This window comes from Caulobacter sp. SLTY (genome assembly GCF_009905535.1).
Taxonomy (GTDB): domain Bacteria; phylum Pseudomonadota; class Alphaproteobacteria; order Caulobacterales; family Caulobacteraceae; genus Caulobacter.
This window is the reverse complement of sequence record NZ_JAAALA010000003.1, coordinates 1-55710: the sequence shown is the minus strand read 5'-3', so window position 1 is coordinate 55710 and position 55710 is coordinate 1. Positions and strand designations below refer to the sequence as shown.

Annotated in this window: 51 protein-coding genes and 2 pseudogenes; 33 read left to right on the top strand and 20 right to left on the bottom strand. The window is 68.5% G+C overall.

All coding sequences use genetic code 11. The features are described from left to right. Positions 1–58 precede the first annotated feature (58 nt). From pgi to yihA, 10 genes are all read left to right on the top strand, one after another. A complete protein-coding gene (pgi, locus tag GVN21_RS02385) occupies positions 59–1621 on the top strand; it encodes a glucose-6-phosphate isomerase (RefSeq protein WP_166573101.1) in 1563 nt (520 codons plus the stop codon). 192 nt (positions 1622–1813) lie between these two features. After that, entirely contained in the window at positions 1814–3301 is a 1488-nt protein-coding gene (hisS, locus tag GVN21_RS02380; RefSeq protein ID WP_166573100.1) for a histidine--tRNA ligase, read from the top strand. Beyond that, positions 3298–4413 carry an ATP phosphoribosyltransferase regulatory subunit gene (locus GVN21_RS02375; RefSeq protein ID WP_166573099.1) on the top strand — a complete coding sequence of 372 codons (1116 nt, stop codon included), beginning with the start codon at positions 3298–3300 and terminating at the stop codon, positions 4411–4413. Before hisS ends, GVN21_RS02375 begins: the two co-directional genes overlap by 4 nt. Continuing rightward, entirely contained in the window at positions 4404–5354 is a 951-nt protein-coding gene (gene hisG / locus GVN21_RS02370; protein ID WP_240902725.1) for an ATP phosphoribosyltransferase, read from the top strand. Before GVN21_RS02375 ends, hisG begins: the two co-directional genes overlap by 10 nt. A gap of 523 nt (positions 5355–5877) precedes the next feature. Then, on the top strand, positions 5878–6861 hold the full coding sequence (locus GVN21_RS02365) for an NADPH:quinone oxidoreductase family protein (protein ID WP_166573097.1): 984 nt from the start codon (positions 5878–5880) through the stop codon (positions 6859–6861). Between the two features lie 174 nt (positions 6862–7035). Beyond that, the gene (locus GVN21_RS02360; protein ID WP_166573096.1) at positions 7036–7482 is read left to right on the top strand and encodes a hypothetical protein; all 447 of its coding nucleotides are present in this window, start codon (positions 7036–7038) and stop codon (positions 7480–7482) included. Between the two features lie 87 nt (positions 7483–7569). After that, positions 7570–7704, top strand: coding sequence for a 50S ribosomal protein L34 (gene rpmH / locus GVN21_RS02355; protein WP_166573095.1), 135 nt, complete (start codon positions 7570–7572; stop codon positions 7702–7704). Positions 7705–7762: 58 nt separating this feature from the next. Beyond that, positions 7763–8137: a ribonuclease P protein component gene (gene rnpA, locus GVN21_RS02350; RefSeq protein ID WP_166573094.1), complete on the top strand. Its 375-nt coding sequence runs from the start codon at positions 7763–7765 to the stop codon at positions 8135–8137. A gap of 9 nt (positions 8138–8146) precedes the next feature. Beyond that, on the top strand, positions 8147–10018 hold the full coding sequence (gene yidC, locus GVN21_RS02345; protein WP_166573093.1) for a membrane protein insertase YidC: 1872 nt from the start codon (positions 8147–8149) through the stop codon (positions 10016–10018). Then, positions 10018–10659: a ribosome biogenesis GTP-binding protein YihA/YsxC gene (gene yihA, locus GVN21_RS02340; protein ID WP_166573092.1), complete on the top strand. Its 642-nt coding sequence runs from the start codon at positions 10018–10020 to the stop codon at positions 10657–10659. The genes yidC and yihA overlap by 1 nt, the downstream gene beginning before the upstream one ends. A gap of 238 nt (positions 10660–10897) precedes the next feature. Here yihA and GVN21_RS02335 read toward each other — a convergent pair whose 3' ends face one another. Continuing rightward, positions 10898–12100, bottom strand: coding sequence for an amidohydrolase family protein (locus GVN21_RS02335; protein WP_346764208.1), 1203 nt, complete (start codon positions 12098–12100; stop codon positions 10898–10900). Between the two features lie 171 nt (positions 12101–12271). On the opposite strand from GVN21_RS02335, the gene GVN21_RS02330 reads away from it, so the two are divergent. After that, a complete protein-coding gene (locus tag GVN21_RS02330) occupies positions 12272–13018 on the top strand; it encodes an alpha/beta fold hydrolase (protein WP_166573091.1) in 747 nt (248 codons plus the stop codon). Positions 13019–13022: 4 nt separating this feature from the next. On the opposite strand, the gene GVN21_RS02325 is transcribed toward GVN21_RS02330, so the two are convergent. Continuing rightward, positions 13023–14468: an AMP nucleosidase gene (locus GVN21_RS02325; RefSeq protein WP_166573090.1), complete on the bottom strand. Its 1446-nt coding sequence runs from the start codon at positions 14466–14468 to the stop codon at positions 13023–13025. A 103-nt stretch (positions 14469–14571) separates the two neighbouring features. Here GVN21_RS02325 and GVN21_RS02320 point away from each other — a divergent pair, with 103 nt between their 5' ends. The 3 genes from GVN21_RS02320 (at position 14572) to GVN21_RS02310 (ending at position 17034) form a co-directional block, all read left to right on the top strand. Then, entirely contained in the window at positions 14572–14925 is a 354-nt protein-coding gene (locus GVN21_RS02320) for a hypothetical protein (protein WP_166573089.1), read from the top strand. A 140-nt stretch (positions 14926–15065) separates the two neighbouring features. Then, positions 15066–16439, top strand: coding sequence for an NAD(P)-binding domain-containing protein (locus GVN21_RS02315; protein ID WP_166573088.1), 1374 nt, complete (start codon positions 15066–15068; stop codon positions 16437–16439). Positions 16440–16599: 160 nt separating this feature from the next. Then, on the top strand, positions 16600–17034 hold the full coding sequence (locus GVN21_RS02310) for a DUF559 domain-containing protein (protein WP_166573087.1): 435 nt from the start codon (positions 16600–16602) through the stop codon (positions 17032–17034). 82 nt (positions 17035–17116) lie between these two features. Here GVN21_RS02310 and lpxK read toward each other — a convergent pair whose 3' ends face one another. The 5 genes from lpxK to GVN21_RS02285 form a co-directional block, all read right to left on the bottom strand. Continuing rightward, positions 17117–18127, bottom strand: a complete 1011-nt coding sequence (lpxK, locus tag GVN21_RS02305) for a tetraacyldisaccharide 4'-kinase (RefSeq protein WP_166573086.1) — start codon at positions 18125–18127, stop codon at positions 17117–17119. Then, positions 18124–19407, bottom strand: coding sequence for a 3-deoxy-D-manno-octulosonic acid transferase (locus GVN21_RS02300; protein WP_166573085.1), 1284 nt, complete (start codon positions 19405–19407; stop codon positions 18124–18126). The genes lpxK and GVN21_RS02300 overlap by 4 nt, the downstream gene beginning before the upstream one ends. Further along, entirely contained in the window at positions 19400–20359 is a 960-nt protein-coding gene (locus tag GVN21_RS02295; RefSeq protein ID WP_166573084.1) for a cation diffusion facilitator family transporter, read from the bottom strand. Before GVN21_RS02295 ends, GVN21_RS02300 begins: the two co-directional genes overlap by 8 nt. Positions 20360–20526: 167 nt before the next feature. Further along, on the bottom strand, positions 20527–21912 hold the full coding sequence (locus GVN21_RS02290; protein ID WP_166573083.1) for an L-serine ammonia-lyase: 1386 nt from the start codon (positions 21910–21912) through the stop codon (positions 20527–20529). A gap of 15 nt (positions 21913–21927) precedes the next feature. After that, positions 21928–23580 carry a M28 family metallopeptidase gene (locus GVN21_RS02285; protein WP_166573082.1) on the bottom strand — a complete coding sequence of 551 codons (1653 nt, stop codon included), beginning with the start codon at positions 23578–23580 and terminating at the stop codon, positions 21928–21930. Between the two features lie 135 nt (positions 23581–23715). Here GVN21_RS02285 and GVN21_RS02280 point away from each other — a divergent pair, with 135 nt between their 5' ends. From GVN21_RS02280 to groL, 5 genes are all read left to right on the top strand, one after another. Beyond that, positions 23716–24750, top strand: a complete 1035-nt coding sequence (locus tag GVN21_RS02280) for a serine hydrolase (RefSeq protein ID WP_166573081.1) — start codon at positions 23716–23718, stop codon at positions 24748–24750. A 242-nt stretch (positions 24751–24992) separates the two neighbouring features. After that, positions 24993–26852: a ribonucleoside-diphosphate reductase subunit alpha gene (locus tag GVN21_RS02275; RefSeq protein WP_166573080.1), complete on the top strand. Its 1860-nt coding sequence runs from the start codon at positions 24993–24995 to the stop codon at positions 26850–26852. 13 nt (positions 26853–26865) lie between these two features. Next, positions 26866–27543 (top strand): GDSL-type esterase/lipase family protein, encoded by a 678-nt coding sequence (locus GVN21_RS02270; RefSeq protein ID WP_166573079.1) that lies wholly within the window; start codon positions 26866–26868, stop codon positions 27541–27543. A gap of 322 nt (positions 27544–27865) precedes the next feature. Continuing rightward, positions 27866–28156, top strand: coding sequence for a co-chaperone GroES (gene groES / locus GVN21_RS02265; protein WP_166573078.1), 291 nt, complete (start codon positions 27866–27868; stop codon positions 28154–28156). 59 nt (positions 28157–28215) lie between these two features. Beyond that, positions 28216–29865: a chaperonin GroEL gene (gene groL, locus GVN21_RS02260; RefSeq protein ID WP_166573077.1), complete on the top strand. Its 1650-nt coding sequence runs from the start codon at positions 28216–28218 to the stop codon at positions 29863–29865. A gap of 1681 nt (positions 29866–31546) precedes the next feature. Here groL and GVN21_RS02255 read toward each other — a convergent pair. Together GVN21_RS02255 and GVN21_RS02250 are read right to left on the bottom strand one after the other, a co-directional pair. Then, complete coding sequence (locus GVN21_RS02255; protein ID WP_166573076.1) at positions 31547–32704, bottom strand: acyl-CoA desaturase; 1158 nt, start codon at positions 32702–32704, stop codon at positions 31547–31549. Beyond that, positions 32701–33141, bottom strand: coding sequence for a hypothetical protein (locus GVN21_RS02250; protein WP_166573075.1), 441 nt, complete (start codon positions 33139–33141; stop codon positions 32701–32703). The genes GVN21_RS02255 and GVN21_RS02250 overlap by 4 nt, the downstream gene beginning before the upstream one ends. 84 nt (positions 33142–33225) lie before the next feature. On the opposite strand from GVN21_RS02250, the gene GVN21_RS02245 reads away from it, so the two are divergent. Beyond that, positions 33226–33540, top strand: coding sequence for a metalloregulator ArsR/SmtB family transcription factor (locus GVN21_RS02245; RefSeq protein ID WP_240902716.1), 315 nt, complete (start codon positions 33226–33228; stop codon positions 33538–33540). A 59-nt stretch (positions 33541–33599) separates the two neighbouring features. Next, positions 33600–34295, top strand: a complete 696-nt coding sequence (locus GVN21_RS02240) for a DUF6624 domain-containing protein (RefSeq protein ID WP_240902715.1) — start codon at positions 33600–33602, stop codon at positions 34293–34295. 172 nt (positions 34296–34467) lie between these two features. Here GVN21_RS02240 and GVN21_RS02235 read toward each other — a convergent pair whose 3' ends face one another. Then, on the bottom strand, positions 34468–35796 hold the full coding sequence (locus tag GVN21_RS02235) for an acyl-CoA dehydrogenase family protein (protein ID WP_166573214.1): 1329 nt from the start codon (positions 35794–35796) through the stop codon (positions 34468–34470). A 291-nt stretch (positions 35797–36087) separates the two neighbouring features. On the opposite strand from GVN21_RS02235, the gene GVN21_RS02230 reads away from it, so the two are divergent. The 10 genes from GVN21_RS02230 (at position 36088) to sugE (ending at position 43278) form a co-directional block, all read left to right on the top strand. Then, a complete protein-coding gene (locus GVN21_RS02230; protein ID WP_166573074.1) occupies positions 36088–36411 on the top strand; it encodes a hypothetical protein in 324 nt (107 codons plus the stop codon). 131 nt (positions 36412–36542) lie between these two features. After that, positions 36543–36791, top strand: a complete 249-nt coding sequence (locus GVN21_RS02225) for a hypothetical protein (protein ID WP_166573073.1) — start codon at positions 36543–36545, stop codon at positions 36789–36791. A 188-nt stretch (positions 36792–36979) separates the two neighbouring features. After that, on the top strand, positions 36980–37534 hold the full coding sequence (locus GVN21_RS02220; protein ID WP_166573072.1) for a F0F1 ATP synthase subunit delta: 555 nt from the start codon (positions 36980–36982) through the stop codon (positions 37532–37534). Between the two features lie 4 nt (positions 37535–37538). Continuing rightward, positions 37539–39071 (top strand): F0F1 ATP synthase subunit alpha, encoded by a 1533-nt coding sequence (gene atpA, locus GVN21_RS02215; RefSeq protein WP_166573071.1) that lies wholly within the window; start codon positions 37539–37541, stop codon positions 39069–39071. A 29-nt stretch (positions 39072–39100) separates the two neighbouring features. Next, positions 39101–39979, top strand: coding sequence for a F0F1 ATP synthase subunit gamma (locus GVN21_RS02210; protein WP_166573070.1), 879 nt, complete (start codon positions 39101–39103; stop codon positions 39977–39979). Between the two features lie 29 nt (positions 39980–40008). Then, positions 40009–41628: a F0F1 ATP synthase subunit beta gene (gene atpD, locus GVN21_RS02205; protein WP_166573069.1), complete on the top strand. Its 1620-nt coding sequence runs from the start codon at positions 40009–40011 to the stop codon at positions 41626–41628. A gap of 5 nt (positions 41629–41633) precedes the next feature. Continuing rightward, complete coding sequence (locus GVN21_RS02200; RefSeq protein WP_346764207.1) at positions 41634–41870, top strand: hypothetical protein; 237 nt, start codon at positions 41634–41636, stop codon at positions 41868–41870. Then, entirely contained in the window at positions 41870–42133 is a 264-nt protein-coding gene (locus tag GVN21_RS02195) for an ATP synthase F1 subunit epsilon (RefSeq protein WP_166573068.1), read from the top strand. The genes GVN21_RS02200 and GVN21_RS02195 overlap by 1 nt, the downstream gene beginning before the upstream one ends. 109 nt (positions 42134–42242) lie before the next feature. Further along, the gene (locus GVN21_RS02190; protein WP_166573059.1) at positions 42243–42875 is read left to right on the top strand and encodes a hypothetical protein; all 633 of its coding nucleotides are present in this window, start codon (positions 42243–42245) and stop codon (positions 42873–42875) included. Between the two features lie 76 nt (positions 42876–42951). Next, a complete protein-coding gene (gene sugE / locus GVN21_RS02185; protein ID WP_166573067.1) occupies positions 42952–43278 on the top strand; it encodes a quaternary ammonium compound efflux SMR transporter SugE in 327 nt (108 codons plus the stop codon). A 123-nt stretch (positions 43279–43401) separates the two neighbouring features. On the opposite strand, the gene GVN21_RS02180 is transcribed toward sugE, so the two are convergent. The 9 genes and pseudogenes from GVN21_RS02180 to rsfS form a co-directional block, all read right to left on the bottom strand. Then, a complete protein-coding gene (locus tag GVN21_RS02180) occupies positions 43402–43587 on the bottom strand; it encodes a hypothetical protein (protein ID WP_166573066.1) in 186 nt (61 codons plus the stop codon). Between the two features lie 64 nt (positions 43588–43651). Then, positions 43652–44386 (bottom strand): alpha/beta hydrolase, encoded by a 735-nt coding sequence (locus GVN21_RS02175; RefSeq protein ID WP_166573212.1) that lies wholly within the window; start codon positions 44384–44386, stop codon positions 43652–43654. 23 nt (positions 44387–44409) lie between these two features. Then, positions 44410–45549: pseudogene (locus tag GVN21_RS20660) on the bottom strand (alpha/beta fold hydrolase); the annotation flags it as partial. A gap of 36 nt (positions 45550–45585) precedes the next feature. After that, positions 45586–46041: pseudogene (locus GVN21_RS02165) on the bottom strand (RNA pyrophosphohydrolase); the annotation flags it as partial. 17 nt (positions 46042–46058) lie between these two features. Then, positions 46059–47255, bottom strand: coding sequence for a divergent polysaccharide deacetylase family protein (locus GVN21_RS02160; protein ID WP_166573065.1), 1197 nt, complete (start codon positions 47253–47255; stop codon positions 46059–46061). A 274-nt stretch (positions 47256–47529) separates the two neighbouring features. After that, positions 47530–48900, bottom strand: coding sequence for a S41 family peptidase (locus GVN21_RS02155; protein ID WP_166573211.1), 1371 nt, complete (start codon positions 48898–48900; stop codon positions 47530–47532). 74 nt (positions 48901–48974) lie between these two features. Then, positions 48975–50021, bottom strand: coding sequence for a peptidoglycan DD-metalloendopeptidase family protein (locus GVN21_RS02150; RefSeq protein ID WP_166573064.1), 1047 nt, complete (start codon positions 50019–50021; stop codon positions 48975–48977). Between the two features lie 60 nt (positions 50022–50081). After that, the gene (gene rlmH / locus GVN21_RS02145) at positions 50082–50546 is read right to left on the bottom strand and encodes a 23S rRNA (pseudouridine(1915)-N(3))-methyltransferase RlmH (RefSeq protein ID WP_166573210.1); all 465 of its coding nucleotides are present in this window, start codon (positions 50544–50546) and stop codon (positions 50082–50084) included. Then, on the bottom strand, positions 50543–50938 hold the full coding sequence (rsfS, locus tag GVN21_RS02140; RefSeq protein ID WP_346764206.1) for a ribosome silencing factor: 396 nt from the start codon (positions 50936–50938) through the stop codon (positions 50543–50545). Before rsfS ends, rlmH begins: the two co-directional genes overlap by 4 nt. Before the next feature lie 155 nt (positions 50939–51093). Here rsfS and GVN21_RS02135 point away from each other — a divergent pair, with 155 nt between their 5' ends. After that, positions 51094–53637: an ATP-binding protein gene (locus tag GVN21_RS02135; RefSeq protein ID WP_166573062.1), complete on the top strand. Its 2544-nt coding sequence runs from the start codon at positions 51094–51096 to the stop codon at positions 53635–53637. Positions 53638–53652: 15 nt separating this feature from the next. Here GVN21_RS02135 and GVN21_RS02130 read toward each other — a convergent pair whose 3' ends face one another. Next, the gene (locus tag GVN21_RS02130) at positions 53653–54198 is read right to left on the bottom strand and encodes a YbjN domain-containing protein (protein ID WP_166573061.1); all 546 of its coding nucleotides are present in this window, start codon (positions 54196–54198) and stop codon (positions 53653–53655) included. A 219-nt stretch (positions 54199–54417) separates the two neighbouring features. On the opposite strand from GVN21_RS02130, the gene fliB reads away from it, so the two are divergent. Beyond that, complete coding sequence (gene fliB, locus GVN21_RS02125) at positions 54418–55593, top strand: flagellin lysine-N-methylase (protein WP_166573060.1); 1176 nt, start codon at positions 54418–54420, stop codon at positions 55591–55593. Positions 55594–55710 lie beyond the last annotated feature (117 nt).

Here is a 55710-nt window from a genome sequence, read left to right as displayed (position 1 = left end):
AGGGCTCGGACCTTGCCCACCACATGGTAAACGCCGGCTTAGCTTTTCGAGGATGCGCATGACCGACAGCCCCGCCTGGACCGCCCTGAAGGAAGCCGCCAAGGCCGATGCGGTGGGGCGCATCCGCGACCTGTTCGACGCCGAGCCAGACCGGCTGGAGGGGCTGACCTTCGAGGCGGCGGGACTGATGCTGGACCTGTCGAAACAACCCTGGAGCCGGACGGGGGCGACGGTGGCCGTGGCCCTGGCCCAGGCGGCGGGGGTGGAAGGCGCGCGGGACCGATTGTTCGCCGGCGAGATCGTCAATGTCACCGAGGGCCGGCCCGCCCTGCACATGGCGCTGAGGGCGCCGGCGGGGGCGGACTTCAAGGCGGCCGGCAAGGGGGTCTCCGAGCAGGTGGAAGACGTCCGCGACGCCATGCAGGACTTCGTGGCGGCGGTTCGATCGGGCATGGCGGGCGGGGCGACCGGCAAGCCGTTCAAGGCGGTGCTGCATATCGGCATCGGTGGCTCGGACCTGGGACCGCGCTTGATCTGGGAGGCGCTGCGGCCGCTGGTTCCGGACATTCAGCTGCGGTTCGCCGCCAACATTGACGGGGCGGAGTTCGCCGCCGCCACGGCTGGGCTCGACCCGGAGGAGACGCTGGTGGTGGTGGTCTCCAAGACCTTCACCACCCAGGAGACCCTCGCCAATGCGCGGGCCGCCAAGGCTTGGCTGGAGGCCAAGCTGGGGGCCGGCAAGGCCGACAGCCACCTGGCGGCGGTCAGCGCCAATCCGGCTGAGGCCGGGCGGTTCGGCATCGCCGAGGACCGGGTCTTCGCCTTCCGCGACTGGGTGGGCGGGCGCTATTCGGTGTGGTCGGCGGTGGGGCTCTCCTGCGCGATCGGGCTCGGCTGGCCGGCGTTCGAGGGGCTGCTGGCCGGCGCCGCGGCGATGGACGAGCATTTCGAGACCGCGCCGCTGGACGCCAACATGCCGGTGATGCTGGCCCTGGCCCATGTGTTCAACCGCAACGGCCTGGACCGGCCGCTGCGGGCGGTTGTGCCCTACGCGCGGCGGCTGGCGCTGTTCCCGGCCTATCTCCAGCAGTTGGAGATGGAGTCGAACGGCAAGCGGGTCACGCAAGGCGGCCGGCCGGTCGCGCAGGCCACGGCGGCATCCGTGTTCGGCGACGCCGGCACCAACGGTCAGCACGCCTTCTTCCAACTGTTGCACCAGGGGACCGACATCATCCCGGTCGATTTCATCGCCCTGGCCGAGGACCATGAGGGACCGGCCGCCCACCGCAACATGCTGCTGGCCAACGCCATCGCCCAGGCCGAGGCTCTGATGATCGGCCAGGTCAACGAAGACGAACCTCACCGGCATTTCCCCGGCGACCGGCCGTCCAGCTTCATCCTGCTGGAGCGGCTCAGCCCCGAGACCTTGGGGGCGCTGATCGCGCTGTACGAGCACAAGACCTTCGTCGAGGGGGTGCTGTGGGACATCGACAGTTTCGACCAGTGGGGGGTGGAACTGGGCAAGGTGCTGGCGGGGCGGGTGCTGCGGGAACTCGATGGGGGCGACGGTCCGCCCCACGACCCTTCGACGGCGGCGCTGATCACGCGACTGGGGCGCTGAAACCGGGAGGTTGGCGCCGCGCATCTCGTCCGCTATAGGCCCTTCCCGATGACCGCCCTGCCGCACCATCACGCGCACCACCACGCCGCCTTCGGGTCGGATCGGGTTCGCGCGGCCTAAAGGCAAGACGCCCCCTCCGCCCCGCCACAAGTGGATGGGGCCTCGCCGCTCCATCCGTCACCAGACTGACCGATGGACCGCCCGATGACCGAAGACACCCCCTTCCGACCCGACGCCCGCGCCCCCCGCGGTTTCGCCGACAAGCGGGCAGCGCAGCTGCGCGCCGAGCGCGGCATCGTCGAGGCGGTATCGGCCGTCTATGAGCGGTGGGGGTTCGAGCCGCTGGATACGGGGGCGTTCGAGTACGCCGACGCGCTGGGCAAGTTCCTGCCCGACAGCGACCGGCCGAACGAGGGCGTCTTCGCGCTGCAGGACGACGATGAGCAGTGGATGGCGCTGCGCTACGACCTGACCGCGCCGCTCGCCAGGTTCGCGGCGCAGAACTGGGAGACCCTGCCCAAGCCCTATCGCCGCTATGCCTTCGGGCCGGTCTGGCGCAACGAGAAGCCGGGGCCGGGGCGTTTCCGGGAGTTCATCCAGTGCGACGCCGACACGGTGGGCTCGGCCCGGCCGGAGGCGGACGCCGAGATCATCGCCATGGCGGCCGAGGGGCTGGAGGCGGCGGGGCTGCCGCGCGGGACCTCGGTGCTGAAGATCAATAATCGCAAGCTCCTCAACGGCCTGCTGACCACGGCGGGGGTCGAGAGCGCCGGCCAGAAGCTGGCCGTGCTGCGGGCGGTGGACAAGCTGGACCGGCTGGGCGCCGATGGGGTGAAGCTGCTGCTGGGCGAGGGGCGGCTGGACGAGAGCGGCGCCTTCACCAAGGGCGCCGGGCTGCAGGCCAAGGCGGCCGAGCAGGTGCTGGCTTTCTTGAGCGCCGGGCGGGCGGACAATGCCGCGACGCTGGCCGCGCTGTCGGACATCGTCGGCGGCTCGGAGGAGGGCGCGCAGGGGGTCGAGGAGGTGGCGAAGATCGCCGCGGCGCTGAAGGCGCTGGGCGTCGGCGAGGACCGGGCCGGAATCGATCCGTCGATCGTCCGAGGTCTGGAGTATTACACCGGCGCGGTATTCGAGGCCGAGCTGCTGCTACAGACCACGGACGAAAAGGGCCAGCCGGTGCGGTTCGGCTCGATCGGCGGGGGCGGGCGGTACGACGACCTAGTGGCGCGGTTCACCGGCCAGGCGACGCCGGCGACCGGCTTCTCCTTCGGGGTCTCGCGGCTGGCGGCGGCGCTGAAGGCGGCGGGCCGGGAAGAGGCCGGCGCGGCGCGGGGGCCGGTGGTGGTCATCGCCTTCGACCAGGACTCGATGGGTGAGTATTTCGCCGTGGCCGCCGAGCTGCGCGGCGCGGGGATCGCGGCGGAGGTCTATCTGGGCTCGTCGGGGATGAAGGCGCAGATGAAGTATGCCGACCGGCGCAATGCCCCGGCGGCGATCATGCTGGGCGGCGACGAGATCGCCGCCGGGACGGCCACCATCAAGGACCTGGACCTGGGCCGGGCGCTGGCGGCCAAGATCGAGGGCCACGACGCCTACAAATCCGAGCGGCCGGGGCAGCAGACCGTGCCACGCGCCGAGCTGGTGGCGCGGGTGAAGGCCATCGTGGACGCCGTGTCGTGAGGCTGGAGCCACCGATCCCGGCCGAGGCCCTGGCCGCCATCCGCGCGCCGTTCGCGGCGGCGGGGGCGATGCCGCTCGACGTGCCGGTGTTGCAGCCTCTGGCGCTGCTGCTCGATCTGGCCGGGGAGGCGATGCGGCCTCGACTGTTCGTGGTCCAGGCCGAGGGTGGGGAGGAGGCGGCACTGCGGCCCGACTTCACCATCGGGGTGGCGCGGGCCCACCTGGCCTCGGGCGCGGCCGAGGGGCGGTACTTCTATGAGGGCAAGGCCTTCCGGGCCGCCGGCGGCAGCGGGCGGGCCGAGGAATTCCTGCAGCTGGGGATCGAGGTCTATGGCGGGGCCGATGCGGTGGCCGCGGATGCGGAGATCCTGGAACTGGCCTGGCGGTCGGCGGCGGCCGGGGGCCGGGAGGACCTGTTCCTGATGCTCGGCGATGTCAGCCTGTTCTCGGCCCTGGTCGACGACCTGGGGCTGGAGCCGGCGCTGGGGGCGCGGCTGAAGCGGGCGTTCGGCCGGCCCCGGTTGCTGGCGGCCGAGCTGAATGGCGAGGCGCCGGCGCCGGCCGGGCGCGAGAGCCGGCTGGCGGGCCTGCTGGCCGGATTGCCGGAGGCGGAGGCCGCGGCGCTGCTGGAGGAGGTCTGGTCGCTGGCTGGCGTTTCGCCGGTGGGCGGGCGGCCGACGGCGGAGATCGCCCGGCGGCTGGCGGCGCGCGGCGCGGAGGGCGCGCGGGCGCGGCTGACGCCGGAACAGGCGGCGACGGTGCGGGCCTTCCTGGCGCTGGAAGCGGAGCCGGTGGCCGCGCTGGAGGCGCTGGAGCGGCTGGGGACCGAGCGGCTGGCGGGCCGGGTCGGCCAGTGGCGGCGGCGGCTTGAGCTGCTGGACGAGGCCGGCCTGCCGCTTGGCCAGGCGCGGTTCGGGGCCGGGTTCGGCCGGGCCTTCGGCTACTACGACGGCGCCCTGTTCGAGGTGCGCAGCGCCGAGTTGGGGGCCGAGCGGCCGCTGGCGGCCGGCGGGCGCTATGACGGGCTTGCGGGGCGGCTGGGCGGCGTGGCGCGGGGAGCGGCCGGCTGCATGGTGCGACCGGCGCGGGCGTTCGCGGAGGGCTGGGAATGAGCGTCATCTTGGCGATTCCGTCCAAGGGGCGGTTGAAGGAACAGGTCGAGGGCTGGCTGGCCGATGCGGGCCTGAAGCTCGAGGCGGACGGCGGCGAGCGGGGCTATCGCGCCCGGATCGCAGGGTTGGACGGGCTGGAGGTGCGGCTGATCTCGGCGGGAGAGATCGCGCGGGCTCTGAGCGCCGGCGAGGTCCACCTGGGGGTCACCGGCGAGGACCTGTTGCGCGAGCAGGGCGAGGAGCTGGAGGCGCGGGCCCTGCTGCTGCGACCACTGGGCTTTGGGCGGGCCGACCTGGTGGTGGCCGTGCCGCAGAGCTGGCTGGACGTCGAGACCATGGCCGACCTGGAGGAGGTGGCGCACCAGCATCTGGCGCGGACCGGCCGGCGGCTGCGGGTGGCGACCAAGTATGTGGCCCAGACGCGGGCCTTCTTCGCTCGCCACGGGGTGGGCGACTACCGGATCGTCGAATCGGCCGGCGCCACCGAGGGCGCCCCGGCGGCGGGGACGGCGGAGGTGGTGGTCGACATCACCACCACCGGCGCGACCCTGGCGGCCAATCACCTGGCGGTGCTGGCCGACGGGGTGATTCTGAAGAGCCAGGCGCAGCTGGCGGCCGGGCTGATGGCCGACTGGAGCGGCGATGGGCTGGCCGTGGCGCGGCGGCTGTTGTCGCAGCTGGAGGCGCGGGCGCGGGCGCGCCGGACCCTGACCCTGGTGTGGCCCGCCGAGCAGGACGCGGCGGCCAAGGCGGCGGTGGAGGGCCTGGGCGGACAGGCGCGGGCCAGCGGTCTGCTGATTCCCCGCGGCGAGCTTGGGGCCGTGTCGGCGGCGTTGGAATCGGCGGGCGTGGGGCCGGTTACGGCGGCGGCGCCGGAGTATGTGTTCGATCCGGAATGTCCGCCGTGGAGCGATCTGGCGGCGCGTGTGAGGGGAAATTGACTCTAGCGTCGAAAATGCGGCGTTCGGGACGTTATTTTGACGGCGCCGTCCAGTGATCAACCCTTTTTGAGGGCGGAATTCACAATTTGTCGCACGCGCAACCTCTTTGCGGCGTTGACACCGGCAGGGATTTGCCGTCTTTTCGACATGCGAGACAGAGAGGCCGCCAAGAGCATCTCGTCTCCGGCGTTTCGGGGAGGAAACGCCCGCTTGGATCGAGTGATCGAGGAATGTCGAGCCCGTTGCGAATATCCCCCGCAACGGGCTCGACGCCCTTTGGGCGATTCGTTCCAAATTTCTGACCCTTTCGTCAAAATATATCTCCGTCATCCCGGAAGGCCGCGCAGCGGGCTATCCGGGACCCAGGGGGTGACAGGGCGCCGGCCGCTAAGCTGCGTTCGATAGCGAGATCACGCGCCCCCTGGGTCCCGGCTCTCCGCGCTGCGCGCTCCGGCCGGGATGACGGGGCATATGTGTGAGAGCGGGCTGGACTTCCCCCGCGTCGGCATCCGATTCTTTCCCCATGCGCGCACTGATCGTCGACAGCCTTGCCCCCGACTATTCCGGTGTGTCCCTGAAGGACATTCCGATCCCCACGCCCGGTCCGGGCGAGATCCTGGTCAAGGTGAAGGCGGCGGGGGTCAATTTCCCCGACCTGCTGATGACCCGTGGCGAGTACCAGATGAAACCGCCGCTGCCGTTCGGCCTGGGCATGGAGCTCAGCGGCGAGGTCGAGGCGTTGGGAGCCGGTGTCGAGGGGTTCCATCCTGGCGATCCGGTGGTCGGCGGCGCCAAGCTGGGCGGGTTCGCCGAATACGCCCTGCTGCCGGCGGCGGCGGTACGGGCCAAGCCGGACCGGCTGAGCTTTGCTCAGGCGGCGGGGTATGGGGCCGCCTACATCACCGCCTATGTTGCCTTCGTGCGGCGGGCCAACCTGCAGCCCGGCGAATGGGTGCTGATCCATGGGGCGGCCGGCGGGGTGGGGCTGGCGGCCGTGGACTTGGCCAAGGCGATGGGGGCGCGGGTGATCGCCACCTCGGCGTCGGACCAGAAGCTGGCGGTGCTGCAGGCGGAGTATCAGCCGGACGCGGTGATCAATGTCACGGGCGGCTTTAGAGAGAAGGTCAAGGAAATCACCGGCGGGCGCGGGGCCGACGTCATCTATGACCCGGTCGGCGGGGATGTGTTCGACGAGAGCGTGCGCTGTATCGCCTTCGACGGGCGGTTGCTGGTGATCGGCTTCACGTCGGGCCGGATCCCTGAGGTGTCGGTCAACATGCCGCTGATCAAGGGCTTCTCGGTGGTCGGGGTGCGGGCCGGCGAGTACGGCCGCCAGTTCCCCGAACGCGGGCGAGAGAACCAGGCGGCCATCTGGGCCCTGGCCGAGGCGGGCACGGTGCGGCCGCGGGTGCATGCCGAAGTTCCGCTGGCCGACTGGCGCGAGGCGTTCGAGATGCTGTCCGGCCGCAAGGTGATCGGCAAGGCGGTGATCCGGCCGGATCTCTAAATCCTCCCCCATCGGGGGAGGTGGCCGCGAAGCGGTCGGAGGGGGTCCTCCACGATCGGAGCGGACCCCCTCAGTCGGCTTCGCCGACAGCTCCCCCGAAAGGGGGAGCAACTGAAGCGTGAAGCCTCGCGGAATTTGCATCCGCCCTGCACCGGCGTCCGCCAAGCTCGGGGCATGGACGATCGAAACCGCATCGAGCGCTGGGCGCCGTTTCCGCTGGCGGCGTTGCTCCTGGTCGCTCTTCCGGTGCGTTGGCGCGTGCATTGGGTGGATGGGCCGCCCCAAGACATGTGGGGCTGGCCCCTTCCCTGGTCCGCCGACGCCTACGTCGGGTCCGGGGGGCGGGAGGTCTATCTGGCGCCGTTGGCGTTCGACCTGGCGGTTGCGGGGCTCCTGGCCTGGGCCGTGGTGCGGCTGGTCGGTCAGGCGCCGGCGAAGGCGCGGCTGGTCCTGCTGGTTCCGGCGTGGTTGCTCGGCGCGCCGTTGCTGGCGTGGATCTGTCTTGTCACCGCCCTGCTCGCGGTGTTCGCGCCCAGCCTGACGCAGTATGAGCTCTGGTACTGGATCTGGCCGGTCGAGCGGATCGAGGGGCCGTTGTGGGATTGGTACGGCGGCGGTTGACTCCGCAGGTCCCTTCCCGTATCTCCCCCCGCTCACCGCGACGGGCGTTCCCGACGCGACAGCGACTATTGTATTCGGAGCAGACCCGTGAAGCGGACCTTTCAGCCCTCGCGTCTCGTGCGCAAGCGCCGTCACGGCTACCGCGCTCGCATGGCCACCAAGAACGGCCAGAAGGTCGTTGCGCGTCGTCGCGCCAAGGGCCGCAAGCGCCTGACCGCCTAAGAGCGGTCTCCCGCTGAAGGGGGACGAACCCCTGACGCAAGCCATTGTCATCGAGCGCATGAGAACGCGGCCCCAGTTTCTGGCGGCCGCTAAAGGCGCTTATCGGGCCCATGGCGCGGTGGTCGTGCAGGTTCGCGACCGGGCCGACGGCGAGGCCGTGGTCCGCGTCGGTTTTACCGCCACCAAGAAGATCGGCGGCGCCGTGGTGCGCAATCGCGCCAAACGACGGCTGCGCGAGGCCGCCCGCCTGCTGCTGCCCTCTTTCGGAAAGCCCGGGCATGACTATGTGTTCGTGGCCCGCGACGGTACGCCCGGGCGTGACTGGGGGCGTTTGCTTGACGATGTGAAAAGCGCGCTGATAAGGCTCGCCGCCGACCTTCCCGCCGCGTCCCGCCGACAGGACGCGCCCCCTTCCCCTTCAGCGCCGGTCTGACCCCGCTCCATGCAAAAAGAATCCCGCAACACAGTCCTGTTCTTCGCGATCGCGATGCTGCTGCTGATCGGCTACCAGTTCTTCATCCTGGGGCCGCAGGCCAAGGAGCGGGCGGCGGAAGCCAAGGCCAAGGCCGCGATCGCCGAGAAGTCCAAGAAGGCGGCGGTGGGCGCCAACCCGGCCCGGCCGGTGGTTCCGGCCGGGACGCTGTCGCGCAATGCGGCGATCGCCGCCTCGCAGCGGGTGCCGATCGCCACCCGCGACGACCAGGGCAGCCGGGTGGTCCCGGTGCTGACCGGCTCGATCAACCTGACCGGCGCCCGGCTCGACGACCTGTTCCTGCAGCAGTACGGCCAGACGGTGGACAAGGACTCGCCGCGCGTCGACCTGCTGCGTCCCGAACAGTCGCCCAACGCCTTCTTCGCAGAATTTTTGTGGAAGGCCGACAACGTCGCCGGCCTGCCCGACGAGCGCACCGTCTGGGCGGTAAAGCAGGGCAGCCGGCTGACCGAAACGACGCCGGTGGTGCTGACTTACACCTCGCCCCAGGGGCTGGTGTTCGACCGCACCATCGCGGTGGACCGCCACTACATGTTCACCATCACTGACACGGTGACCAACACAGGCGCCGCGCCGGTCAGCCTGCGCCCGGCCGCCCTGGTGCGCCGCGCCGGCCTGCCGCCGGAAGCCGGCAAGGGTCAGAACGTGCATGAGGGCGGCGTCGGCGTTATGGACGGCGAGCTGCGGCTTCAGAAGTACCCCGACTGGAAGAAGAAGGGGCAGAAGGGCCAGTACGGCAGCTGGGAAGGCCAGGGCGGCTGGCTCGGCATCACCGACAAATACTGGCTGGCGGCGGTGGTCCCGGCCCAGTCGGCGACCTTCACAGGCAACTACCGGTACGACAACCTGGCCGGCCGCGACTACTATACGGCGGGCTCCCTGGGCGCGGTGCGGACCATCGCGCCCGGCGCCACCATCACCGAGAGCACCCGGCTGTTCGCCGGCGCCAAGAAGGCGCAGCTGCTGAAGGGTTATGAGAAGGGCGAGGGCGGAGCCCAGCCGATCCCGGCCTTCGACAAGGCGGTGGACTGGGGGGTGCTGAACTTCCTGACCCGGCCGTTCTTCATGGCGCTGGAGTTCTTCTACGGCTTCGTCGGCAACTTCGGCGTGGCCATCCTGCTGGTCACCCTGTGCGTGCGGATCATCCTCTTCCCGCTGGCCAACAAATCCTACGAGTCGATGAGCAAGATGAAGAAGCTCACCGAGCCGATGAAGGAGCTGAAGGAGAAGTACAAGGACGACCCGGCCAAGATGCAGCAGGAGACCATGGCCCTGTACCAGCGGGAGAAGGTCAATCCGCTGGTCGGCTGTCTGCCGTTGCTGCTGCAGATCCCGGTGTTCCTGGCCTTCTACAAGGTGCTGTCGGTGACCATCGAGATGCGTCACGCGCCCTTCTTCGGCTTCATCAAGGACCTGTCGGCGCGCGATCCGACCAACATCTGGAACCTTTTCGGCCTGCTGCCCTACGATCCGGGCGCGCTGCCGCTGGTCGGCGGGATCCTCAGCACCCATCCGGCCTCGACCGGGGTGTTCATGGCCGGGGCCCTGGGCCTGGGCGTCTGCGTGCTGTTCTACGGCTTCACCATGTGGCTGACCACGGCCATGAACCCGCCGGCGCCGGACCCGATGCAGCAGCGGATCTTCCAGCTGATGCCGATCCTGTTCACCTTCATCATGGCGCCGTTCGCGGTCGGCCTGATCGTCTACTGGACCTTCTCGAACGTGCTTTCGATCATCCAGCAGTACATCATCATGCACCGGCTGAAGGTGGATAACCCGATCGACGACTTCCTCAACCGGTTCCGGGCCAAGGCCGTCTGATGGCGGACCCGCTCTTCACGGACGAGCAGCTGGAGGAGGCGCGCGTCCTCTTCGCCCAGCAGGCCACGTTCATGATGGGGGCGGTGAAGATGGACGGCCTGCCGGCGGCCGACTGGCCGGAGGTGTGCTTCGCCGGCCGGTCGAATGTGGGCAAATCCAGCCTGATCAACGGGCTGGTCGGCCACAAGAAGCTGGCCCGAGCCTCTAACGAGCCGGGGCGGACGCGGGAGATCAACTTCTTCCTGCTGGGCGAGAAGCTGCGGCTGGTCGATCTGCCGGGCTATGGGTTCGCGCGGGTTTCGCGGTCGACGGCCAACAAGTTCCAGGACCTGGGGCGCCAGTACCTGCGCGGCCGGCCGAATCTGAAGCGGGTCTATCTGCTGATCGACGCGCGGCACGGGCTGAAGGACGTCGACAAGGAGGCTCTGGACGCGCTCGACCTGTCGGCGGTCAGCTACCAGATCGTCCTGACCAAGGCCGACAAGATCAAGCCGGCTGAGGCCGCGGCGCTGGTCGACAAGACCCAGGGCCAGATCGCCAAACGCCCGGCGGCATTTCCCCGGGTGCTGGCGACGTCGGCGGAGAAGGGTACGGGGCTTCCCGAACTGCGGGCCGAGATCAAGACGGTGTGTGAGGTCTAGGCTCGACGGCGTTGACTACCCGTAGTCGCTCCCCCTGTGGGGGAGCTGGCCGGCGCGAATACGCGCCGGACTGAGGGGGCAGAGCAGGCCGGTCAGGATAGAGCACGTTCTGGCGCTGCTTTGACGGCCGCGTTCATGGTCAACCCCATCCGCCGGCGCTGCCCCCACCACCACGCGCGTATTCGCGCGCGGTCCCCCGCCCCCAAGGGGGGCGGAACTGAGGAACCGTGGGCGCCCGTCAGGGCCGCACCACCACCTGCCCGCCCTTCATCACGAACTTCACCTTCTCCAGCACCGTCACGTCTGCCAGCGGGTCGCCCTGGACGGCGATCAGGTCGCCCCAGGCGCCGGGTTTCACCTCACCGACCTCGCCCGATTGGCCGAGCGCGTCGGCGGCGTTGATGGTGGCCGACTGGATGGCCTGCAGCGGGGTGGCGCAGTAGCGGACCATGACTTTGAACTGCTTGGCGTTGTCCCCGTGGGGATAGATGCCGGCGTCGGTGGAGTAGATCTGCTTCACCCCGCCCTTGACCGCCTTGCAGAAGTTCTGCCGCTGGGCCTCGGCGATGTCGCGGTCCTTTTTCAGCTCGCTCTCGCGGACCCCGTTCTTGGGGCCTTCGGACTGGGTGTATTCGGTGTTGTAGATGTCCATGCCGAAGTAGGTGCCGGCTTTGGCGGCCATGCGGATGCCCTCGTCATCGACCAGGGACGCATGCTCGACGGTGTCGACGCCGCCCTCGATGGAGGCGCGGATGCCCTCTGGACCGTGGGCGTGGGAAGCGACCTTCATCTCGGCCATGTGGGCTTCGGATGTGACGGCGCGGATTTCCTCGACCGTCATCTGCTGGACGCCGACCGCGTCGTTGGAGAACACCCCGCCGGTGGCGCAGATCTTGATGGCCTTGGCGCCGTACTTCTTGAGCCAGCGAACCTTCTTGCGGGCCTCATCGGGACCGTCGGCCACGCCGGCGGCGGTGACGTTGGCGCTGGGCGGCAGGTAGGTGGAGTCGCAATGGCCGCCGGTGGCGCTCATCGCATAGGCGGCCGGCACGATGCGCGGGCCGACGGCGAAGCCGGCGTCGATCGCCTGAGCCACGGCCACATCGTTCCAGCGGTCGGAGCCGACGTTGCGTACGGTGGTGAAGCCGGCCTTGACGGTCAGCTCGGCGTTGCGCACGGCGACCACCGTCCAGAAGCCGTCGGTGTAGCTGAGGCCGCTGAAGCCGCCGTAGATCGGCGAGGAGTCGAGGTGCACATGCATATCGATCAGGCCGGGCATCAGGGTCAGGCCCGGCAGGTCGATGGTCGGCGTGCCGGCCGGGATGGTCATGCTGGCCAGGCTGCCGACGGCGGTGATCTTGCCGTCGGTGATCAGCACCAGGGGCCGCTCGATGTATTTGCCGGTGCGCACGTCGAGCAATCGCTCGGCGCTGACCGCCACCGTCTGGGCGTTCGCCGCCCCGCCATCAGGGCGAGAGCCGTACCCGCCGTCAGAGCCAACCGCCGCATGTCCTTGATCTCCCCGAGCCTGAATCGTCGGCGAGGCTAGGGGCAATCGGGGCGGAAGGGAACGGGCTGGACGGAACCGCGTGCGGCGCCCCACCATACAGGCATGAGGACGGATCATTTCACCAGCTTCGATGGCGAGACGATCGCCGTGCATCGGCTGGGCAGCGGTCGGCCGGTGCTGATGCTGCACGGCTTCATCGCCAGCGCCAAGCTCAACTGGATCGAGCCGGGGATCGCCCAGGCGGTGGCCGACGCCGGGTTCGAGGTCATCGCGCCGGACCTGCGGGGGCATGGAGAGTCGGCGGCCCCGGAGGATGTGGGGGCGTGGCCGGGGGATGTGCTGGCCAAGGATCAGGAGGCGCTGGTCGCCGAATTGGGTCTCACCGACTTCGATCTGGTCGGCTACAGCCTGGGCGCCCGAACGGCGGTGCGTTGCCTGGTGCGCGGCATGCGACCCCGGCGCTGCGTGCTGGGCGGCATGGGCGACAGCGGGGTGATGCAGGCCGGGGCGCGGGCCGCCATGTTCGAGGACAGCATCCGCAACGGCGAGAACGCCAAGGACCCTCGGGCGGGCAGATACATCCAGGCCCGCATCAAGGCCGGCGGGTTCAATCCGCAGGCCCTGTTGGGCGTGCTGTCGAGCTTCGTGCCGACAAAAGCACAGGACCTGGCGGGCCTCGACGTGCCGACCTTCATCGTCTGCGGCCAGGATGACGCCGACAATGGCTCGCCGGAACTGCTGGCGCTGGCCATGCCCAACGCCAAGGCCGTACGGGTGCCCGGCGACCACCTGACGGCGGTGGCCGAACCCCGACTGGCGGCGGAGATGGTCGCGTTCCTGGCGGCCTGAAAGCTTACCGGAACGGCGGCTCGTCGAACGCCCGGAGCTTGCGGCTGTGGAGCCTCGGCCCCTCGGCCCTCAGCAGGTCGACCGTGGCGATGCCGATGCGCAGGTGCTGGCCGATGGCGCGCTCGTAGAAGGCGTTGGCCTGGCCAGGCAGCTTGATCTCGCCGTGCAGCGGCTTGTCCGACACGCAGAGCAGCGTCCCGTACGGCACCCGGAACCGATAGCCCTGGGCGGCGATCGTGGCGCTTTCCATGTCGATGCCGACCGCGCGGCTCTGGTTGAAGCGCAGGGCGCTGGAGGTGTAGCGCAGCTCCCAGTTCCGGTCGTCGGTGGTCACCACCGTGCCGGTGCGCAGGCGGCGCTTGAGCACCTCGCCGGTGTCGCCGCTGACCAGCTTGGCCGCGTCGTAGAGGGCGCGCTGCACCTCGGCGATGCTGGGCACCGGGATGTCTGGCGGCAGGATGGCGTCGAGAACGTGATCCTCGCGCAGATAGGCGTGGGCCAGGACGTAGTCGCCGATCCGCTGGCTGCCGCGCAGGCCGCCGCAGTGGCCGATCATTAGCCAGGCCTGGGGACGCAGCACCGCCAGGTGGTCGGTGATGGTCTTCGCGTTGGACGGGCCGACGCCGATGTTGACCAGGGTGATGCCCTGACCGCCCGGGGCCATCAGGTGATAGGCCGGCATCTGGTGGCGCCGCCAGGCGCCGTTGGCCACGGCCAGTTCCGGATCGGGGGTGTCCTTGGTGACATAGACCCCGCCCGAACAGCTCAGCGCCTCGTACTGGCCGCCCTTGAGCTGCTCGCAGCCCCAGCGGACGAACTCGTCGACGTAGCGGTGATAGTTGGTGAACAGGATGTACTGCTGCACATGCTCGGCCGGCGCGCCGGTGTAGTGCTTCAGTCGCGCCAGGGAGAAGTCGGTGCGCAGGCCGTCAAACAGGGCCAGCGGGCGCTCCTCGGCCATCAAGGGGTCCCACAGGCCGTCGGCCACCTCGTCGCCGATGTAGGCCAGTTCGGTGGCCGGGAACCAGCGGGCGATCTCGCTGGCCTGGGCGTCGGCCAGGGACAGGTCGCCGCCGTCCAGCACGTAGGGGAAGGGGATTTCCTGGGTGGAGCGGCCGACGTCGACCTCGACGTCGAAGTCCTCCATAAGATGGGCCAGCTGTTCGACCAGATAGTCGTGGAACATCGCCGGCCGGGTCACCGTGGTGGCGTAGTGGCCGGGGTCCGACAGCCGGGCGTAGGCTCGGGTGATCACCGGATAGCCGCTCTCGCCCGACCAGCTGAGCCGAAGTTCGGGGTAGGCGTAGGCGCCGGTTTCGCGAAGGCTGGGGTCGGGCCGCTTGCCCTCTTCGAGGAAGGCCTTCAGGTTTTCCCGCAGGCAGGAAACGGAGCGGTCGTATTCTTCTTCAAGCCGCGCCACGATGGCGGCTGCTTCTTTCTGTCTTTTCATGGCGCCTTATAGCGGCGGTCTTTGAATTAGGCGAGATGGCGCCGTTTCGGCGCGTCCGACGTGGTTAACCGGGTCTTAACGCCGGTCCGCCAGCCTGCCCAACATGCGCCGTCTTGCCGTCCTCGTCCTGGTCCTGCTGCTCGCCACCCCGGTGGCGGCGCAGCAGAAGCGGCTGCAGGTGGTCACTCCGACCGCCAAGGAAGCGGGTCTGCGGCCGAGCGAGCCGGCGGCGGAGGCGCCGCCGCTGGATTTCTCCGTGCCGGGGACCGGATCGACCCTGCCGCCCGGCCTGGCCTTCACCCGGCCGCTGGAGAGCACGGCCGGTGGCCTGCGCGGGACCCGGACGGCCAGCCAGTGCCGCACCGCCTGCGCCCAGAGCCACTATTTCTGCCTGGCCGAGGAAGAAGAGATCAGCTGCAATCCGCGCTGGTCGCGATGCGTCGCGGGCTGTTCCTAAAGCGCGTTCCGATAAGTGGGGACCGGTTATCGGGCCAAACGCGCGACCAAGCAAAAGCTCACGCGACGTCACGGTTGACGCAAGCGTCAGCCGAGATAGCCTCACCTGAACAACGATAAGTCACTTCAGGGAGAGACGGCATGGCCAGCAAGGCGTTGCCGAAGGCCTGCATTATCGGGGCCGGCTGCTCGGGCTTCACCACGGCCAAGCGGCTGAAGGATTTCGGCGTCCCCTACGACTGTTTCGAGATGTCGGACGAGGTCGGCGGCAACTGGTACTACAAGAACCCCAACGGCATGTCGGCCTGCTACGAGAGCCTGCATATCGATACGTCCAAGTGGCGGCTGGCGTTCGAGGACTATCCCGTGCCCGCCGACTGGCCGGACTTCCCGCACCACGCCCAGCTGTTCCAGTACTTCAAGGACTACGTCGATCACTTCGGCCTGCGCGAGACCATCACCTTCAATACCGCGGTGACCAAGGCGCAGCGGACGGCTGACGGACTGTGGGACGTCACCCTGTCGACCGGGGAGACGCGGACCTATGACGTGCTGTTCGTCTGCAACGGCCACCACTGGAGCCCGCGCATCCCCGAGTACACGGGCGAGTTCGACGGGCCGGCCTTCCACAGCCACGCCTACTGCGACCCGTTCGATCCGGTCGACATGCGGGGCAAGAACGTCGTGGTGGTCGGGATGGGCAACTCGGCGATGGATATCGCCAGCGAGCTGTCCCAGCGGCCGATCGCCAAGAACCTCTGGGTCTCGGCCCGGCGCGGGGTCTGGGTGCTGCCCAAATACATGAACGGCAAGCCGGCGGATAAGAGCTCGATGCCGGCTTGGATGCCCCGCTCGATCGGCCAGGCCCTCGCCCGCAACGTCATCAAGAAGACGCTGGGCCGGATGGAGGACTACGGCCTTCCCAAGCCAGATCACGAGCCGCTGGAAGCCCACCCCTCGGTCAGCGGCGAGTTCCTCACCCGGGCGGGCTGTGGCGACGTGAAGTTCAAGCCGGCGATCAAGGCGCTAGAAGGCAAGAATGTCCGGTTCGCCGACGACAGCGTCGAGCAGGTGGACGCCATCGTCTTCGCCACCGGCTACGACATGAAGTTCCCCTTCTTCGAGGATTCGGAGCTGCTGCCCGACGCCGAGCATCGCTTCCCGCTGTTCAAGCGGATGATGAAGCCGGGCATCGACAACCTGTTCTTCATGGCTCTGGCCCAGCCTCTGCCCACCCTGGTCAACTTCGCCGAACAGCAGGCCAAGCTGGCGGCCGCCTACCTGACCGGCCGCTACCGGCCGCCGGCCAAGGCGGAGATGGAGGCGATCACCGCCAAGGACGAAGCCTTTTATCTGGGGCCCTACTACAAGGCCGCGCGGCACACCATCCAGGTGGACTTCAACCACTACGTGGCCGACCTGCATAAGGAGATCGCGCGGGGAGAAGCTCGGGCTCGAGCGGCGGGCTATGCCCTGCCGGTGGCGGCCAGGGCGCGGGACAAGGCTACGGCTTGAGTCGCCTCCACCCCTTAGTGACTTCGCCTCTGGTCTCCCTTCTCCCCTCGCGGGAGAAGGTGGCCCGAAGGGCCGGATGAGGGGGCGATGACTTTCAAAGCAGTCTTCGCTGCCACCGCTACCCTTGCCGTCGAACTTTGTTCATGATTTGTTCGACTCCATGGCCCCGCCCAAATTTGCCCAGGCGCGCCGCATGCGCCACGCTCCGACCTTCAACGAGGGCGTCCTGTGGAAACTGCTCCGCAACCGCCGCCTTGAGCATCTGAAGTTTCGTCGGCAAGTGCCCATCGGCCGGTACATCGTCGACTTCTTTTGCTTGCGTCATCGGCTCATCGTCGAAGCCGACGGACCATTTCACGACCCGGATCGGGACGCCCTTCGTGACGCTTGGCTTCGGTCCGAGGGCTTCACCGTCCTGCGCTTCCCGAACAGCGCCGTCTCAAACCGTCCGAACGACGTCGTCACAGCTATTCTGAAAGTCATCGAGCGCCCAACCACCAGCACCTACGACGACCCGTCCGACCGTTGGGCGCTGGACACCGGTGCGCCTCTTCCACCGGCCTACCTGCGGGTTAAGCGGCCGGAGGGCGGCTGAGCCGGTCATCGACCCCTCATCCGTCGCTTCGCGACACCTTCTCCCGCAAGGGGAGAAGGGAGCCCAGAGGCGAAACCACTCTCTAAATCGCCAAGGCCTGCAGGAACAGATCGCGCGCCGCCTGTTCCGCCTCGAACCGCGCCCGAACGGGCCAATGGGCCACTTTCGCGCGCCATTCTGGCGGCAGGCGCACCCAGTCCTTCTCGGTGGTTAGCAGAGCAGCCCCCAGAGCCGCCGCCCGCTGCTCGAGGAAACGCAGGGTTCCCTCGTCGTAGGCGCCGTGGTCGGGGAAGGGGGCGAAGTCCGCAAGGTCGGCGCCGGCAGCGATCAGGGCGCGCTCGAACTTCCACGGCTTGCCGATGCCGGCGAAGGCCAGCAGGGGCCCGGCGGGCGGCGGGCCGACCGGCTCGAGGCGGGCGATCAGGATCGGTTTGCCGGGGAACTGGCGCAGGAGGTCCATGTCCGGGTTGGCCAAGTCGGCGGGTAGCAGGACGATCACCGCGTCGGTGCGGGCGAGGCCGGCCTTCAGCGGTTCGCGCATCGGGCCGGCGGGAAACACCGCGCCATCGCCGAAAGGCCATTCGTTGTTGCGGGTCTCGCCGTCGACCACGACGAGGGACAGGGTCTTCTTCAGCGAGGGGTTCTGGTGGCCGTCGTCCATGACCACGGCCCGGGCGCCGCCGGCAGCGGCGGCGCGGGCGCCGGCCGGGCGGTCGCGGGCGATCCAGTAGGGGCCGTCGTGGCCGAGCATCAGCGGCTCGTCCCCGACGTCGGCGGCGGTGTGGCGGGCGGGATCGACTTTCAGCGGGCCGGGCTCTCGGCCGCCGTAGCCGCGTGAGAGGCCGTGGGCCTCCACGCCGGCCTCGCGCAGCAGACGCAGGAGTTCACGAACGATGGGGGTCTTGCCGACGCCGCCCATGGTGAGGTTGCCGACGCAGATCACCGCCACCCCGGCGTCGGCCGGTTTCGCATTGCGGATCTTGGCGGCCGTGACCGCCGCCCAGATCCAGCTGATCGGGGTGAGGACCATGCGGGTGACCACGCCCGGGGCGCCGTCGCGGACGTACCACCAGCGGGGCGTCGACAGCTTCATGGCAGCAGGGCCTCCAGCCGCGTCCAGGCGTCCTCCAGGGCGGCGGCCTGGCCCTGCGCGAAGGCCTGGCCGCGCAGGCCCAGCGCCTTGGCCTCCGCGGGATCGGCCAGCAGGCGGGCGAGGGTGGTGGAGAGCTGGCCGGGACCGTCGACCAGGAGGGCGCCTCGGCCTTCCTTCGTCATGGCGGCGTAGACCTCGGCCGAATTGTAGACGTCCGGCCCGCTGATCACCGGGGCAGCCAGGCGAGCCGGCTCCATCGGGTTGTGGCCGCCGACGCCGGGAACGAAGCTGCCGCCCATGACCACCACATCGGCCAGGCGGAAGAACAGGCCAAGCTCCCCCAGGGTGTCGGCCACATAGACGGCGGTGCGCGGCCCGACGGCCTCGCCCAGCGACCGGCGGGCGAGCGGACCATAGCCCTGCCCGATGGCGGCGGCGGCCGAGGCGCCGCGTTCGGGGTGGCGGGGGGCGACGATCAGCAGGGCGTGGGGGGCGGCCTCGCGGATGGCGGTCATCGCGGCGGTGGCCACGATACTCTCCTCGCCCTCATGGGTGCTGGCGGCCAGCACCACCGGGCGATCGCCGATGGCGGCGCGCAAACGGTCCAACTCAGTCGCGTCGCAGGGAAGGGGCTCGCCGGCCAGCTTGAGGTTCAGGCGGCCGGTGGTCTCGACGCCGAAATATGCGAGGCGTTCGGCGGAGGCCTCGTCCTGCGGCAGCACCAGGTCGAAGGCGGCCAGCACCCGGCGGGCGCCGGCGGCGATGCGGGCCCACCCCCTGGCGGTCTTGCGGGTGATGCGGGCCGACAGCAGGGCCAGCCTGGCGCCCCGCGCCTTGGCCCCCAGGATCAGGTTCGGCCAGATCTCGCTCTCGATGAAGACGGCCAGGTCGGGGCGCCAGTATTCCAGGAAGCGGGCGGCCGAGGCCGGGGTGTCCAGCGGGGCGTACTGGTGGATGGCGCCGGGCGGCAGGCGGCGCGCCAGCAGGGCGGCGGAGGTCACCGTGCCGGAGGTGACGAGAACGGTCAGGCCCGGCCGCGCCGCCAGCCGCTCGATCAGCGGCAGGGCCGACTGGCTCTCGCCGACGCTGACCGCATGCAGCCAGACCAGGGGACCGGACGGGCGGGGCACGGCGGCCGAGCCCAGCCGCTCCTCCAGCCGAGCGCCGTCCTCCTTGCCGTCCAGGGCCCGCTTGCGCAGCAGGCCTCGGGCGAACGGCTCGAAGGCGCCCGTAGCGGCGCGGTAGAGGACAAGCGAGAGGGGCAGGCCGCTCTCAGCCATGGGCGGCGGCCAGCCGGCAGGGTCCGTGGGCGCCGGTCTCCAGCTGCAGGGTCGCATGGCCGATGCCGAACTCATGGACCAGGTCGTGGCAGACGCTGTCGAGGAAGGCGTCGGAATCGGCGTTGACCGGCCGGGTCAGGTGAGCGGTCAGGGCGGTCTCGCTGGTGCTCATCGCCCAGATGTGCAGGTCGTGCACCTCGGTGACGCCGGGGCGGGAGGCCAGCCAGGCCTTTACCTTCTCGGGATCGATACCGCGCGGGGCGGCGTCCAGCGCCAGATCGAGGCTGTCGCGAAGCAGGCCCCAGGTGCCGATAACGATCACCGCAGCGATGACCAGACTGATCACCGGATCGATCCACTGCCAGCCGGTCGTCCAGATGATGATGGCCGCCACCACCACCCCCAGCGACACCGCCGCATCGGCGGCCATGTGCAGGAAGGCGCCGCGGACGTTCAGGTCCCCGTGGCCGCGCATGAACATCAGGGCCGTGGCCGTGTTGATCACCACCCCGATGGCCGCCACGATGATCACCAGGCCCGGCTCGATGGGCTGGGGATCGTTGAAGCGCCGCACCGCCTCCCAGACGATGGCCCCCACCGCCAGCATCAGCAGGCCGGCGTTGGCCAGCGAGGCCAGCACCGTGCCCTTGCCAAGGCCATAGGTTCGCCGTCCGGTCGGCAAGCGTTTGGACAGGATCACCGCGCCCCAGGCCAGCAGCAGCCCCAGCACGTCCGAAAGGTTGTGCCCGGCATCGGCCAGCAGGGCCAGCGAACCGGTGATCAGCCCGGCTGCCGCCTCGGCGGCGACGAAGGCGATGTTGAGCCCCGCCCCGATGGCGAAGGCGCGGCCGAAATCCTTCGGCGCATGACTGTGCCCGCCGGGACCATGGTGGTGGTCCTTGTGGCCGCCGTGATGGTGGTCGTGATCGTGATGGGCGTGGTCGTGCGGCATCGGTAGGGGTCTTTAGCATCGAAGGGCGATGCGGGGGAGGTAAGCGGGCCGATGGGCTCTGTGAAGTTGTTAATTAGTACAGATTAGTCGTTTGAACTTGGATGATATAATGTAGCAAATTCTCATTCCCTTATCTTGGACAGGAACGAGTAGGCTTTCCGAACCTCTCAGCACTCAACCCGGTTCACCGGCATCCCTGCTGCCAAGCCGCCCAAGGAAGTCTCCTTGTAGATCTCGTTCATGTCCTCGCCCGTGCGCTTCATCGTGGCGATGACCTTGTCCAAACTCACCGAATGCTGGCCGTCACCCAGCATCGCCAACCGCGCCGCGTCGATGGCCTTGATGGCGCCCATGGCGTTGCGCTCGATGCAGGGGATCTGGACCAGGCCGCCGATGGGGTCGCAGGTGAGGCCGAGGTTGTGTTCCATGCCGATCTCGGCCGCGTTCTCGATCTGGGCGTTGCTGCCGCCCATGACGGCGGCGAGGCCGGCGGCGGCCATCGAGCAGGCGACGCCGACCTCGCCCTGGCAGCCGACCTCGGCCCCGCTGATCGAGGCGTTCTTCTTGTAGAGGGCGCCGATGGCCGCGGCGGTCAGCAGGAAGGTCCGGCGGCCCTCTGGCGTTCCGGCCATGAACCGGTCGTAGAAGCGCAGCACCGCCGGGATCAGGCCCGCCGCGCCGTTGGTGGGGGCGGTGACCACCCGGCCGCCGGCGGCGTTCTCCTCGTTGACCGCCAGGGCCCAGAGGTTGACGAAGTCCATCGCCGCCAGCGGGTCGCTGAGCTGCTTTTCGACCTTGGCCATGATGGTCTCATGCACCTGCTTGGCGCGGCGCTTGACGTTCAGGCCCCCGGGCAGTTCGCCGCCGATCCGCATGCCGCGGTCGATGCAGGCCTCCATGGCCCCGAAGATGGCGTCCAGCCGCTCCAGCACGATGGCGTCGGGCGCGCGGGCGATTTCGTTGGCCATCATCAGCTGGGCGATGGTCAGCCCGGCGGCGTCGGCCTTGACCAGGAGCTCGGCGCCGGACTCGAAGGGGTAGGGGATCGGCGCTTCTTCGGCCGGGGCGTTGCGGCCGATCTCGGACTCCTCGCAGACGAACCCCCCGCCGACGGAGAAGTAGGTGCGCGCCAGCACCGCCGCCTCGCCGGCGTCGAAGGCGGTCAGGGTCATGGCGTTCGGGTGCTGGGGCAGCCGCTGGCGACCGGCCCAGACGATATCGACCTGTTCGTCGAAGGCGATGTCGGTCTCGCCGCCCAACGCCATGCGGCCGGTCGCCCTGAGGGTTTCCAGCGCCGCCTCGCCGGCGTCGGGGTCCAGGCTGGCGGGCTCGAAGCCCATCAGCCCCAGCATGGTCGCCCGGTCGGTGGCGTGCCCTCTGCCGGTCAGGGCCAGGGAGGCGTAGAGCTTGACCTGCACCCGCGCGACGGCCCCCAGCCGGCCTGTGTCCCGAAGCTCGGCGACGAAGCGGGCGGCGGCGGTCATCGGCCCCATGGTGTGGGAGCTGGACGGCCCGACGCCGGGCTTGAACAGGTCGAAGACGCTGGCGGTCATGGCCCGCCGATCCCCCTACTTGCGGTCGGCCTTGGTGGCGTCGCGCAGGGCCTTGAACTCCGTGCCCGCATTCCATTCGGGCCAGGTCTTGCTGTTGGCCAGGTCCAGGGCGAGGTCGCGCAGCAGGGTCAGGTCGACCACGATGCCGTCCATCGTCCAGTCTTCGGAGTATTCATCCGCCGGCTGATGGTACATGTCGCGGCCGTACTTCTCCGCCCAGGCGACGACCTTGGCCTTGTCGCCGGAAACCGGGTCGGCGCCGGAGCCGAAGGAGATCGAGGGCACCCCGCGCTTGGCGAAGGGGAAGTGGTCGGAGCGGTAGAACAGGCCGGCGGCCGGGTTCGGATCGGGCACGAAGATACGGCCGCGGTCCTTGCCCTTGGCGATCAGCATGGTGGTCAGGTCCTGGCCGACGTTGCCCGAGACGGTGAAGTCGCGCATCGGCTCCATGGGCTTCAGCGCATCGGTGTTGAACACCGCCACCGTCTTGCTCAGCGGATAGAGCGGGTTGGCGGCGTAATACTCCGACCCCAGAAGGCCCTTCTCCTCGGCGGTCACCGTCATGAACACCAGGGAGCGGTCGGGGCGCTCGCCCTTGGCGAAGGCGCGGCCCAGCTCGATCACCGCGCCGGTGCCCGTCGCGTTGTCCACCGCGCCGTTGTAGATGGTGTCGCCGCTGGCGTCCGGGCGGCCGATGCCCAGATGGTCCCAGTGGGCGGAGAAGATCAGGTACTCGTCGGGCCGCGTCTTGCCGGGCAGCAGGCCCACGACGTTCTTGGAAACGATGACCTCGCCCTTGACCTTGAAGTCGGTCGAGAAGGTGACCCCCTTCATCTCCGTGGCCCTGAAGTCGCGCTTCTGGGCCTTCTTCTTTTCCGCCTCGAAGTCCAGGCCGGCGGCGGTGAACAGCTTCACGGCCGCTTCGCGGGTGATCCAGCTCTCGACCGGGGTGTGGGCCTTGGTCGGGTCCTCGCGGACGATGTCGAACATGGTGTTGGTGTTGGAGTTCTTGACCGTCGCCCAGCCGTAGCTGGCCGGCGCGGTCTCATGGACGATCAGCACCCCAGCGGCGCCCTGGCGGGCGGCCTCCTCGTACTTGTAGGTCCAGCGGCCGTAGTAGGTCATCGCCCGGCCGCCGAAGTCGCCCTGGCCGATCTCGAAGTCGGGGTCATTGACCAGCACGACGATCATCTTGCCGCGCACGTCGACGCCTTCGAAATCGTTCCAGCGCCGCTCGCCCGCCACGGTGCCGTAGCCGGCCCAGACGATGGGGACGTCCTTCAGCGACACCTGGGTCTGGCCGGTCATCGCCGCGCGGATGGCGATGTCGTCGCCCTGGACCAGGGGGGTGGCGGTTCCGTTCAGGGTGAAGGCGGCGGCCACCGGGCCATCGATGTCGAACTTGGCCAGGGGCACGTCCTGGGTCCAGGCGCGCTTGCCGTCCGGCTTTAGGTCGCCGCCCGGTTGGAGGCCGGCGTCGGCGAACTGGGCGGAGATGTAGGCGACGGTCTTCTTCTCGCCCTCGGTCGCCGGGCCGCGGCCTTCGAAGGCGTCCGAGGACAGTTCCTTGACGTGGGTTTCCAACTTGGCGCCGTCGATCGCGGGCTCTGCGGCGATGGCCGCCAGGGGCAGGATGCCGATAGCAGTGGCGAGCAGAAACGACTTCATGGAACGGGCTACTCCGGTGAAACCTTGCGGCGCGGACCCTAGCGACCGGAAAGCCCTGCCGCCAGGGGTCGATTTTGGCGGAGGCGTCAGACGCCGTTCGGTGACGGGCGAGCGTGGGGTGGTCTATGGTGGGGCATGCGTCGCCGCAACCTCCTTGCCGGGCTTGCCGCCGTTCCCCTGATTGGAGCGGCCGAGGGGATCGACGTGGCCTCCAATTTCGAGGGTGTCTGGCAGTCCGCCATCGCCGATCCGCGCCAGGGCCGCACCGACGCCCTGCTGATTGTCCAGAACGGCGAGACCCTGTTCGAGCGCTATGGCCGCGACCACGGCCCCCGGACGCGCCATGTGTCCTGGTCGATCGCCAAGTCGGTGACCCAAGCCCTGGTCGGGGTCGCGGTGGCCCACCGCGAGCTCGGCATCGATGCGCCTGTCTCGGTGATCCCGGACAACCGCACGGTCAGCCTGCGCCACCTGCTGACTCTCACCGACGGCCTCCCCTGGGATGAGGATCGCAAGCCGCTGGCGGTAGCCTCGGACGCCAGCCGGCTGCTGTTCGGGCCGGGGCGGTTCGATGTGGCGCGTTATGCCGCCAGCCGGCCGGGTGACCGCCGTCCGCCGGGTACGGTCTGGAACTACTCGACCGGCGCCTATCACTTGGCGGCGGCGGAGCTGGCGGCGCGGCTGATGCCGGGGACCACTGATCCGGCCCTGCGGCGCGGCGGCTTAGTCCGGTTCGCCTCGCTGAACCTCTTTCGTCCTCTCGGCATGAACGACACCCTGATGGAGTTCGACCCGGCCGGGACCTTCTACGGCGGCTCGTTGATGTGGACCACGGCGCGGGACCTGGCGGCCCTTGGTCGGCTGTATCTGGACGATGGCCGCCAGCTGTTTGCCAGGGACTGGGCCCGGTTCGCCCGCACCCCCACCGTCGAGCCGACCTACGGCGCCGGCTGGTGGCTGGAGGGTGCGCCCGGTCCCGGCGCCGGACCCTCCCTGCTCGGCGGGGAGCCGGGGGACGCCTTCCATGCGCGGGGCCTCGATGGGCAGGTCCTGATGGTGGTTCCGTCCAGAAAACTGATCATCGTGCGGCTGGGGTATACCCCCGATACCGAGGTCGGCTGGCCCGCCATCGCAGGTTGCCTGCGACGCATCATCACGCTCGCGTCATAGGGCAGACTTAATGTTCGCCCGGAACGCCCGGCCCTGTTGGGTTTGCGACGTTCATGCGACCATTCGTCAACAGCTTGTTAACGAAAAAGTCCGCCGCGCGGCCCTTCGACCCGTTGACGAGTCATTAGGGCTCGTGGCCCCATATAGTGGGTTCAGGGGGCGCTTCGCCCACTACATATGGGGTCAGCGGGGCGGGCAACCGAACCGAAGTGACTGTTAGATTACGGGTATTTGGGCACATGATGGGTGAAGCTGCACGTCAGATTCCGCTTGGCGAGGCCGCCGGCTCCGAGCCGTGGCTGGCTGATCGTCCGCAACTGTCCCTGGTCCGCAAGGTCGAGGTCGATCGCAGTCGCGACGCCCTGCTGACCGAGTTCGGCAAGCGAACGCTGGAAGACCGCTATCTGCTGCCGGGCGAGTCCTATCAGGACATGTTCGCGCGGGTCGCCACGGCCTTCGCCGACGACGCCGAGCATGCCCAGCGGGTCTATGACTACATGAGCCGCCTGTGGTTCATGCCGGCCACCCCGGTGCTCAGCAACGGCGGCGCCGATCGCGGCCTGCCGATCAGCTGCTTCCTCAACGCGGTGGGCGACAGCCTCAACGGCATCGTCGATACCTGGAACGAGAACGTCTGGCTGGCCGCCAACGGCGGCGGCATCGGCACCTACTGGGGCGGCGTCCGCTCCATCGGCGAGAAGGTCAAGGGCGCTGGCCAGACCAGCGGCATCATCCCCTTCATCCGGGTGATGGACAGCCTCACCCTTGCCATCAGCCAGGGCTCCCTGCGCCGCGGCTCGGCCGCGGTCTACCTCGACATCCACCATCCGGAGATCGAGGAGTTCCTCGAGATCCGCAAGCCGTCGGGCGACTTCAACCGCAAGTCCCTGAACCTGCACCACGGCATCAACATCACCGACGAGTTCATGTTCGCGGTGCGCGATGGCGAGAAGTTCGGCCTGCGCTCGCCCAAGACCGGCGAAGTGCTGCGCGAGGTCGACGCCCGCGCCCTGTGGCAGAAGGTGCTGGAGCTGCGGCTGCAGACCGGCGAGCCCTACCTGATCTTCTCCGATCACGTGAACAACGCCATGCCCCAGCACCAGAAGGACCTGGGCATGAAGGTTCGCCAGTCGAACCTGTGCAGCGAGATCATGCTGCATACCGGCGCCGACCACCTGGGCCAGGAGCGAACCGCTGTCTGCTGCCTGTCGAGCGTCAACGCCGAGACCTTCCTGGAGTGGCGCAACGAGCCGAAGTTCATCGAGGACGTCATGCGCTTCCTCGACAATGTGCTCGAGGACTTCATCCAGCGCGCGCCGATCGACGCCAAGAACGCCGTCTACGCCGCTAAGCGCGAGCGGTCGGTGGGTCTCGGCCTGATGGGCTTCCACAGCTTCCTGCAGGCCCAGAACGTGCCGTTCGAGAGCGCCCTGGCCAAGAGCTGGAACATGCGGCTGTTCAAGCACCTGCGCCGCGAGGCCGACAAGGCGTCCAAGACCCTGGCCGAGGAAAAAGGGCCCTGCCCGGACGCCGCCGACCGGGGTGTGATGGAGCGGTTCAGCCACAAGCTGGCCATCGCCCCGACCGCCTCGATCAGCATCATCTGCGGCGGCACCAGCGCCGGCATCGAGCCGATCCCGGCCAACATCTACACCCACAAGACCCTGTCGGGTTCGTTCGCGGTCAAGAACCCCTACCTGGAGCGCCTGCTCGACGCGAAGGGCCAGAACACGCCCGCAGTGTGGGACAGCATCCTCAGCCACGAGGGCTCGGTCCAGCACCTGGACTTCCTCGATCAGGACGACAAGGACGTCTACAAGACGGCCTTCGAGCTGGACCAGCGCTGGGTGATCGAACTGGCCGCCGACCGGACCCCGGAGATCTGCCAGAGCCAGTCGGTCAACGTCTTCCTGCCGGGCGACGTCGATAAATGGGACCTGCACATGCTGCACTGGACCGCCTGGGAACGGGGCATGAAGAGCCTCTACTACCTACGCTCCAAGTCGGTGCAGCGGGCCTCGCACGCCGGCGAAGACCGGGCCGAGGTCGACATGGTCTCGGCGGCCCCGACCGACTACGAGGAATGCCTCGCCTGTCAGTGACGGGGGTGCGCCGGTGAGCCGGCGGCGCCTGTGGCTTCTGCAGGCCGCCGCCGTCTGCGTGGTGGCCGGTATCGCGGCAGACCGATTGCTCGTCGCCTATCCGTGGGGGCGCGGCCAGGCCGATCCCACCGCCTATGCCTCCTGGCGCCACCGCGTGCAGCATTTCGAGGCCCTGCCCGACACCCCCAAGGTGGCGATGCTCGGCGATTCCCTGACCGAGCTTGCCGAATGGCATGAACTGATCGGGCCCCAGGTCGGCAACCGGGGGATCAGCGGTGACACCACCGGCGGCCTGCGCGCCCGACTGACGGCGTCGGTTCCCGCTTCGGCCCGAACGGTGGCGGTCATGATCGGGACCAACGACGTCCGTCACTCGGCCTGGCGGCTGGAGGACACCGTCGCGAACGTCTCGGCGATTCTCGACGGGCTGAAGGGCCGGCGGGTGATCCTGCAGTCGGTGCTTTATACCGGCGACGCAAAGCAGAACGCGCGCATCGACCGGCTCAACCGCGCCTACGCGGGCCTCTGCCGCAGCGGCCGCTGCGAATGGCTGGACCTCAATCCCGTGGTGGCGCCGAAAGGCCGACTGACCCCGGCCGAATCTCTGGACGGCCGCCACCTGACCGCCCTGGCCTACGACCGTTGGGCGGGGGCTCTTCGGGACCGCATATCAGCGGCGCCGCTACCCTAGCCTCTCCCCCCGCGAAGCGGGAGGAGGACAGGTTTCGAGCCTAAGCGAGAAACCAGGAGGCGGGCCCCACCGGCGGCAGGGGTTAGCCTTCAGACGGACTTGCCCCCCCTCCTGCTCTGTCGCCTGAAGGCTCCAGAGCGGTCTTCCCCCCGCAAAGCGGGGGGAGAGTTTATAATCTCCGTCGCCCCTCCAACCCTTGACTCCCCCCGCGCCGCCTCCTACCTCCCCGCCACCGTTGGCACTCACGGGAGAGGACTGCTAACAGCCCCCTCCCGCATGCCGGCGACCCAAAAACACTAACCGTCACGACGGAGAGCATCCGATGAAATTTCGCCCGCTCGGCGACCGCGTCCTGGTGAAGCGCGTCGAAGAAGAATCCCGCACCAAGGGTGGGATCATCATCCCCGACACCGCCAAGGAAAAGCCGCAGGAAGGCGAAGTCGTCGCTGTCGGCCCCGGCGCCCGCGATGACAGCGGCAAGGTCCAGGCCCTGGAACTGAAGGCCGGCGACAAAATCCTGTTCGGCAAGTGGTCGGGCACCGAGGTCAAGGTCGATGGCCAGGACCTGATCATCATGAAGGAAAGCGACGTCCTGGGCGTGCTCGAGGCCTAAGGCCCCGCCACCCACCGACTTCCTTCCTCCCAACATCCTACTGAAAGAAGGCAACCATCATGGCCGCCAAAGACGTCTATTTCTCCTCCGACGCCCGTGACCGCATGCTGCGCGGCGTCAACATCCTCGCCAACGCGGTGAAGGTGACCCTGGGCCCCAAGGGCCGCAACGTCGTGATCGAAAAGTCCTTCGGCGCCCCGCGCTCGACCAAGGACGGTGTCTCGGTCGCCAAGGAAATCGAACTGGCTGACAAGTTCGAGAACCTCGGCGCGCAGATGATCCGCGAAGTCGCCTCCAAGACCAACGACAAGGCCGGCGACGGCACCACCACCGCCACCGTCCTGGCCCAGGCCATCGTGGTCGAGGGCCTGAAGTCGGTCGCCGCCGGCATGAACCCGATGGACCTGAAGCGCGGCATCGACAAGGCCGTCGGCAAGGTCATCGAAGAGATCAAGTCGACCTCCAAGAAGGTCTCGGCCAACAGCGAAATCGCTCAGGTCGGCACCATCTCGGCCAACGGCGACAAGGAAGTGGGCGAGATGATCGCCCGCGCCATGGAAAAGGTCGGCAACGAAGGCGTCATCACGGTTGAAGAAGCCAAGACCGCCGAGACCGAGCTCGACGTCGTCGAAGGCATGCAGTTCGACCGCGGCTACCTGTCGCCCTACTTCATCACCAACGCCGACAAGATGGAAGTCGTGCTCGAAGAGCCGATGATCCTGCTGTTCGAGAAGAAGCTGTCGGGCCTCCAGCCCCTGCTGCCGGTCCTCGAGGCCGTGGTGCAGTCGGGCCGTCCGCTGCTGATCATCGCCGAGGACATCGAAGGCGAAGCCCTGGCCACCCTGGTGGTCAACAAGCTGCGCGGCGGCCTGCGGGTCGCGGCCGTCAAGGCTCCTGGCTTCGGCGACCGCCGCAAGGCCATGCTGGAAGACATCGCCGTCCTGACCGGCGGTGAAGTGATCAGCGAAGACCTGGGCATCAAGCTCGAGAACGTCACCCTCGAGATGCTCGGCAAGGCCAAGAAGGTCACCATCACCAAGGACGACACCACCATCGTGGACGGCGTCGGCGCCAAGGAAGGCATCGAAGCCCGCATCGGCCAGATCAAGAAGCAGATCGAGGACACCACCTCGGACTACGACAAGGAAAAGCTGCAAGAGCGTCTGGCCAAGCTGGCCGGCGGCGTCGCGGTCATCCGCGTCGGCGGCTCGACCGAAGTCGAGGTGAAGGAAAAGAAGGACCGCGTCGATGACGCCCTCAACGCGACCCGCGCGGCCGTGGAAGAAGGCATCGTCCCCGGCGGCGGCGTGGCCCTGCTGAAGGCCTCGAAAATCCTCGACGGCCTGACCGGCGACAACGCCGACCAGACCAACGGGATCGCCATCGTCCGTCGCGCCCTGCAGGCTCCGATCCGCCAGATCGCCGAAAACGCCGGCGTGGAAGGCTCGATCGTGGTTGGCCGCATCCTCGAAAGCGACTCGGCCACCTTCGGCTTCAACGCCCAGACCGAAGAGTACGTCGACCTGGTCCAGGACGGCGTCATCGACCCGGCCAAGGTGGTTCGCACCGCCCTGCAGGACGCGGCCTCGGTCGCCGGCCTGCTGATCACCACCGAAGCCGCCATCGTCGAAGCGCCGAAGAAGGCCTCCGGCGGCGCCCCGGGCGGCATGCCCGGCGGCATGGGCGGCATGGGCGACATGGACTTCTAAGACGTCCGGTCACTCAGACTTCAATGAAATGGGAAGGGCCGCTCCGAAAGGGGCGGCCCTTTCTCTTTGTCCATCGCCCCCTTTATTGAGGCAGACACCGACAAGGCCACCTGGGTTGAATAGCAGGGTCATGGAGCGCCCGATGCGAGTTCTGTTCCGCGTATTTTTCGGCCTTGGACTCCTCCTCGCCCTGGCCGCGCCCGCGGCGGCCCAGTCCAAGCGCCCGGCCTGCGGCAAGCCGAGCAAGCCGGAACTTCAGTATCGCGTGGAGGTGCCGGTGACCCCCGGCGCGTCGACCTTCGTCCGTCACGCGGTCATGACCCGCGGCTGCAGCGCCAAGGGCTGGTCCAGCTGGACGGAGTATCTGGTCGTCGATGAGCGCGGAAAGATCCTGGCCTTCGGCAGCGACGAGATCATCCCGCTGTCGGCGCGCCACGCCGTGCAGGCCAGCGGGTTCGGCCAGATGCGGGTGGTGGTCTATGGGAAGCGGCCCGGTCCTGAGCTGCCCTACCGCTGGCCGGGGATGCACAAATCGCTGATGCCGGGCGCCGACCCGGGGGCGGTGGCGGATCGGCCGGTCATGGTGGCCCCGATCGTGGCGGCGGCGCCCGCCTTCAAGACCGGTGAGTCGACGACCTTGACCGTGGCGCTGTTCACCGGGGACAGCCTTGAGCCCAAGCTGGTCGGCGGCCTGGGAGGTCGCGCCGTGTTCGGGGTCGATCGGTTCGGCCAGCCGGTCCCGCCCGGCGCCGGGATCGTCGACACCGGGTCGGCCGACGCAGTCATGCCGCGCGCCGGTTCGGTCATCTTCCAGAACTTCACCGCCCCGGACGGTACAGGCCTGGCCCAGGTCATTGACCGCAACGGCGAGCCGATCAGCGCGCCGATCGGCCTGGTCGAGGTGTTTCGCTATCCCCACGGGTTCGGACGCCATGGCGGCCGCAACTCGCCCTGGGTTCAGCTGGCCAGCCGCGTGGCGCCTCTGGGTCCGGACTTCCCCGGCATGTGGCTCTACATGCCCCTCGACCGCGAGGGCCGGCCGGTCGCCCCGCTTGAGGGCTCGGTCGGCTACACGGTCCTGCGCCAGGCGGATGACAATGACGCCGTCCTCTGGGGCGCGGTCTATCGCAGCGCGAGCGGATACCAGGTCGCCTTCGGGACCCAGGCCGACGGCCGTCTGCCCGGCAAGGTCCCGGCCGAACGCTACACCGCCCTGCGGTTCTTCGACCTCGACAACTATGTTCAGAGCTACACCGGCGTCGGCCGGCTGGCGTCTGGGGAATGGGCGGTCGTGCCCACCCACTGGAACGGCCCCAGGCAGGGGGCGCCGAACCGGTTCCGCAGCGCCCAAGCCGCGATGGACCAGGCCTACCGCTGGCAGGCCCAGTACGACGCCGAGGCCAGGCGCCGCGAGGAAGCCTGGCGAACCGCCAACCAGGCCCGCCTCGCCCGAGAGGCCGAACAGGCCCGGCAGGCCGAAATCGCCGCCTTCGAGGCCGGCATGGCCAAGTCAGGGACCCTGGTCTGCTTCACCTTCCCACTGCAGAGAGCCACGTCTCTGGGCGATGAGGCCGTCCGGCGCTGGTACGAACGCTGCGACGTTCCCCTGGACCAGTTCGCCAACGCGCGCAGGCTCGGCGTTCCCCAAGCGGTCTTCGACCGGTCGCTGGAGAACGAGCGCTCACGGCAGGAGAACGCCGCCCGCCTCCGCGCCATGGGGGCCAGGTCCAACGGCTTCGCCGACGCCATGGCCGCCTACCGCACCACCGCCGGCGCCGCCCCGACCGACCCCTGGGTCGCGGTGCGGGTGACCCAAGGCGGCAGAACCACCACCGAGGTCATGCGACAGAGCGACTACGACCGGCGCAGGCCTTGATGGCCTGTTCTCTTTCTTCCTTCTCCCGACAAGTGGGAGAAGATTCCGGGTAGTGGGCGCCGCCTTAAGGCAACCTCGCTCCGGCAGTGTCTCAGGCGTCCGCACGTTCCACGCCAGTCCAGCGCGCGCCAGCAGCCGGATGAACACGAACCCCCAGTCCGACTGCCCTGGATACAGACCGATCCGCGCCGAGCCCGGATAGGCGTGGTGGTTGTTATGCCAGGCCTCGCCCATGGTCGGGATGCCGGCCCAGGGTACGTCGTGCGCCTGGACCCCAGCCCCATCGACCATCCAGGTCTGCGGGCCCTTCGTATGGGCCAGGTGGCCGACGAACCAGTGGCCGGTGACCGATGCGAAGACCCGCGCGCAGACACCCCAGACCACGAAGGACCAGCCGCCGGCCAGGTAGAGCAGGGCGGCGATGGGCAGTTGCTGCGCCATCCAGGTCCGTTCGAGCCAGCGATAGAAGGGGTCGTTTGCGATGCGCGGCGGGATGTCGAAACGCGGCGGGCGGGCGAGGTCGAGGCGACCGTGCAGTTGCCAGAGGGCGTCCAGCCACATGGGCGCGCCGTGGCGCAGGTAGGGGTGGCAGTTGGGCTGGCGCTGGGCCCAGTCGCGCAGGTCATGGGTGCGGATCATCCAGAAGGGGCCGCTCATCCCGACGGCGACCCCGACCCAGACCAGGAACCTTTCCAGCCACAGGGGGCAGTCAAAGCTGCCGTGGATCAGCCGACGATGCAGTCCGACCGAATGGCCGAGCAACAGGCCGGCCCCGGTGAGCAAGAGGAAGACGGCGAAGGCGCTCCAGCTGAACAGCAGGGGCCCGCCGACCAGGGCTCCCAGCATCATGCCGCCGTTCCACAGGGAGTGTGCGGGGTCCCATGCCACCCGGCCTTCGACGGGGTTGCAGCCTGGCGTCTCGACGACCGAGTGGACAGCGTAGGGGTCTTCGTGGCTGGTCATGCGCCCGCCTCGGAAGAGACCTCAATCCAAGCTTGCTGGGGCCGGTAGCTGACCCCCCATACGATCAAGCCGACGATCCCCCCGGCAACCGCGTAAGGCGTCCAAATATCGATGAGCGGCGTGAGCAGCCGCATCAAGCCGCCCAAGAGCCCCACACCGTAAAGAACGGCAGCGCCCGGCCCGCGCAGATTCATCGCATGCAGAACCGCCCATCCGGGGGTGGCCAACAGAAAGGCGCCGCCCAGCCAGAACAGGCTGGATACGACCCCGAAAATAAGCAGGCCGCTCAAGACCTCGTTGGGAGTCGAGCCGTTTTTGAGGACATCGGAGACAACCACATAGGCGGCGTTCATCAGAGCACCACTGACCGCGCCGATCAGCAGCCCAAGGCTAGCGCGACCCATCGTGGTTTCGAGGCGGGGATTGCGGAAAAGCATCACTCGTTCCCATGTGCGTAAGAAATGACTTAATTACCTAACTGCCATGTTTGCAAGTGATTAGTTCATCGCTTAAATATCCCGATGATGCAGCGAGTCTTCGAAGCCCTCTCCTCGACCGTCCGGCGCAAGATCCTCGCCTACCTGGCGCATGCCGACCTGACGGCGGGCGAGATCGCCGCGCGGTTTTCGATCTCCAAGCCGGCCGTGTCGCAGCACCTCAGCGTTCTGGAGGCGGCGGGGTTGGTGACCAGCGAGAAGAAGGGGCAGTTCGTGCACTACAGCCTGGTGCGCGAGAGCCTGGTCAATACGCTCAATGACTATGTCCAGGAGGTCTGTCCGGTGTCCAAGCCGCTGAAGACCGAGAGCGCGGCGCTGGCGAGCAAGCGCAAGGACTGAGGACGCCCCACTTCCGCCACCGAACCTCGTCGTGATCCGCCTGTTTCGGGAGGGTCATCATGCGACGTCTGCTCATCGCCTGCCTGCTGCTGCTCACCGCGCCCGCGTTCGCTCAGGACGCTCCGCTGTCGCCCAAAGCCCAGGCGCTGATCGCGCCGGTGGGCCAGGCGCTCGACACCGAGCGGGCGCGGCAGGCGGCGCTGCCGCCGGCCAAGGACGATGTCGAGAAACTGCTGCGGATGGGGGCGATGGACCAGGTCGGCCGCCGGGTGCTGACCGGGATCGATCTGACCCAGCTGCCGCCGGAAGAAGTCCCCGCCGCGCGCAAGGCGATGTGGGCGCCGATCGAGAAGGCCGACGCCGAGAACCTGGCGGCGTTGTTGAAGATGGTCCCGCCGGAGGGCTGGTTCCTCAAGAGCCGGTATGGCGAGAAGGCGGCCGGGGCCGCCTTCCACATCATCCAGCACAGCGACCTGGACCAGTGGAAGCGGTTCGTGCCGGTGCTGGAGCCGCTGGTCGTCACCGGCGAGGTGGACGGCCAGTCGTTTGGGCTGATGTACGACCGGCTGGCGGTCAACGAGGGCCGCAAGCAGCGCTACGGCTCACAGATGACCTGCGACAAGGCGACGGGGAAGTGGGTCCCCGAACCTCTGGAGGACCCGGCGCGGGTCGAGGAATGGCGCAAGGCGATGGGCTTCCCCTCGACCCTTGCGGAGTACGTAGCCCACTTCCAGACCTACCCGCCCTGCACTTGAGCGGTGGGGACCGGATCGCCGCGCAGCGGCGTTCCTGTCCCCGATCAGCGCAGGCGGCTCGGCCGGGCATGGTCCAGACGATCGTGCCTTGACGTCTGGACCGGGCGCCACTCGTCGGCCAGTGCAAGTCGGGGACAGGTAGGCCGCGTTGCGGCCAACCTGTCCCCCGGGATCAGTGCCGGGCCGGGATCGGCTGGGTGTACTCGCCGCCGGCCGCCGCCTGCTCGGCGAACAGCTTCTTCCTCGGGCCCAGGTAGCCGAACAAAAAGGCGGCGACCTTCCGGATCTGGATCTCTTCCGACCCTTCCGTGATCCGGTAGCGGCGGTGGTGGCGGTAGATGTGCTCGAAGGCCTTGTGGCGGCTGTAGCCCATGCCGCCGTGCACCTGCATGGCCCGGTCTGCGGCCTCGCAGCAGAGGCGGTTGCCCCAGTAGTTGCACATCGAGACCTTGTCGGAGAGCTCCTTCTCGATCTGCTTGTGCTCCATCCGGTCCATCTGCCAGGCGGTCTGGCGGATCAGCAGGCGCAGCATTTCGGCCTGGGTCGCCAGCTCGACGAGCGGGAACTGGATCGCCTGGTTGTCGCTCAGCGGCTTGCCAAAGGGCTTGCGATTGCGGGCGTACTTGACGCTTTCCTCGATGCAGTAGACCGCCGCGCCCAGCGAGCTGGCCGCCTGGCGGATGCGATTCTGGTGGACGAAGGACTGGCCCAGGCCCAGGCCCCGGTCGATCTGGCCCCAGTAGCTGTCTTCCGGAATCCAGCAGTCGAAGCTGATCCGCGGGTGGTCGGTGGGCATGTTGAACGTCCACATCCACTCTTCGATCTTGATGTGCTCGCGGGGCACGATGAAGCAGGTGATTCCGGTGGCGTCCCCGTCCTTGCCGCTGGTGCGGGCGAAGACCATGACGTGGCTGACGGCGTGCATGCCGGTGGTCCACATCTTCTCGCCCTTCACGCGCCAACCGGGCTTGCCGTCCTTCTCCTCGCGGACCCCGGTGCTCTCCATGAAGGTGGCGTCGGAGCCGTGGTTGGGTTCGGTCAGGCCAAAGGCGGTGCGCATCGTGCCGTTCAGCACCTTGGCCCCGTCCCGCTCCATCTGCTCGGGGGTGGCGAACTCCTTGAACATCAGGATGAAGGGGTTGTTGCCGACAATGCTGTGCTCGGTCTGCAGGTCGTTGAACAGGCCCAGGCCCTTGGCCGCCAGGTGCTCACGGATCACCGCCATGTCGAAGTTCGACCCGGCCTTGCCGCCCATGTCCTTCGGCCAGGCATAGCGCAGGTGCCCGGCCTCATCGGCCACCTTGCGGCATTCGGCCAGCAGCTCTTCCCACTCCTTGCGGGGCAGGCCGTTGTTGTCCCAGTCGGTGCGGGCGTGCTCGCGGCGATGGTCGAAGAAGCGCTCGTTGTCGTCGCGCGCCTGGATCGGGTTGATCTTCTCCTCGATGAACCGGTCCAGTTCAGCCAGGTAATCGACGAGGTGCTGGGGCAGGTTGAAATCCATGGCCGTACTCCCGATGTCATTGTTGTTGGCGGCCAGTATGCGCAGGGTGACGCGCACGGCAACCGTGACCCGGCGTAAGCCCGATCGATTGGGCGCCGCAAAGATTTTACGGTTCGGCCAAAAAAACCGCTTGCGTCGCCCTAGGTTATCGTTGATATCTAATCAGTGCTTAGTTCTTCTCGCGCCCTCGGTGGGGATACCGGCGGCGAGACCAACGAGGGGTTCCAAGGCAACAAGACCTAACTCGATCCAAGCGTAGCGTTTCCACCCCAAAGCCCCGGAGGGCACCCCATGAAGCTCCAAGTCCTGGCGGCCGCTGCCGCCCTGTCGCTCGCTTTCGCCGGCTCCTCGATCGCCGCCGATGGCAAGATCATCGTCACTCTGAAGACCCCCGTCGCGGCCAAGACCAAGGTCATCGCGGCCGGCGCCGTCTTCAACTGCGAAGGCTCGACCTGCGTGGCCGCCGTGGCCCCGTCGCGCACCGACACCGCCAAGGGCTGCAAGGCCCTGAGCAAGGAAGTCGGCGAGGTCGTGACCTTCGGTTCGCTGACCAACGACGACCTGGCCAAGTGCGGCGCCGTGAGCGCCACCACCCGCACCCAGGCGGCCAACTAAGTTCTACCCGGCCTGGTCGGACCGGCCAGGCAGTTTCCTCGAGCAAACTCGACCTTGCGATGGTCAAGGGGCGGTCCGGAAATCGGACCGCCCCTTTTCTCGTCCGCTCTCTCTATCTAGGACATGGCGCCATGACCCAGCCTCGCCTCGCCCTTCTGCTTGAAGACGCCCTGACCGCGGCCGCCGGCGCCGATCGCCCCGTACTGCCGGTTTCGCTGGCCGTGGACTACGGCGCGGCGGGGGAGGGGGAGGTCAGTATAACCACGGCCATCGACCGCTCGACCAAGAGCATCGTTTTCGCCAGCGCCCGGGCCGTCTGGCCGGATGGCCGGACGGCCGGCGCGGCGCAGGGCGTGTTCCGCGTGGCTGCCCAAGGGTAAGGGTTCCAAGGTAATTTTCCCCCGGCGTTGCGACGCACAACGGCCCGTGCTATCAGGCGCGCGGCTTTGGACGGGCGGTTCGCGACGGACCCCCTCCAGACGTGCTTTTCTCAAGCGCTTTCAAGCCTTTAGGATCGTGGCGAAGGGCACTTCGCTCGCGGCGGACAGAACGCACCGGACGGACCAAATTGGCGACCGACGACAAGACGAACGATGTGGGCGAACGTTACGCCCAGGCCCTGTTCGACCTGGCCATGGACCAGAACGCCCTGGGTGTGATCGAGGCTGACCTCGAGACCCTGTCGCGCGCCATGGCCGAGAGCAAGGATCTGAAGCGCCTGGTCGAATCGCCGGCCTTTAGCGCCGAGGACAAGGGCAAGGGCCTGGTGGCCGTGGCCGTGAAGTCCAAGGCCAACATGCTGACCGCCAAGTTCCTGGGGTTGCTGGCCGCCAACGGCCGTGTTCGCGACCTGCCGGCGGTGATCGCCGGCTTCCGCAAGCTCAGCGCCGATCATCGCGGGGTGGTCACCGCGGAGGTGGTCTCCGCTCTGCCGCTGACCGCCGCCCAGTCGAAGGCCATCTCCGCCGCCCTGCGCCAGGCGCTGGGCAAGGAGCCTGAAGTTTCCACCCGCGTGGACCCCGCCCTCCTGGGCGGACTCAAGGTTCGCGTGGGTTCTCGTCTGTTCGACGCTTCGCTGAAGTCGAAGCTCGACTCCCTGAAATTCGCCCTGAAGAGAGCGTAAGATAATGGACATCCGCGCCGCCGAGATTTCGGCCATCCTCAAGTCGCAGATCGCCGGGTTCGGCGAAGAAGCCGATGTCTCCGACGTCGGCTCGGTTCTGTCTGTCGGTGACGGCATCGCCCGCGTCTACGGCCTCGACAACGTTCAGGCCGGTGAAATGGTCGAGTTTCCCTCGGCCGGGGTGAAGGGCATGGCTCTGAACCTGGAACGCGACAACGTCGGGGTCGTGATCTTCGGCTCGGACAGCCAGATCAAGGAAGGCGACGAAGTCCGTCGTCTGGGCGAAATCGTCGACGTGCCGGTGGGTAAGGGCCTGCTGGGCCGCGTCGTCAACCCGCTGGGCGAGCCGATCGACGGCAAGGGCCCGATCGTCTCGACCGAGCGCCGCCGCGTGGACGTCAAGGCTCCGGGCATCATCCCCCGCAAGTCGGTGCACGAGCCGGTGCAGACCGGCCTGAAGGCCATCGACGCCCTGATCCCGATCGGTCGCGGCCAGCGCGAACTGATCATCGGAGACCGTCAGACCGGCAAGACCGCCGTGGCCATCGACGCCATCCTGAACCAGAAGGCCGCCAATGCCGGGGATGACGAGAGCGCCAAGCTCTACTGCATCTACGTGGCCATCGGCCAGAAGCGCTCGACCGTCGCCCAGATCGTCAAGACTCTCGAAGAGTCCGGCGCCCTGGAATACACCATCGTGGTCGCGGCCACGGCTTCGGAGCCGGCCCCGCTGCAGTTCCTGGCCCCGTTCGCCGGCTGCGCCATGGGCGAGTACTTCCGCGACAACGGCATGCACGGCCTGATCATCTATGACGATCTGTCCAAGCAGGCCGTGGCCTACCGCCAGATGTCCCTGCTGCTGCGCCGCCCGCCGGGCCGCGAAGCCTACCCGGGCGATGTCTTCTACCTGCACAGCCGCCTGCTGGAGCGGGCCGCCAAGCTGAACGAAGACAATGGCTCCGGCTCGCTCACCGCGCTGCCGGTCATCGAAACCCAGGCCAACGACGTTTCGGCCTACATCCCGACCAACGTCATCTCGATCACCGACGGCCAGATCTTCCTGGAAACCGACCTGTTCTTCCAGGGCATCCGCCCGGCCGTGAACGTCGGCATCTCGGTGTCGCGCGTCGGCTCCTCGGCCCAGATCAAGGCGATGAAGACCGTCGCCGGCCCGATCAAGGGCGAGCTGGCCCAGTACCGTGAAATGGCCGCCTTCGCGAAGTTCGGCTCCGACCTCGACGCCGCCACCCAGCGCCAGCTGGCGCGCGGTGAGCGCCTGACCGAGCTGCTGAAGCAGCCCCAGTACGCGCCGCAGTCGGTCGAAGAGCAGGTCTGCGTGATCTACGCCGGCACCCGTGGCTACCTCGACAAGATCGCCACCGCCGATGTCGGCCGCTTCGAGCGGGAATTCCTGAGCCGGCTGCACAGCCAGCACCAGGACCTGCTGGACGCCATCCGCACCACCAAGACGCTGTCGACCGATCTGGAAGACAAGCTGAAGGCCGCCCTGGCCGACTTCACCGCGACCTTCGCCTAAGCCCGGCTGACTGGAGAGAGTAGCCCTCGATGGCCAGCCTGAAGGAAATGCGCAATCGGATCTCGAGCGTGAAAGCCACGCAGAAGATCACGAAGGCCATGCAGATGGTCGCCGCGGCCAAGCTGCGCCGCAGCCAGGACGCCGCCCAGAACGCGCGCCCCTACGCCGAGCGGATGGCTTCGGTCATCGCCAACCTGGCGGCCGGGGTGTCGGGTGACGGCGCGCCGAAGCTGCTGGCCGGCACCGGCAGCGACAAGCGCCACCTGGTGGTCGTGGCCGCCGCCGACCGCGGTCTGGCCGGGGGCTTCACCACCTCCATCGTCCGCGCCGCCCGCGAGCGCATCGGCAAGCTGATCGCCGAAGGCAAGGACGTGAAGATCATCACCATCGGCAAGAAGGCGCTCGCGCCCCTGAAGCGCCTGTATGGTGACCGGATCATCCAGAGCTATGACCTGTCGGCCGAGCGGACCCTGACCCTGTCGGTCGCGGCCCCGATCGCCGAGCGGATCATCGAGATCTACGAAGCCGGCGAGACCGACGTTGTCACCCTCTTCTACAGCCGCTTCAAGTCGGTGGTCAGCCAGACCCCGGTCGGCCAGCAGCTGATCCCGGCGCAGGTCGCCGGAGGCGGCGCTCCGGCCGATCTCGGCGGGGCCGCCTACGAATACGAGCCGAGCGAGGAAGCCATCCTCGAGACCCTGCTGCCGCGCAACATCACGGTTCAGGTGCTCTCGGCCCTGCTCGAGAACATGGCCGGCTTCTACGCCAGCCAGATGACGGCCATGGACAACGCCACGCGCAACGCCGGCGACATGATCCAGGGCCTGACCATCCAGTACAACCGAACCCGCCAGGCGCAGATCACCAAGGAGCTGATCGAGATCATCTCCGGCGCCGAAGCCCTCTGACCGAATAAGACCGCACGGAAGACCAAGACATGGCCACCGCCCCCAAGAAGCCCGCCGCTCCCAAGGCCGCCGCCGCCCCGAAGGCCGCTGCTGCTCCGAAGGCCGCCGCCGCCGCGACCAAGGCTCCGGCCGCCAAGAAGGCCGCCGCCCCTAAGGCTGCTCCGGCCGGCGCCGGCAAGGCCGCCACGCAGTCCTTCGACGGCGCGACCGGCAAGATCTCGCAGGTCATCGGCGCCGTGGTCGACGTCGAGTTCACCGGCGCCCTGCCGGCGATCATGAACGCCCTGGAAACCGAGAACCGCGACCAGCGCACCGGCGAAACCTTCCGCCTGGTCCTGGAAGTCGCCCAGCACCTCGGTGAAAACGCCGTCCGCTGCATCTCGATGGACACCACCGAGGGCCTGACCCGCGGCCAGCCGGTGATCGACACCGGCGCCGGCATCCGCGTTCCGGTCGGTCCGGGCACGCTCGGCCGCATCATGAACGTCATCGGCCAGCCGATCGACGAAGCCGGCCCGATTCAGTCGGACATCTACAACGTCATCCACCGCGAAGCCCCCAGCTTCGAGGAGCAGTCGACCTCGGCCGAAGTGCTGGTCACCGGCATCAAGGTCATCGACCTGATGTGCCCCTACACCAAGGGCGGCAAGATCGGCCTGTTCGGCGGCGCCGGCGTGGGCAAGACCGTGACCATGCAGGAGCTGATCAACAATATCGCCAAGGCCTACGGCGGTTACTCCGTGCTGGCCGGCGTGGGTGAGCGGACCCGCGAAGGGAACGACCTGTACCACGAGATGATCGAGTCCAAGGTGAACGTGGACCCGAAGGAAAACAACGGCTCGACCGAAGGCTCCAAGTGCGCCCTGGTCTACGGCCAGATGAACGAGCCCCCCGGCGCCCGCGCCCGCGTGGCCCTGACCGGCCTGACGCAGGCGGAATACTTCCGCGACGTCGAAGGCAAGGACGTGCTGCTGTTCGTCGACAACATCTTCCGCTTCACCCAGGCCGGCGCCGAAGTGTCGGCTCTGCTGGGCCGCATCCCCTCGGCCGTGGGCTACCAGCCCACCCTGGCCACCGAGATGGGCAACCTGCAGGAGCGGATCACCTCGACCAACAAGGGCTCGATCACCTCGGTCCAGGCCATCTACGTTCCCGCCGACGACCTGACCGACCCGGCGCCCGCCGCCTCGTTCGCTCACCTGGACGCGACGACCGTGCTGAGCCGCGACATCGCCGCCCAGGCCATCTTCCCGGCCGTCGATCCGCTCGACAGCACCAGCCGGATCATGGACCCGCTGGTCATCGGTGAAGAGCACTACCGTGTCGCCCGCCAGACCCAGGAAGTCCTGCAGCAGTACAAGCAGCTGAAGGACATCATCGCGATCCTGGGCATGGACGAGCTGTCGGAAGAGGACAAGCTGACCGTGGCCCGCGCCCGGAAGATCCAGCGCTTCCTCAGCCAGCCCTTCCACGTGGCCGAGCAGTTCACCAACACCCCCGGCGCCTTCGTCGAGCTGAAGGACACCATCCGCTCGTTCAAGGCCATCTGCGACGGTGAGTACGACCACCTGCCGGAAGGCGCCTTCTACATGGTCGGCACCATCGAGGAAGCGGTCGCCAAGGCCGAGAAGATGGCTCAGGAAGCCTAAGCACCGTGGACGAGGACTTCGCCGCCAATCACTGCTGTGATGACATGGAGACCTGCCTCTCGGCGGGTCCCGAGGCGGCGCTGTTCGAGCACGACAGCGGTCTGATCCTGCTCAACGCGGGCCGGACCGAGCAGGACGGTGAAGAGGGCAATCTCCTCATCACCGTCCAGTTCTGTCCCTTCTGCGGCACGGAGCTGCAGACGGACGAAGATATCGACGCCGCGCTGGAGGCGGTGGACTGATGGCCGACAAGCTCCATTTCTCCCTGGTCGCTCCCGAGCGCGAAGTCTTCTCCGGCGAGGTCGACCGCGTCGACGCCCCCGGCATCGAGGGCGACTTCGGCGTGCTGGCCGGCCATGCGCCGTTCATGACCGCCCTGCGCGAGGGCCGCGTCACCGTGGTCAACGGGTCGACCACCCGGGTGTTCGATGTCCAGGGCGGGTTCGCCGATGTCACCCCCGCCGGCCTGACGATTCTCGCCGAACACGCCGTTGAAGCTGCCTGATTTATTACCGGCGTCATTTTTTCGCCGGGATTCAATCGTTGGCAGGTTGCGAGGGATCGCAAGGCAGGTTTTGATACCGCCACTCATAGTCAGGAAGGGTCTCCGTCCCATGCGCGCTGTTCTTCTGTCACTTCTCGCCGCGGGCTCGCTGACCGCCACGGCCTTCGCCCAGGACGCGGCCCAACCGGCGCCCGAGGCGCAACCCGCTCCGGCGCCTGAAGCCCAGCCGGCTCCGCCGGCCGACGCGGCAGCGCCGCCCGCCGCCGATCCGGCCGCCCCGACCGAGGCGACCTCGGTGCTGTTCAACGACATGATCAAGCGGGTCTGCATGCCGCTGGTCAAAGGCGGTGACATCGCCCAGATCGCCAAGAGCTTCGGCTTCAAGCAGAACAAGCGCGACATGGTCTGGACTAAGACCTGGGCCCAGGGGATGAAGGTCACGCTGCGCGAGCAGGGCGTGAACAAGGACGTCTGCAGCGTCTCGGTCCAGCATCCGATCAACGGCCTGGAAGCGACCATCACCGACACCCATAACTGGGCGATGTACAACGGCTGGACCCTCGAGGATAACGCCAAGCGGACCACCGACATGGAGCGGTCGAACCGCAAGTGGTCGTTCGTCGACACCACCACCAACACCCGCCAGGACATCGTGCTGATCACCGTCCGCAAGATCGGCGGCGCCCCGGTCAACGCCAAGTACGACCAGACCGACATTCTCTACGCGGTCACCAAGTGGTAGACTGACAGGGCCGGCGGGACGACCCGCCGGCCTTTCCTCATCATTCGGGACGGCCCGGCTACATAGGAGTTTTCCCATGGCCTGGATCATCCTGATTATCGCCGGTCTGTTCGAGACCGGCTGGGCCGTCGGCCTTAAATACACCGACGGCTTCACCAAACTCTGGCCCACTGTCTGGACCGCCGTCAGCCTGGTGCTGTCCATGGGCCTGCTCGGCTGGTCGCTGAAGACCCTGCCGCTGGGCACGGCCTACGCCATCTGGACCGGCATCGGCGCGGTCGGCACGGTGATCGTCGGCATCATCCTGTTCAAGGAACCGGCGACCGTGGCCAGACTGGCTTGTGTCGGCCTCATCGTGGCAGGCATGGTGGGGCTGAAGCTGTTCTCGGGACCCGGCGCCTAGGCCTCATCGGGCGGCGAGGGAACCGGGTTGCGCCTGCAGGCTCTCATGCGTTTCATCGCCGCCCTTGCCCCCATGGCCGCATTGGCTCTTGCCGCCGGCCTGGCCCTGCCGGCGGCGGCCCAGTCACCGGTCACGGCCCAGGCGGGCTTCCGGCAGAGCCTCGACGCCTGCCGCGCCATCGTCGAGGCCAAGGGCGCCGCCGCCACCGTGAAGTCCGCCACGGCCGCGGCCGGTCTGATGGCCAGTTCCCCCGAACCGGCTAATCTTCAGAACCACTTCTTCGAGGGCGCTCCCCGAGAACAAGGGCATCCACGCGGACTTCCTGTCGCTGTACGGCAGGGTCTGGATCCTCCCGCCCGACGGCAAGGGTTGATCAGGCGGCGGCCCGCAGGGTCCGGTCCAGCCAGCCCAGGCAACGGTCCGCGACCGTGTCCCAGCCGGGCTCGGCCGGCAGCCAGTGGCTCATCTCGGTGAACGTCTCCATCGTCCCGCTCAGGCGCGCGGCGGTCTGACGGACGGTGGCGGGCGGATGGATCACGTCCCGGCCGCCGGCCACGGCCAGCACCGGCAGGCCCGGCGTAGCACCCACCTGGGTGGTCATGAACGGGTCCAGCCACCAGTTCAGCGTCTCCCACAGGGCCCGGCCGCTTTCAGGGACCATGCGGGCGAAGGCGGCGTCGCGCGCCTCGCGGGACATCCGGTCCAGGCTGTAGTTGCGGGCCAGGTGATAGTCCGGGGCTATGGACTGCAGCCAGAAGGGGCCCAGGGCATAGAGGCTGATGGCGCTGGCGCCCTCTTCCATGGTCGAGCCGTAGACCCCCCAGGGCGCCGAGGGGGCGAGCAGGATCATCGCCGCCGGCTTGGCGCGCGCGGCGGCCAGCTGGCAGGCCAGGCCCCCCAGCGAATGGCCGATCAGGATCGGGGCGGCGTCGAGCGCCTGGCAGTGGCGAATCACGGCGTCGGCATAGTCGCGCATCGACAGGCCGGCCGGATCGCCGCCGGGACCGTGGCCGGGCAGGTCGGGCGCGACCACCTGGTGGCCGGCCGCCTCGAACGGCCGGCGGAAAGCCTCGAACACCCAGCCACCGCAAAAGGCGCCATGGACCATGACGATCGGCGAGGGGGAATAGCTCAAGACTTCGGCTTTGCGGCGGGCTTCTTGGCGGCCGGTTTCTTGGCCGGAGCCTTCTTGGCGGGGGAGGGCGCCGCCTTTTCGGGGGCTTGGGCCTTGGCCTCCGGCTTGGCGGCGGTGGCCTTGGGCTTGGCCGGCGCCTTCGCCGCCTTCGGTTCAGGCTTAGCCGGCGCCGCCTTGGCGGGCTTGGGCGCCTTGGCGACGGCCGGCTTGGCCGCTGACGGCTTGGCCTTGGCCGCTGCCTTCGGTTTGGCGGGGGGCGGCTCGGCCTTGACCGGCTCAGTGGCCTTTGCCGCCTTGGGCTTCGGCGCGGACTTGGGTTTCGCCGGCGCCTTGGCCGGCTTTGCGGCGACGGCCGGCGGCTCGGCGCTCAGGCTCTTGCTGTCCAGCCAGGCGGCGATGTCGGCGATCACCTTGTCCGTGCCCGGCTCGTCGATGATCCAGTGGGCGTTGTCGGGGTATTCGCGGTAGTCGCCCCCGACCTTGCCGTATTTTGCGCCGACCCGGCGAACGTCGGCGATCGGGGTGGCCCGATCCTTGGCCGCGCCGATGGTCAGCACCGGCACGGTGACCTTCGTCTCGTCGATCACGGCGATCTTGCTCGGGTCCCGGTCGGGATAGGCGATGTCGGAATAGACCCCGCCGCTGTCATGCACGGCCCCGGCGTAGATCTCGGCGTGGCGCTGCTTGGGCACCCTGTTAAGGACGCCCCAGTTGAACCCGGTCCGCCAGATCTTGTGCGACTTGGTCTCCGGCGAGCCGGCGAACAGCACATTGGCGAAGGTGAAGGCCTGGGCCGTCGAAGCGCCCGACCGGCAGTCGGCGGGCGAGGCGGGGGTGATCAGAATCGCGGCGCGGCCGACGCCCCGCTCGGCCAGCTTCTGGGCGATCAACCCGCCCATCGAATGGCCCATCAGAACCGGCGGCTGGCCGGTCTCGGCCTCCAGCTGGCGGGCCAGGGCCTCCATGTCGTCCACATAATCGCTCAGCCGGATCTTTGGCAGGTCGGCCGGCGGCTTGCCCGCGGTGCGCTTGTCGGGCCGCAGGGTGGGCGTCTCGACCCGCCAGCCCTTGGCGCGGAACGCCGGCGCCAGCCGGTCCCAGGCGGCGCCGGTGCAGCCTATTCCGTGGATCATCAGGATCGCACCGCTCATCGCCGTCCCCGCGTGGTGTCTGAAGGCCTTGACCACCTGGTCATAGGCGGCTCGTTTGAAGGGTATGACGAGCCCCGGCGCCTCGTCGAGTCGGCCCCAGCGCCAGGCGTCGAATTCCGGCGGCGGATGGGCCCCCAGGTCGACTTCCTTGTCCTTGCCGGTGAAACGCAGGGCGAACCACACCTGCTTCTGCCCCTGCCAGCCCTTGGCCGCCTTCGAGCCCTGGGCGTAGTGGGGAAAGTCATAGACGATCCAGCCCTCGGTCCGCCCCAGCACCTTGACCGAGCGGACACCGGTCTCTTCTTCCAGCTCACGCAAGGCGGCGGCCTCGAAGTCCTCGCCCTCATCGACGCCGCCTTGCGGGAACTGCCAGCTGTGCAGGCCCTCGGTCTTGGCCCGGCGGCCAAGCCAGACGCGGCCGTCCTTGTTGAACAGCACCACGCCGACGTTTGGACGATGTTTGGGGAAGTCGCTCACGACCCCCTCAATGACAGCTACCGCAGGAGAGCGGAAGCGGGCGCGAGCTGGAAGCCGCGGTCTTCCAGCGAGCGGGCCCAGATCGCGGCGCTTTCGAGCGTCACCGGATAGGCGAAGCCGGAGCCGAGCGCCTGGCCGCGGGAACGGGCGCTGGCCTCCAGGGCGCCGAACTGGCGAGCGATGGCGTCGGCCGACAGGTCCTCGTCGACGATGCGATCGGCGCTGGCGCGGGGCGGACCCATGCCGCGCTTGGCGGCCAGGCCGTCATCGATGAAGGCCACACCCCGGGCCTTCAGCGAGCCGGAGAAGGCGTTCATCGCCGGGCCCGAGGTCACGAACCGGCTGCCCAGATAGTTGGTCACCCCGAAGTAGCCGGTGGCGCGGGAGAGGACCCATTCGGTCTTCTTGACGATCTCGGCGGGCGCCCCGCCGGCCAGCAGGGTGTAGGGGCCGGGATCGTTCTGGGGATAGTCGTTCGGCTCCATCGGCGCTTCCAGCAGCACCTCATGGCCATGGGCGCGGGCCAGGTCGATCCACTGCTGCAGGCCCTCGGCATAGGGGGCGAAGGAGAGGGTCACCTCCGGCGGCAGCAGCTCGATGGCGCGGCGGGTGTAGGCGGGATTGAGGCCCAGCCCGCCGATGATCAGGGCCACCTTGGGCTTGCCGTTGGGGGTGAAGGGCCGGGCATAGGCCTTCCACGGCGCGCGGCCGTCGCCGCCGATGATCGGCAGGAAGCCGTTGCCGGGGCCGGGTGCGGTCAGGCCGGCGATGGGGGCCTGGGGCAGGGCCGACGAGGCCGCCGCGATGCCGGGGCCATCGCCCTCCAGCCGCCCGCCGCCGGGCAGGGTGATGATGGCCGATCCGCCCATGGAGCCGGCGTCGGCCAGCTGGATCGGGTCTTCGGACAGTTCGAGCTCGTCGGTGGTGACCTCGGCGGTTTCCTCTTCGGTCCCCAGGCCATCGACCCAGCCGGGCACCTTGGCTCCCGCCGTCGCCGCCTGGGCCAGCGACAGGCGAACCACCGGCGTGCCGGCCTTGGCGTCGCCCATCACCAGCACCAGGATGGTCAGGGTCAGCAGGAACAGCCCCGCCGCCCCGCCGGCGCTCAGCCAGGGGTTGGCGGCCAGCCGCAGGGCCGCGGCCTTGGCGCCCTCCAGGCGCGAGGCCGGGGCGGGCGGCGGACGATGCGAAATCTGCGGCTTGCGCGAGAACATGGACGGGCGCCAGGGACTGATGGAGGCGACCCCAAACTCGCGCGTTATGGTTAATGAAGGGCTTAGGTTCTTAAGGGTTCGCCTCGGGGCTCCCTTCTCCCCTCGCGGGAGAAGGTGTCGCCGAAGGCGACGGATGAGGGGGCGCGCCGTCCTGAGACACAGTGTGTCGCAATCGTCTCATCGCGGCTTGAAGAGTCATCGACCCCTCATCCGGCGCTTCGCGCCACCTTCTCCCGCAAGGGGAGAAGGGACACTCACGGCGGTTGAGCCAATCTTACTTCTTCGGGGTCGTCCCGGTCTTGGGCACGACGCCGGCCATCTTCGGCTGCGGCTTGGGCAGCTTCGGGGTGGCCATGACCGAGCCGTTCTTCAGGACGTCAATGGCCCGGGCCAGTTGGAAGTCCTTCTTCTCGTCGAAGCTTTCCGGCGGCGCCTCGGCCGGCGTATGGGCCGCGCGGCGCTCCTTGCCTTCCTCGGCGTCGAGGGAGTTGCGCAAGCTGGCTTCGCTGAACTGGAAGGCCTTGTTGGCGATCAGTTCGGCCTGCTCGCGGGTGGCGGCGACCTCCAGGTCCGGCTCGATGCCGGTGCGTTGGATCGACTTGCCGGACGGGGTGTAATACCGCGCCGTGGTCAGCTTCACCGCCCCGTCCTGTCCGCCGCGCAGCGGAATCACCGTCTGCACCGAGCCCTTGCCGAAGCTGGTCAGCCCGACCACCTCGGCCCGCTTGCGGTCCTGCAGGGCGCCGGCGACGATCTCGGCCGCGCTGGCCGAGCCGTTGTCGACCAGCACCACCACCGGCAGGCCTTCGAGCAGGTCGCCCGGGCGGGCGTTGTAGCGTTCGATGTCGCGGGCGTCGCGGCCGCGCTGGCTGACCACCTCGCCGCCGTCCAGGAAGATATCGGCCACGCCCACGGCCTGGTCGAGCAGGCCGCCCGGGTTGCGGCGCAGGTCGAAGACCAGACCCTTCATCTTCGGGTTCTTGGCCTTCAGGTCCTTGATCGCGGCAATGGTTTCCTCGGTCGCCTTCTCATTGAAGGTCGACAGGCGGACGTAGCCGTAGTCGCCCTCCATGCGGGAGGTCACCACCCTCTGCTTGATCACTTCGCGTACCAGGGTGACGTCGAAGGGATCGGACTTCTCGCGGGCGATCGACAGGGTGACCTTCTCGCCCGGCTTGCCGCGCATCTGCTTGACCGCCTCGCTGACCGGCATGCCCAGCACGCTCTGGCCGTTCACGGCGGTGATGTAGTCGCCGGGCTTCAGGCCGGCGCGATCGGCCGGCGTGCCGTCCATCGGCGAGACGATCTTGACGACCCCGTCCTCGCTGGTGATCTCGATGCCCAGCCCGCCGTATTCGCCGCGGGTGGTCTCCTGCATGTCGTCGAAGCCGGCCGGGGCCAGATAGCCGGAGTGCGGGTCGAGCGAGGAAAGCATGCCCTCCAGGGCCGCCTCGATCAGCTTCTTGTCGTCGACTTCCACGACATACTGCTTCTCGGCCAGCTCCAGCACGTCGCCGAACAGCTCCAGCATGCGGTAGGTCTCGGCGCGCGGCTTGGCGGTCGCCTGGGCCTGCTGGCTGACGTAGGCCATGGATCCGGCGCCGAGGGCGAAGGCGCAGGCGCCGATAATCAGGTGCTTCTTGATCATGGCCGGAACTCTAGAACTCCCTTTGCGGCCTCTTTCGGGCCGCGCGATGCGACATTTCAACCATATAACGCTTAACGGTCTGACAGCCAGCGGGCCGGATCGACCGGAGTCCCGTCGCGACGGAGCTCAAGATACAGTTCCGGCGCGCCGCCCGCACTTGCGGCCATGCGCCCCACCGGCTGGCCCGCCGTCACCGGCGCCCCGGCGGCGACAACCGCCTGATCCAGCCCGCCCAGCACCAGGTGGAAGCCCTCCGGGGTTCGTACGATCAGGATGACCCCCCAGCCGGTCACCGGCCCAGCGAATTCAACCCGTCCTTGAACCGGACTGACCACTTCGCCGCCCGCCTGGGCGCGCAGCCACAGGCCGGGCGAGTTGGGCGCCGAATATCCGCGCACCACCTGGCCCTGGACCGGACGCCTCAGGGCGCCGGGACCCTGGCCGCTGGCCCGGCGCGGGAAGCTGTCGACCAGGCCGCCCGGAGATCCGGCCTCGCGGCCGACCGCCTGGGCGTCGGGATAGCGCTGCTCGATCTCCCGCTGCTGGGCCAGCAGCCTTTCGAGGTCGCCGCGGCGCCCGGCCATCTGGCTCTCGGCGGCGAACAACTCGGCGTTGGCCCCGGCCGCCTGGCGGCGCAGGGCGCCGATCTCCCGCGCCTCGCCGGCGAAGGCCTTGGCGCGGCGCTCCAGTTCCGGGGTCATGGCCCGCATCAGGATGGCGGCCCGCACCGCGTCGCGGGCGTCGTCGGGGCGGACCAGCAGGGCCGGCGGCGGGTCGCGCCGGAACAGGGTGAGGGCGGCGAACAGCCCGCCCAGCCGAGAGCGCTCCCGGGCCATCTGGCCGGTCAGCGCTGTTTCGCGGGCGTTGAGCAGGGCCAGCCGTTGGCGGGCGGCCTCGACATCGGCCCCGTCCCGCGCCTGGCTGCCCGCGATCCGGCGCAGGTCCTCGCGCAGGGCGGCGATCTCCCGGCGGGCGGCCTCGCGGCTTTCGGGGTCGGCGGCGCCGGCCGGAGCCATCACCAGCATGGCGTTGGCCGAAGGCGCGTCCGCCGGCTCCTGCGCCGAAGCGGCGGTCAGGATGCTCAGGACGAGGATGGAGGCCAGGGCCACGGGGCGCATAGGCCGACTTCTACACAGTTCAACCTTCCGGGCGAAGCGGTGGCGCAGAAACTGGAGCGGTCAATCGCGGTGGTAGGGGCTGCCCGCCAGTATCGTCACCGCGCGATACATCTGCTCGGCCAGCATTGCCCGCGCCAGCGCATGCGGCCAGGTCTGCGGTCCGAAGGCCAGGGTTTCGTTGGCGGCGCTCAGGATCGACGCATCCAGCCCGTCCGCCCCGCCGATGATCAGCACCAGCCGCCGCGTCCCGCCATCGCGCAACGCCGCTACCCGCCCGGCGAAGGCGCGGCTGGTCCAGGCCTTGCCATGCTCGTCGCAGGCGATGACGTGGGCGTCCTTGAGGTGCGGCAGCAGGACTTCGGCCTCGGCGGCCTTGCCGGGCTTGCGGGCTTCGACTTCGTGGATATCGAAGGGGCCGAGGCCCAGCGCCCGCCCCGAGGCGGTGGCGCGCTGGACGTAGTCTGCGGCCAGGGCGGCGGCCGGATCGCGACCCAGCCGCCCCACGGTCAGAACGGTGACCTTCAGTTCGCCGCCTTGATGTGGTTGCTGTCGACCGACCAGATCTTCTCGATGTTGTAGAAGGTCCGCACTTCCGGCCGGAACAGATGGACCACCACGTCCCCGGCGTCGATCAGCACCCAGTCGCAGTGCGGCAGGCCTTCGACCCGCGCGCGGCCATGGCCGGCGTCCTTCAGGGTCCGCAGCACATGGTCGGCCAGCGCGCCGACATGGCGGTGCGAACGGCCGGACGCCACGATCATGGAGTCGGCCATCGGGCTCTTGCCCTTCAGATCGATCAGCACGATGTCCTGAGCCTTGTCATCGTCCAGCCGGGACAGAATCAGGTCTTCGAGCGAGCCCGGTAGGGCTTCGTCGGTGGAGGCCGAAATAGTGGCTTCCTGCGCCTGGGGCGCCAACTCGCGGTTCAGCGGAGTGCTCCTTGTTCTCTCGCTACAAGCCGGACCCATAGCAGGTTTTCCACCGTCCGTCAGGCGGATGATTCTGTCGCCCAGGCGACTACCCGTTTCAGGTCATACCAAATCTAAACCCCCGTTCTGGTAGAGCGCGGACAATGCGCGCCAGAACGACGTCCATTTCCCGCCGGTTCCTGATCAGCGTCGGCCTGCTGTCGGTGGCGCTGACCCTGGTCGCCTTCGGCGCGGCCTTCCTGGCCTTCCAGCAGGAGCTGGAGCGGCGCGAGATCGCCTATCTGTCCGACTATGTCGCACAGCGCGCCAACCAGGAAGAGCGCCGCTTCACCGACCTGGCCGCGGCCCAGCGCGACGCCGCCAATGCGCTGACGACCCGCATGGCGCACCTGACCGACGCCCAGACCAACCGCCTGTTCGACGAACACTTCCCGCTGCGGGCCGACGGCACCCGGCGTAGCCGCGACGCCGCCTTCGACGGCGACCCGCGCCCTGGCGGCAACTATGTCTATGGCGTCGGCGCCTTCGTCCGCGACGGGGCCAACCTGTCGATGATCCAGAAGAAAGCCCTGGTCGCCGCCTATGTGGTCGTGCCCCGCTTCGGCGAGGCCCTGGTCGCCAGCTACGACAATTTCTATTTCTTCACCCCAGACACCCGGCTGGTGATGTTCGCGCCCAAGCGGCCCGACCGGCTGATGTTCTACAGGCACGAGGCGCCCGCCGACCTCGACATCTCCAAGGAGGAGATGAGCCGGATCACCACGCCTGCCCTCAACCCCGCCCGCGCCATCCGCTGCACCAACCTCCAGCGCCTGGTCCAGGAAAACGCCGGCGAGCGGATGGCCACCGGCTGCATGACCCCGGTCGATGTGCAGGGCCAACACATCGGCGCCTTCGGCTCCTCGATCGAGCTGTCGGGCTACTTCATGCGGGCGGTCAAACACACCACCCGCGGCGCCGCCAACCTGATCGTCACCGGCCAGGGCGAACTGATCGCCTATCCGGGCTTCGCCACCCCCGGCAAGGCGCCGGAGGCCACCCTGGCAGCCTATGAGAAGGACATGGGCCTGCGCGAGCTGGTCCGCCGCATCAAGGCCACGGGCGCCCCGCGCGGCGTGATCCACAGCCCCGACGGCCGCTATATCGTCGCCTATGGCGAGTTGCGCGGGCCGGGTTGGTACTTTCTCATCCGCCATCCGGCCAGCGCGGTCACCTGGGCGGCCGCCAAGTCGGCGTCCTGGATCCTGGCGCTCGGGCTGATCGCCGCCATGTTCCAGGGCCTGCTCGTCATGGGAATGGCGAGGCGGGCGATCGCCGAGCCGCTGGGCCGTCTGGCCGCCTACGCCGAGGCTCGTCGCCACGACACCCAGGCGCCGACCAACCAGGACGCCGAAACCCAGCTCGCCGCCATCGAGGCCCGCACCGACGAGATCGGCGCCCTGGCCCAGGCGCTGAAGGCCGCCCGCGACCAGGCTTCCCAGGTGATGGACGAGCTGGAGGAAAGGGTCCGCGTCCGCACCGCCGAGCTCGAACGGGCCAACCAGGAAAAATCCCGCTTCCTGGCCAACATGAGCCACGAACTGCGCACCCCCTTGAACGGCGTGGTGGCGGTCTCCGAGACCCTGGCCCGCGAACAGACCACTGCGCGTGGCCGCGAACTGGCCGAGCTGATCGTCTCATCCGGCCGCCTCCTGGAACAGGTGCTGACCGACATCCTCGACTTCTCCAAGATCGAGGCGGGCGAGCTGCGGCTGGAGGTGGGGCCCTTCGACGTCCGCACCCTGGTCGACCGCATCGGCGCCCTGCATGCCGAGGCCGCCGCCGCCAAGGGCCTCAAGCTGGACTGGACGGTCGAGCCCTCCGCCGCCGGCGTCTGGCTGGGCGATGGGGTGCGGATCACCCAGATCCTCTCCAACCTGCTGTCCAACGCGGTCAAGTTCACCGAGGGCGGCGAGGTCACCCTGCATGTGGGACGGCGAAATACCGGAGTGGGCGACACGGGCCTCGCTTTCAGCGTCAACGACACCGGCATCGGCTTCGACGACGAGACCGCCGCCCGCCTGTTCCGCCGCTTCGAACAGGCCGACGCCTCGATCACCCGCCGGTTCGGCGGCACCGGCCTGGGCCTGGCTATCTGCCGCTCCCTGGCCGAGCTGATGGGCGGCCGGATCGAGGGCTTCTCGCGGCCCGGCGAGGGCTCCACCTTCGTGGTCACCCTGCCCCTCGAACAGGCCGGCGAGGCCGCCCCCGCCGAGACCGCCGAGACCGCCGAGGCCGATGTCCAGGGCGTCCACATCCTGCTGGCCGAGGACCACCCCACCAACCAGCGCGTCGTCCGCCTGATCCTCGAAGCCGCCGGGGTGCGCCTCGATATCGTCGAGACCGGCGCCGCCGCTCTGAGCCGCCTGTCCGCCCAGGCCTACGACGCCGTCCTTATGGACATGCAGATGCCGGAGATGGACGGTCTCACCGCCACCCGCCTCCTGCGCGAGCGCGAGCGCACCCTGGGCCTTGCCCGCACCCCGGTCATCATGCTGACCGCCAACGCCCTGGACGAACACGTCCAGGCCAGCCTGTCCGCCGGCGCCGACGCCCACCTGACCAAGCCCGTCCGCGCCGACAGCCTGCTGGCGGCCGTGGCGGCGGCGCTGGAACCTGCGGAAACGGAACTGGCGGCGGTGGGCTAAGGGCTACCCCGGCCGTCAGGTCTCGATGGCCTTCGCCTGTTCCCGGTACTCTTCGACCAAGGCGTCATAGCCGCCCAGGAAGTTGTCGAGGTTCGACTCCAGGTTCTTCTCTGTCACCCCGCCGTCGACCATCACGTAATTCTCGAAGATCAGGCCCTTGCCGTCCTTCGACACATAGGCCCTGCCGACGTAGTACTCGCGATTGTACTCCTCCGCCGTGCGGCGGGCGACGGCCAGGTCGCCGGGATCCAGCTCCATCCAGGCGACGAGCAGGATCCCCAGGCACCCCTTGGGGCCTTCATCCTGGTCACAGACCCGGAGGTCCGCCGACATGTAGAACGGCGTCTTGTCCGTGGCCTGGATCGTATAGGTCGGCTTCCTTCCCTCCTCGACCTTGTGGGTGATGAGCTTGGTCTTGAAGCCCGCCTTCTTGAAAACCGCCTCCAGCTGTTTGGGCGTGACGGTGTAGTGGACTTCCGCCTCCCCCTTGCTCGGTCGATCGGCGGCCTGAACCGGCGCGGCCGCCATTAGCACCGCCAACATCGCCAGCATGCGCGCCATCTCGATACCCCCCTCACTAACGCGGCTGCGGCGCACCGGCCGCCAAAGCCGGCGCCGCCCCCGGAACAACCCAGCCCAATTAGATACACACTCCCGGCCAATCCTCATCCGCGAATTGGATGGCCGCGCACTTTTTGCGAACGGGGGCGATGGTTGACGGCGTGACTGAGTCGGCGCCACGGTCGGGCCAGGTCTCAGGCGGCGGGCGACCACAGCACGATGAACGCGCCGAAATACCTGTCCACCTTCAGCTGCGTGGGCTCGGCGTGCGAGGAGACCTGCTGCTCCAGCTTCCAGGTCGACATCGATCGCGCGACGTTCAAGACCTACATGGCGGTCAAGGAGCCCGGGCTCGGCCGTGATCTCCAGAGATATGTGAAAAAACTCAGGGAGCCGCGAGCGCCGGGCGCCTATGCGCGCATCAGCCTGACGCCCTCCGGCGCCTGCCCCTTCCTCGACGAGGCCCGGCTCTGCTCCATCCAGAACCGGCTGGGGGAGGGCGCCCTGTCCGAGACCTGCCGCGCCTACCCCCGCGAGACCTGGGAGCGCGATGGCCGACGCTACCTGGGCGCAAAGCTGTCCTGCCCGGAAGCCGCGCGGCTCTGCCTGTCGGCCCCCGACGCGATGGCCTTCCCCGATGACCGCGACCAACGCCCGGCCGAGGATGGCGCGACCGCACGCTGGGCCGTTCACGCCGCGATCGAAGAGGTCACGCGCGACCGCGCCCTGCCGGTCTGGAAAGCGATCCTGTTCGCAGGCGTGGTCACCGAGACCTTCTTGTCCGATGATCCGCCGGCCGTACCCGCAGACAGCGACCTGCTCCAGTCGATCCGCGCCTACACCGCCCAGACCCGGCAAGCGCTCTTGGCGGAAGACTTCGCCATCGGCGACCAGGCGCTGCTGCAGTTCCGGATCCTGACCGGCATCGCTCTGTCCGCCTCGGCTAAGGGCAGCGCCCACAACCGCTTCCCGAAAATCGTGCAGGCCTCGCTCGACACCATCATGGCCGGCGCGGAGGATTTCGACGGCGCCCTCAGGCAATATGCCGTCCTGTACGAAACCCGGTTCAAGCCGTTCGACGACGCCCACGACTACGCGCTGCGCAACTTCGTCCTCAACTACCTCTATCTCAACCGGGTCTTCCTGGCCGGGCCGGTCCTGCCGCAGTTCCAGAACCTCGCCGTCCGCTTCGGTGTCCTCCGCCTGTTGCTCGTCGGCCTGTCCGGCGCCCGCCCCGAGGGCCTGACCCTCGCCGACTACGCCGCCGTGGTCTCCTCCGCCTCACGGATCATGGACCACGACGCCACTGTCAGCCCGGAAATCTGCGCCGCCCTCGACGCCGTCGAACCCCGTTCGGTCTCCCTCGCCGTCAGGATGGTGATCCCGCCGGCATAGGCCATTTCGATCCGCCCTACCGGGTGCCCCGCATCCGCTCCCGCATCGCCGTGGAGGAGGCGAAATTGAAGGGGCCGCTCAGGTAGACCCAGGCCGGGGCGGTCATCACGGGAAGGA

What these genes read in the sequence shown, in the direction of transcription:
- groES (WP_166573078.1), top strand. Translation starts at nt 27,866, where the DNA reads ATGAAATTTCGCCCGCTCGGCGACCGCGTCCTGGTGAAGCGCGTCGAA.
- GVN21_RS02135 (WP_166573062.1), top strand. Translation starts at nt 51,094, where the DNA reads ATGCGCGCCAGAACGACGTCCATTTCCCGCCGGTTCCTGATCAGCGTC.
- GVN21_RS02230 (WP_166573074.1), top strand. Translation starts at nt 36,088, where the DNA reads ATGAAGCTCCAAGTCCTGGCGGCCGCTGCCGCCCTGTCGCTCGCTTTC.
- fliB (WP_166573060.1), top strand. Translation starts at nt 54,418, where the DNA reads ATGAACGCGCCGAAATACCTGTCCACCTTCAGCTGCGTGGGCTCGGCG.
- GVN21_RS02360 (WP_166573096.1), top strand. Translation starts at nt 7,036, where the DNA reads ATGGACGATCGAAACCGCATCGAGCGCTGGGCGCCGTTTCCGCTGGCG.
- GVN21_RS02330 (WP_166573091.1), top strand. Translation starts at nt 12,272, where the DNA reads ATGAGGACGGATCATTTCACCAGCTTCGATGGCGAGACGATCGCCGTG.
- GVN21_RS02275 (WP_166573080.1), top strand. Translation starts at nt 24,993, where the DNA reads ATGGGTGAAGCTGCACGTCAGATTCCGCTTGGCGAGGCCGCCGGCTCC.
- groL (WP_166573077.1), top strand. Translation starts at nt 28,216, where the DNA reads ATGGCCGCCAAAGACGTCTATTTCTCCTCCGACGCCCGTGACCGCATG.
- lpxK (WP_166573086.1), bottom strand. Translation starts at nt 18,127, where the DNA reads ATGAAGCTGTCGACGCCCCGCTGGTGGTACGTCCGCGACGGCGCCCCG.
- GVN21_RS02150 (WP_166573064.1), bottom strand. Translation starts at nt 50,021, where the DNA reads ATGCGCCCCGTGGCCCTGGCCTCCATCCTCGTCCTGAGCATCCTGACC.
- sugE (WP_166573067.1), top strand. Translation starts at nt 42,952, where the DNA reads ATGGCCTGGATCATCCTGATTATCGCCGGTCTGTTCGAGACCGGCTGG.
- GVN21_RS02320 (WP_166573089.1), top strand. Translation starts at nt 14,572, where the DNA reads ATGCGCCGTCTTGCCGTCCTCGTCCTGGTCCTGCTGCTCGCCACCCCG.
- GVN21_RS02250 (WP_166573075.1), bottom strand. Translation starts at nt 33,141, where the DNA reads ATGCTTTTCCGCAATCCCCGCCTCGAAACCACGATGGGTCGCGCTAGC.
- yihA (WP_166573092.1), top strand. Translation starts at nt 10,018, where the DNA reads ATGGCGGACCCGCTCTTCACGGACGAGCAGCTGGAGGAGGCGCGCGTC.
- GVN21_RS02130 (WP_166573061.1), bottom strand. Translation starts at nt 54,198, where the DNA reads ATGGCGCGCATGCTGGCGATGTTGGCGGTGCTAATGGCGGCCGCGCCG.
- pgi (WP_166573101.1), top strand. Translation starts at nt 59, where the DNA reads ATGACCGACAGCCCCGCCTGGACCGCCCTGAAGGAAGCCGCCAAGGCC.
- GVN21_RS02210 (WP_166573070.1), top strand. Translation starts at nt 39,101, where the DNA reads ATGGCCAGCCTGAAGGAAATGCGCAATCGGATCTCGAGCGTGAAAGCC.
- GVN21_RS02245 (WP_240902716.1), top strand. Translation starts at nt 33,226, where the DNA reads ATGATGCAGCGAGTCTTCGAAGCCCTCTCCTCGACCGTCCGGCGCAAG.
- GVN21_RS02315 (WP_166573088.1), top strand. Translation starts at nt 15,066, where the DNA reads ATGGCCAGCAAGGCGTTGCCGAAGGCCTGCATTATCGGGGCCGGCTGC.
- GVN21_RS02365 (WP_166573097.1), top strand. Translation starts at nt 5,878, where the DNA reads ATGCGCGCACTGATCGTCGACAGCCTTGCCCCCGACTATTCCGGTGTG.
- GVN21_RS02310 (WP_166573087.1), top strand. Translation starts at nt 16,600, where the DNA reads ATGGCCCCGCCCAAATTTGCCCAGGCGCGCCGCATGCGCCACGCTCCG.
- GVN21_RS02240 (WP_240902715.1), top strand. Translation starts at nt 33,600, where the DNA reads ATGCGACGTCTGCTCATCGCCTGCCTGCTGCTGCTCACCGCGCCCGCG.
- GVN21_RS02295 (WP_166573084.1), bottom strand. Translation starts at nt 20,359, where the DNA reads ATGCCGCACGACCACGCCCATCACGATCACGACCACCATCACGGCGGC.
- GVN21_RS02195 (WP_166573068.1), top strand. Translation starts at nt 41,870, where the DNA reads ATGGCCGACAAGCTCCATTTCTCCCTGGTCGCTCCCGAGCGCGAAGTC.
- yidC (WP_166573093.1), top strand. Translation starts at nt 8,147, where the DNA reads ATGCAAAAAGAATCCCGCAACACAGTCCTGTTCTTCGCGATCGCGATG.
- atpA (WP_166573071.1), top strand. Translation starts at nt 37,539, where the DNA reads ATGGACATCCGCGCCGCCGAGATTTCGGCCATCCTCAAGTCGCAGATC.
- GVN21_RS02175 (WP_166573212.1), bottom strand. Translation starts at nt 44,386, where the DNA reads ATGGTCCATGGCGCCTTTTGCGGTGGCTGGGTGTTCGAGGCTTTCCGC.
- GVN21_RS02290 (WP_166573083.1), bottom strand. Translation starts at nt 21,912, where the DNA reads ATGACCGCCAGCGTCTTCGACCTGTTCAAGCCCGGCGTCGGGCCGTCC.
- GVN21_RS02285 (WP_166573082.1), bottom strand. Translation starts at nt 23,580, where the DNA reads ATGAAGTCGTTTCTGCTCGCCACTGCTATCGGCATCCTGCCCCTGGCG.
- GVN21_RS02225 (WP_166573073.1), top strand. Translation starts at nt 36,543, where the DNA reads ATGACCCAGCCTCGCCTCGCCCTTCTGCTTGAAGACGCCCTGACCGCG.
- GVN21_RS02280 (WP_166573081.1), top strand. Translation starts at nt 23,716, where the DNA reads ATGCGTCGCCGCAACCTCCTTGCCGGGCTTGCCGCCGTTCCCCTGATT.
- GVN21_RS02160 (WP_166573065.1), bottom strand. Translation starts at nt 47,255, where the DNA reads ATGTTCTCGCGCAAGCCGCAGATTTCGCATCGTCCGCCGCCCGCCCCG.
- GVN21_RS02300 (WP_166573085.1), bottom strand. Translation starts at nt 19,407, where the DNA reads ATGGCTGAGAGCGGCCTGCCCCTCTCGCTTGTCCTCTACCGCGCCGCT.
- GVN21_RS02325 (WP_166573090.1), bottom strand. Translation starts at nt 14,468, where the DNA reads ATGAAAAGACAGAAAGAAGCAGCCGCCATCGTGGCGCGGCTTGAAGAA.
- atpD (WP_166573069.1), top strand. Translation starts at nt 40,009, where the DNA reads ATGGCCACCGCCCCCAAGAAGCCCGCCGCTCCCAAGGCCGCCGCCGCC.
- GVN21_RS02180 (WP_166573066.1), bottom strand. Translation starts at nt 43,587, where the DNA reads ATGCCCTTGTTCTCGGGGAGCGCCCTCGAAGAAGTGGTTCTGAAGATT.
- rnpA (WP_166573094.1), top strand. Translation starts at nt 7,763, where the DNA reads ATGAGAACGCGGCCCCAGTTTCTGGCGGCCGCTAAAGGCGCTTATCGG.
- GVN21_RS02235 (WP_166573214.1), bottom strand. Translation starts at nt 35,796, where the DNA reads ATGGATTTCAACCTGCCCCAGCACCTCGTCGATTACCTGGCTGAACTG.
- GVN21_RS02255 (WP_166573076.1), bottom strand. Translation starts at nt 32,704, where the DNA reads ATGACCAGCCACGAAGACCCCTACGCTGTCCACTCGGTCGTCGAGACG.
- GVN21_RS02190 (WP_166573059.1), top strand. Translation starts at nt 42,243, where the DNA reads ATGCGCGCTGTTCTTCTGTCACTTCTCGCCGCGGGCTCGCTGACCGCC.
- hisS (WP_166573100.1), top strand. Translation starts at nt 1,814, where the DNA reads ATGGACCGCCCGATGACCGAAGACACCCCCTTCCGACCCGACGCCCGC.